The sequence below is a fragment of the Streptomyces chattanoogensis genome, from assembly GCF_001294335.1.
Taxonomy (GTDB): domain Bacteria; phylum Actinomycetota; class Actinomycetes; order Streptomycetales; family Streptomycetaceae; genus Streptomyces; species Streptomyces chattanoogensis.
Window position 1 is genome coordinate 1 of record NZ_LGKG01000002.1, and the last position, 57,015, is coordinate 57,015.

The 57,015-nt window shown below is 68.9% G+C and carries 49 protein-coding genes and 8 pseudogenes (1 of these 57 only partly in view); 25 read left to right on the forward strand and 32 right to left on the reverse strand.

Annotated elements, in window-relative coordinates; translation table 11 throughout:
* Window positions 1-166: 166 nt before the first annotated feature.
* From ADL29_RS03325 to ADL29_RS46450, 3 genes and pseudogenes are all read left to right on the forward strand, one after another.
* Window positions 167-853, forward strand: a complete 687-nt coding sequence (locus ADL29_RS03325; RefSeq protein ID WP_053922265.1) for a TetR/AcrR family transcriptional regulator — start codon at window positions 167-169, stop codon at window positions 851-853.
* Window positions 846-2,183 carry a serine hydrolase domain-containing protein gene (locus tag ADL29_RS03330; RefSeq protein WP_211274237.1) on the forward strand — a complete coding sequence of 446 codons (1,338 nt, stop codon included), beginning with the start codon at window positions 846-848 and terminating at the stop codon, window positions 2,181-2,183. Before ADL29_RS03325 ends, ADL29_RS03330 begins: the two co-directional genes overlap by 8 nt.
* Before the next feature lie 15 nt (window positions 2,184-2,198).
* Window positions 2,199-2,425, forward strand: a pseudogene (locus ADL29_RS46450) (hypothetical protein); the annotation flags it as partial.
* Between the two features lie 95 nt (window positions 2,426-2,520).
* Here ADL29_RS46450 and ADL29_RS03335 read toward each other — a convergent pair.
* A complete protein-coding gene (locus ADL29_RS03335; RefSeq protein WP_157878361.1) occupies window positions 2,521-3,963 on the reverse strand; it encodes an NsdA family TPR-like regulatory protein in 1,443 nt (480 codons plus the stop codon).
* A 193-nt stretch (window positions 3,964-4,156) separates the two neighbouring features.
* Here ADL29_RS03335 and ADL29_RS03340 point away from each other — a divergent pair, with 193 nt between their 5' ends.
* From ADL29_RS03340 to ADL29_RS03350, 4 genes are all read left to right on the forward strand, one after another.
* Window positions 4,157-5,290 carry a cupin domain-containing protein gene (locus ADL29_RS03340; protein WP_053922266.1) on the forward strand — a complete coding sequence of 378 codons (1,134 nt, stop codon included), beginning with the start codon at window positions 4,157-4,159 and terminating at the stop codon, window positions 5,288-5,290.
* A gap of 38 nt (window positions 5,291-5,328) precedes the next feature.
* Complete coding sequence (locus tag ADL29_RS03345; protein WP_211274238.1) at window positions 5,329-5,799, forward strand: aldo/keto reductase; 471 nt, start codon at window positions 5,329-5,331, stop codon at window positions 5,797-5,799.
* Between the two features lie 169 nt (window positions 5,800-5,968).
* The gene (locus ADL29_RS40360) at window positions 5,969-6,226 is read left to right on the forward strand and encodes a hypothetical protein (RefSeq protein ID WP_245689120.1); all 258 of its coding nucleotides are present in this window, start codon (window positions 5,969-5,971) and stop codon (window positions 6,224-6,226) included.
* A 403-nt stretch (window positions 6,227-6,629) separates the two neighbouring features.
* On the forward strand, window positions 6,630-7,220 hold the full coding sequence (locus ADL29_RS03350; protein ID WP_053922268.1) for a snapalysin family zinc-dependent metalloprotease: 591 nt from the start codon (window positions 6,630-6,632) through the stop codon (window positions 7,218-7,220).
* A 326-nt stretch (window positions 7,221-7,546) separates the two neighbouring features.
* Here ADL29_RS03350 and ADL29_RS44800 read toward each other — a convergent pair whose 3' ends face one another.
* Window positions 7,547-7,798, reverse strand: coding sequence for an NUDIX domain-containing protein (locus ADL29_RS44800; RefSeq protein ID WP_245689121.1), 252 nt, complete (start codon window positions 7,796-7,798; stop codon window positions 7,547-7,549).
* Between the two features lie 923 nt (window positions 7,799-8,721).
* A complete protein-coding gene (locus tag ADL29_RS03360) occupies window positions 8,722-9,309 on the reverse strand; it encodes a cysteine hydrolase family protein (protein ID WP_053922269.1) in 588 nt (195 codons plus the stop codon).
* A gap of 74 nt (window positions 9,310-9,383) precedes the next feature.
* Here ADL29_RS03360 and ADL29_RS03365 point away from each other — a divergent pair, with 74 nt between their 5' ends.
* Window positions 9,384-10,376, forward strand: coding sequence for a GlxA family transcriptional regulator (locus ADL29_RS03365; RefSeq protein WP_053922270.1), 993 nt, complete (start codon window positions 9,384-9,386; stop codon window positions 10,374-10,376).
* Between the two features lie 65 nt (window positions 10,377-10,441).
* On the opposite strand, the gene ADL29_RS03370 is transcribed toward ADL29_RS03365, so the two are convergent.
* Window positions 10,442-11,539, reverse strand: a complete 1,098-nt coding sequence (locus ADL29_RS03370; protein ID WP_157878363.1) for an outer membrane protein assembly factor BamB family protein — start codon at window positions 11,537-11,539, stop codon at window positions 10,442-10,444.
* A gap of 869 nt (window positions 11,540-12,408) precedes the next feature.
* Between ADL29_RS03370 and ADL29_RS03375 the strand changes: the two genes are divergently transcribed.
* Entirely contained in the window at window positions 12,409-13,140 is a 732-nt protein-coding gene (locus ADL29_RS03375; protein ID WP_053922272.1) for a dienelactone hydrolase family protein, read from the forward strand.
* 176 nt (window positions 13,141-13,316) lie between these two features.
* On the opposite strand, the gene ADL29_RS03380 is transcribed toward ADL29_RS03375, so the two are convergent.
* Together ADL29_RS03380 and ADL29_RS03385 are read right to left on the reverse strand one after the other, a co-directional pair.
* On the reverse strand, window positions 13,317-13,934 hold the full coding sequence (locus ADL29_RS03380; RefSeq protein ID WP_053922273.1) for a hypothetical protein: 618 nt from the start codon (window positions 13,932-13,934) through the stop codon (window positions 13,317-13,319).
* A 471-nt stretch (window positions 13,935-14,405) separates the two neighbouring features.
* A complete protein-coding gene (locus ADL29_RS03385) occupies window positions 14,406-15,233 on the reverse strand; it encodes an SDR family oxidoreductase (protein WP_053922274.1) in 828 nt (275 codons plus the stop codon).
* A gap of 193 nt (window positions 15,234-15,426) precedes the next feature.
* Here ADL29_RS03385 and ADL29_RS03390 point away from each other — a divergent pair.
* Window positions 15,427-16,889 (forward strand): annotated as a pseudogene (locus ADL29_RS03390) (NF041680 family putative transposase).
* 9 nt (window positions 16,890-16,898) lie between these two features.
* On the opposite strand, the gene ADL29_RS03395 reads toward ADL29_RS03390, so the two are convergent.
* The 6 genes from ADL29_RS03395 to ADL29_RS03420 form a co-directional block, all read right to left on the reverse strand.
* Window positions 16,899-17,354, reverse strand: a complete 456-nt coding sequence (locus ADL29_RS03395) for a hypothetical protein (RefSeq protein ID WP_211274239.1) — start codon at window positions 17,352-17,354, stop codon at window positions 16,899-16,901.
* A 234-nt stretch (window positions 17,355-17,588) separates the two neighbouring features.
* Window positions 17,589-17,984, reverse strand: a complete 396-nt coding sequence (locus tag ADL29_RS03400) for a hypothetical protein (protein ID WP_053922275.1) — start codon at window positions 17,982-17,984, stop codon at window positions 17,589-17,591.
* Between the two features lie 446 nt (window positions 17,985-18,430).
* Window positions 18,431-18,835, reverse strand: coding sequence for a hypothetical protein (locus ADL29_RS03405; RefSeq protein ID WP_053922387.1), 405 nt, complete (start codon window positions 18,833-18,835; stop codon window positions 18,431-18,433).
* Between the two features lie 32 nt (window positions 18,836-18,867).
* Window positions 18,868-19,329: a protease inhibitor I42 family protein gene (locus ADL29_RS03410; protein ID WP_053922276.1), complete on the reverse strand. Its 462-nt coding sequence runs from the start codon at window positions 19,327-19,329 to the stop codon at window positions 18,868-18,870.
* Window positions 19,330-19,336: 7 nt separating this feature from the next.
* Complete coding sequence (locus ADL29_RS03415; RefSeq protein ID WP_053922277.1) at window positions 19,337-20,902, reverse strand: hypothetical protein; 1,566 nt, start codon at window positions 20,900-20,902, stop codon at window positions 19,337-19,339.
* Between the two features lie 105 nt (window positions 20,903-21,007).
* Complete coding sequence (locus ADL29_RS03420; RefSeq protein WP_053922278.1) at window positions 21,008-21,346, reverse strand: WXG100 family type VII secretion target; 339 nt, start codon at window positions 21,344-21,346, stop codon at window positions 21,008-21,010.
* A gap of 351 nt (window positions 21,347-21,697) precedes the next feature.
* Between ADL29_RS03420 and ADL29_RS46455 the strand changes: the two genes are divergently transcribed.
* Together ADL29_RS46455 and ADL29_RS46460 are read left to right on the forward strand one after the other, a co-directional pair.
* Window positions 21,698-22,195, forward strand: a complete 498-nt coding sequence (locus ADL29_RS46455) for a cupredoxin domain-containing protein (protein WP_053922279.1) — start codon at window positions 21,698-21,700, stop codon at window positions 22,193-22,195.
* A 250-nt stretch (window positions 22,196-22,445) separates the two neighbouring features.
* On the forward strand, window positions 22,446-22,568 hold the full coding sequence (locus ADL29_RS46460) for a multicopper oxidase domain-containing protein (RefSeq protein ID WP_425424193.1): 123 nt from the start codon (window positions 22,446-22,448) through the stop codon (window positions 22,566-22,568).
* 74 nt (window positions 22,569-22,642) lie between these two features.
* On the opposite strand, the gene ADL29_RS03430 is transcribed toward ADL29_RS46460, so the two are convergent.
* Genes ADL29_RS03430 through ADL29_RS03445 form a run of 4 tightly spaced genes read right to left on the reverse strand, consistent with a single transcriptional unit; the run spans window position 22,643 to window position 26,971 of the window.
* Window positions 22,643-23,539 (reverse strand): DUF6024 family protein, encoded by an 897-nt coding sequence (locus tag ADL29_RS03430; protein WP_053922280.1) that lies wholly within the window; start codon window positions 23,537-23,539, stop codon window positions 22,643-22,645.
* Window positions 23,539-24,786, reverse strand: a complete 1,248-nt coding sequence (locus tag ADL29_RS44815) for an HAD hydrolase family protein (RefSeq protein WP_053922281.1) — start codon at window positions 24,784-24,786, stop codon at window positions 23,539-23,541. Before ADL29_RS44815 ends, ADL29_RS03430 begins: the two co-directional genes overlap by 1 nt.
* A complete protein-coding gene (locus ADL29_RS44820) occupies window positions 24,783-25,508 on the reverse strand; it encodes a hypothetical protein (RefSeq protein ID WP_053922282.1) in 726 nt (241 codons plus the stop codon). Before ADL29_RS44820 ends, ADL29_RS44815 begins: the two co-directional genes overlap by 4 nt.
* Window positions 25,505-26,971 carry an MFS transporter gene (locus ADL29_RS03445; protein ID WP_053922283.1) on the reverse strand — a complete coding sequence of 489 codons (1,467 nt, stop codon included), beginning with the start codon at window positions 26,969-26,971 and terminating at the stop codon, window positions 25,505-25,507. Before ADL29_RS03445 ends, ADL29_RS44820 begins: the two co-directional genes overlap by 4 nt.
* A 557-nt stretch (window positions 26,972-27,528) precedes the next feature.
* Between ADL29_RS03445 and ADL29_RS42310 the strand changes: the two genes are divergently transcribed.
* Both ADL29_RS42310 and ADL29_RS40385 read left to right on the forward strand, forming a co-directional pair.
* Window positions 27,529-27,873, forward strand: coding sequence for a hypothetical protein (locus ADL29_RS42310; RefSeq protein WP_053922284.1), 345 nt, complete (start codon window positions 27,529-27,531; stop codon window positions 27,871-27,873).
* 419 nt (window positions 27,874-28,292) lie between these two features.
* On the forward strand, window positions 28,293-28,658 hold the full coding sequence (locus ADL29_RS40385; protein WP_078970704.1) for a nuclear transport factor 2 family protein: 366 nt from the start codon (window positions 28,293-28,295) through the stop codon (window positions 28,656-28,658).
* A 254-nt stretch (window positions 28,659-28,912) separates the two neighbouring features.
* Here the strand turns inward: ADL29_RS40385 and ADL29_RS03455 are convergent, their stop codons facing one another.
* The 3 genes and pseudogenes from ADL29_RS03455 to ADL29_RS03460 all read right to left on the reverse strand — a co-directional run bounded on the left by ADL29_RS03455 (window position 28,913) and on the right by ADL29_RS03460 (window position 31,047).
* The gene (locus tag ADL29_RS03455) at window positions 28,913-29,713 is read right to left on the reverse strand and encodes a hypothetical protein (protein WP_053922285.1); all 801 of its coding nucleotides are present in this window, start codon (window positions 29,711-29,713) and stop codon (window positions 28,913-28,915) included.
* 16 nt (window positions 29,714-29,729) lie between these two features.
* Window positions 29,730-29,933: pseudogene (locus ADL29_RS44825) on the reverse strand (DNA helicase); the annotation flags it as partial.
* Between the two features lie 22 nt (window positions 29,934-29,955).
* Window positions 29,956-31,047, reverse strand: a complete 1,092-nt coding sequence (locus ADL29_RS03460) for a hypothetical protein (protein WP_053922286.1) — start codon at window positions 31,045-31,047, stop codon at window positions 29,956-29,958.
* 992 nt (window positions 31,048-32,039) lie between these two features.
* Here ADL29_RS03460 and ADL29_RS43285 point away from each other — a divergent pair.
* The 3 genes and pseudogenes from ADL29_RS43285 to ADL29_RS03470 form a co-directional block, all read left to right on the forward strand.
* The gene (locus ADL29_RS43285) at window positions 32,040-32,207 is read left to right on the forward strand and encodes a hypothetical protein (protein ID WP_157878364.1); all 168 of its coding nucleotides are present in this window, start codon (window positions 32,040-32,042) and stop codon (window positions 32,205-32,207) included.
* Between the two features lie 1,073 nt (window positions 32,208-33,280).
* Window positions 33,281-33,466, forward strand: coding sequence for a hypothetical protein (locus tag ADL29_RS44830; protein ID WP_245689122.1), 186 nt, complete (start codon window positions 33,281-33,283; stop codon window positions 33,464-33,466).
* Window positions 33,467-33,487: 21 nt separating this feature from the next.
* A pseudogene (locus tag ADL29_RS03470) lies at window positions 33,488-34,111 on the forward strand (DUF1963 domain-containing protein); the annotation flags it as partial.
* A gap of 593 nt (window positions 34,112-34,704) precedes the next feature.
* Here the strand turns inward: ADL29_RS03470 and ADL29_RS03475 are convergent.
* Entirely contained in the window at window positions 34,705-35,238 is a 534-nt protein-coding gene (locus ADL29_RS03475; protein WP_053922288.1) for a P-loop NTPase family protein, read from the reverse strand.
* A 654-nt stretch (window positions 35,239-35,892) separates the two neighbouring features.
* A complete protein-coding gene (locus ADL29_RS03480) occupies window positions 35,893-36,285 on the reverse strand; it encodes a VOC family protein (protein ID WP_053922289.1) in 393 nt (130 codons plus the stop codon).
* A gap of 343 nt (window positions 36,286-36,628) precedes the next feature.
* On the opposite strand from ADL29_RS03480, the pseudogene ADL29_RS40405 reads away from it, so the two are divergent.
* Window positions 36,629-36,863, forward strand: a pseudogene (locus tag ADL29_RS40405) (IS110 family transposase); the annotation flags it as partial.
* A 728-nt stretch (window positions 36,864-37,591) separates the two neighbouring features.
* Here ADL29_RS40405 and ADL29_RS03485 read toward each other — a convergent pair.
* On the reverse strand, window positions 37,592-38,095 hold the full coding sequence (locus ADL29_RS03485) for a hypothetical protein (protein WP_063788379.1): 504 nt from the start codon (window positions 38,093-38,095) through the stop codon (window positions 37,592-37,594).
* 205 nt (window positions 38,096-38,300) lie between these two features.
* Here ADL29_RS03485 and ADL29_RS03490 point away from each other — a divergent pair, with 205 nt between their 5' ends.
* Window positions 38,301-42,677, forward strand: a complete 4,377-nt coding sequence (locus ADL29_RS03490; protein ID WP_053922290.1) for a hypothetical protein — start codon at window positions 38,301-38,303, stop codon at window positions 42,675-42,677.
* A gap of 452 nt (window positions 42,678-43,129) precedes the next feature.
* On the opposite strand, the gene ADL29_RS03495 is transcribed toward ADL29_RS03490, so the two are convergent.
* A complete protein-coding gene (locus ADL29_RS03495) occupies window positions 43,130-43,636 on the reverse strand; it encodes a carboxymuconolactone decarboxylase family protein (protein ID WP_053922291.1) in 507 nt (168 codons plus the stop codon).
* A 132-nt stretch (window positions 43,637-43,768) separates the two neighbouring features.
* Between ADL29_RS03495 and ADL29_RS03500 the strand changes: the two genes are divergently transcribed.
* Entirely contained in the window at window positions 43,769-44,011 is a 243-nt protein-coding gene (locus ADL29_RS03500; protein ID WP_053922292.1) for a hypothetical protein, read from the forward strand.
* Window positions 44,012-44,325: 314 nt separating this feature from the next.
* On the opposite strand, the gene ADL29_RS03505 is transcribed toward ADL29_RS03500, so the two are convergent.
* Window positions 44,326-44,535: a hypothetical protein gene (locus ADL29_RS03505; protein ID WP_245689123.1), complete on the reverse strand. Its 210-nt coding sequence runs from the start codon at window positions 44,533-44,535 to the stop codon at window positions 44,326-44,328.
* 416 nt (window positions 44,536-44,951) lie between these two features.
* On the opposite strand from ADL29_RS03505, the gene ADL29_RS03510 reads away from it, so the two are divergent.
* The gene (locus tag ADL29_RS03510; RefSeq protein ID WP_053922293.1) at window positions 44,952-45,662 is read left to right on the forward strand and encodes an SDR family oxidoreductase; all 711 of its coding nucleotides are present in this window, start codon (window positions 44,952-44,954) and stop codon (window positions 45,660-45,662) included.
* Window positions 45,663-45,693: 31 nt separating this feature from the next.
* On the opposite strand, the gene ADL29_RS44400 is transcribed toward ADL29_RS03510, so the two are convergent.
* From ADL29_RS44400 to ADL29_RS03530, 5 genes and pseudogenes are all read right to left on the reverse strand, one after another.
* The gene (locus ADL29_RS44400) at window positions 45,694-45,954 is read right to left on the reverse strand and encodes a VOC family protein (protein ID WP_245689124.1); all 261 of its coding nucleotides are present in this window, start codon (window positions 45,952-45,954) and stop codon (window positions 45,694-45,696) included.
* A gap of 59 nt (window positions 45,955-46,013) precedes the next feature.
* Window positions 46,014-46,262 (reverse strand): annotated as a pseudogene (locus ADL29_RS44835) (helix-turn-helix domain-containing protein); the annotation flags it as partial.
* 145 nt (window positions 46,263-46,407) lie between these two features.
* Window positions 46,408-47,622, reverse strand: a complete 1,215-nt coding sequence (locus ADL29_RS03520; RefSeq protein ID WP_053922294.1) for an esterase/lipase family protein — start codon at window positions 47,620-47,622, stop codon at window positions 46,408-46,410.
* 742 nt (window positions 47,623-48,364) lie between these two features.
* Complete coding sequence (locus ADL29_RS03525) at window positions 48,365-49,144, reverse strand: SDR family NAD(P)-dependent oxidoreductase (protein WP_053922295.1); 780 nt, start codon at window positions 49,142-49,144, stop codon at window positions 48,365-48,367.
* A gap of 76 nt (window positions 49,145-49,220) precedes the next feature.
* Window positions 49,221-49,991 carry an SDR family oxidoreductase gene (locus ADL29_RS03530; RefSeq protein ID WP_053922296.1) on the reverse strand — a complete coding sequence of 257 codons (771 nt, stop codon included), beginning with the start codon at window positions 49,989-49,991 and terminating at the stop codon, window positions 49,221-49,223.
* Window positions 49,992-50,093: 102 nt separating this feature from the next.
* Between ADL29_RS03530 and ADL29_RS03535 the strand changes: the two genes are divergently transcribed.
* Together ADL29_RS03535 and ADL29_RS03540 are read left to right on the forward strand one after the other, a co-directional pair.
* Window positions 50,094-50,924, forward strand: a complete 831-nt coding sequence (locus ADL29_RS03535; protein WP_053922297.1) for a helix-turn-helix domain-containing protein — start codon at window positions 50,094-50,096, stop codon at window positions 50,922-50,924.
* Window positions 50,925-51,292: 368 nt separating this feature from the next.
* Window positions 51,293-51,642 (forward strand): annotated as a pseudogene (locus ADL29_RS03540) (ATP-binding protein); the annotation flags it as partial.
* Window positions 51,643-51,706: 64 nt separating this feature from the next.
* On the opposite strand, the gene ADL29_RS03545 reads toward ADL29_RS03540, so the two are convergent.
* On the reverse strand, window positions 51,707-52,540 hold the full coding sequence (locus ADL29_RS03545; RefSeq protein ID WP_053922390.1) for an NAD(P)H-binding protein: 834 nt from the start codon (window positions 52,538-52,540) through the stop codon (window positions 51,707-51,709).
* A 1,106-nt stretch (window positions 52,541-53,646) separates the two neighbouring features.
* Between ADL29_RS03545 and ADL29_RS44840 the strand changes: the two are divergent.
* Both ADL29_RS44840 and ADL29_RS03550 read left to right on the forward strand, forming a co-directional pair.
* Window positions 53,647-53,891, forward strand: a pseudogene (locus tag ADL29_RS44840) (transposase); the annotation flags it as partial.
* A gap of 400 nt (window positions 53,892-54,291) precedes the next feature.
* Entirely contained in the window at window positions 54,292-55,107 is an 816-nt protein-coding gene (locus tag ADL29_RS03550) for a class I SAM-dependent methyltransferase (RefSeq protein ID WP_053922298.1), read from the forward strand.
* A gap of 138 nt (window positions 55,108-55,245) precedes the next feature.
* Here ADL29_RS03550 and ADL29_RS03555 read toward each other — a convergent pair whose 3' ends face one another.
* Window positions 55,246-56,220, reverse strand: a complete 975-nt coding sequence (locus tag ADL29_RS03555; RefSeq protein ID WP_053922299.1) for an amidohydrolase family protein — start codon at window positions 56,218-56,220, stop codon at window positions 55,246-55,248.
* A 130-nt stretch (window positions 56,221-56,350) separates the two neighbouring features.
* On the reverse strand, window positions 56,351-57,015 hold the 3' portion of the coding sequence (locus tag ADL29_RS03560; protein WP_053922300.1) for an SDR family oxidoreductase. The gene runs 52 nt beyond the window's last position; only the last 665 of its 717 coding nucleotides appear in the window; the start codon falls outside the window, past its right edge; its stop codon occupies window positions 56,351-56,353.

Sequence of the window (57,015 nt, forward strand, 5' to 3'; positions counted from 1 at the left end):
GTGACAAGGCAAGCACAGGTCTTGGCGATCGTCTCGACTACCTCCCTTGACTGAGTCCCTCGTCGAACGTCGCCACATCATGGTCGCGCCGCATGGGAGTTGACCACCTCACATCAGTGTTGTCATCATTGATGACAACACTGATGATTGAGAGGGTGGGGCGAACATGGCCGTGTGCAAGGGCCGGGCGGTGCGGTTGTCGCCGGAGCTGATCGTGGAGGCGGCCGTGCGGATCGCAGCGCGGGCGGAGCCGGACGGGCTGACCGGACGGGTTCTGGGGGAGGAACTGGGGGTGGACCGGTCGGCCGTGTGGCGGCATTTCGCGGACCGGGACACGCTGCTGCTGGCTGTGGGGGATCGACTGCTGACCATGGCCGTGGAGCAGGTGCCCGACGGTCTGGGGCCACGGGAGGTGCTGCAGGAACTGGCCCGCTCCCTGGTGGAGGTCTTCGAGGCCCACCCGTATGTCGGTGCGGCCGTTGCGTGCCGGACCACCCGCGGCCCGGGGGAGTTCGCCGCGATGGAGATGATGCTCGCGGCGCTGGAGGCGATCGGTCTGGAAGAGGGCAGTGTCGCCCGGTACCAACGGATGCTCGCCGACACCGTGTTGGCCTATGCGGGCATGCGTGCCGGGTATGCCGCGCTCCCGCAGGAGGTGCGCGCCGCTGACGAGCATGCCTGGGCCGGGGCGTACGCCACCATCTCCGCTGAGCGCTATCCCGCCATCACCGCGCACCTGCCCCACCTGGCCGCGCAGGACGACGAAGCCGTCTTCCAGACGCTGATGGAGGCGTTCTGGCTGGCCGTCGACGCAACCGACCGCACCACCCCCAAGGACGACGCCGATGCCTGACCACCACCCTGCCGTGGAAGGCGCCGACGAGGCTGTCGACACGGACCGGAAAGCCAGCGGCCCCGAGCCGGCAACGGACCACGGGCCCGCTTCCGCCGCCGTTCCCGACACCCGGGTGGCCGCACCGAGCGACCGCACCATGGCCGCCTCGCGGTCTGCGAAGCCACGGGCACGGCGCGCACTACGGCGCACCCTCATCGCACTGCCGGTGGCGCTTGGCTTGCTGGTTGCCGGCTCCTACACGGCCACCGCGCTGCTCGACATCCCCTCCCCGCCCACACTGGCCCAGCTGCTGACCACCGAGCCCTCGCGGCAGGGTGACCTGTTCGCCACCCGCACGATCCCCGCCTCGGCCGCACCGGCACCTCTGTCCGTCCACAACGAGCGGCTTCCTGCCACCGTGCCATGGAAGGGCGGGCGGATACCGACCGAGCAGTTCCTGGTCACCACCCACACCAACGCCTTCCTCGTCCTCAGGGACGGCCGACTGACCCACGAGTGGTATCGCGACGGGGTGGGCCCCGCCACCCGCCTGTCCTCCTGGTCGGCCGCCAAATCGGTGGTGTCCCTGCTCGCCGGGCAGGCCATCGGGCAGGGCAGACTCCGGGAGAGCGACCGGCTGGTCGACATCCTGCCCCGGCTGAAGACGGGCGGGGCCTACGACGCCATCACCGTGCGCGATCTGCTGGACATGACCTCAGGGGTGGACGTTCCGGAGAACTACAACGAGTACTACCCGCTGACCGGCACCGCCCGGATGTACCTCACCCGTGACCTGCCCGCCTTCACGCACGACCATCGCGACCTGCAGTTCCCGCCGGGCAGCCAAGGCGCCTACCGCAGCATCAACACCGAACTCCTCGGCCAGGTCCTGGCCAAGGTGCAAGGCCGACCGCTGGCCGACCTCCTGGCGGACAACATCTGGGCACCGATGGGCGCACAGGACAGCGCCACCTGGAACCTCGACCAGGACAACGGCGACGAGAAGGCGTTCTGCTGCATCAACGCCACCCCCCGCGACTACGTCAAACTCGGCCAACTCGTCCTGAACAACGGCCGCGCCCAAGGAAAACAGATCATCCCCCCGGCATGGATCAAGCGCATCGCCACCCCAGCACCCCACAAAGTCGACGGCTGGGGCTACTCCGCGCAGTGGTGGCATCCCCCCGGCGGCAACGGCAAAGACTACTCCGCCCTCGGCGTGTACGGGCAGTACATCTACGTCGACCCCGTAACCAGGACCGTCGTAGTGAAACTCAGCGACTACGGCGACCAGCAAGACGAACAGGAGACCTTCGACTCCCTGCGCGCCTTCGCCCAGTCCGGCTGACCCGTCCCTGCCTACCTGCCAGGGATACCGCACCTATCTGCGCGAGTTCTTATGCAAAGATCGGGGCGCTTGGGAGCGGAGAATCAGCTGCACGCCACCGTCGCCAAGAACGCCCGCCGGGCGAACCCGGCGCTGCCTGGCGACCTGGTGGCGACGCTGGTGACGCCGGAGGGCAGGCGGCATGCACAGCTGGAGCGGCCGCGCTGGCCGCCGACGCGGACAACGGCACCGCGTTCGCCCGCGGGCCTCGCGGCCCGACCTGTCACCTTCTCCCCTGCCCCTGCCCCTGCCTGCTGCCGCTTGGACCTGTTGCGCCTTCCTCGTTGGTCCTCGGCCGTCAGGCGCTCGTCGCAGCTCCGCGTGCGTCGATCGTCAGCGGCAAGGAGCAGACTCGCTCGTGGAGATCGGCGCCCCCGGCCACCGGGGTGGCAGCCAAAGCGGCGTCCAGGCGGGCCAGTCGGACTCGGGCGGTTGAGCGCAGCCGGGCAGGCGGGATGCGGTCCAGCACGTCCAGGGCGCGTTGTGCGGCATCAGCCAGTTGTCGGGCGGCCTCGGCCTGGGCGAGGACCAGGGTGGCAGCTGCCCATCCCGGGGTTCCCTCCGCGGCCCTGCCTGCGGAGGCTTCCGCCTGGGTGACAGCTTGGTCGGCGCGGTCGAGGGCGAGGTGGGCTTCGGCTTCGTGGAGGGCGTATTCGGCGGCGTCGAAGCCGAAGCGGCCCGGTGCCCAGCCCACCGCGTCGGCTTCCAGCTCCTGGGCTGCGTCCGCGAGGGCGGTATCGGCCTCCTGTGCGCGGTTTTGTGCGGCCAGGGCCGGCAGCTGTGCCCAGGCGTACAGTTGGGCGCGGGCCAGGCCGGCCGGCGCATGTTCCAGCCCGCGTTCGGCGTGCGTGAGGGCGAGGGCGAGCTGTCCTGTGGCGCGGGCCACCATGCTCTGGGCGCCGCAGGACCAGGCTGTGAGCCGGGCGTCTCCGGTGCGGGTGCCGTAGGTGAAGGCGGTTGCCAGGTGGGCGCGGGCGCCGGTGGGATCGTCCAGGTGGAAGGCAAGGTTGCCCAGCAGGGCGGAGAGCCAGCCGACGCTGCGTCGCAACTCAGCCGCAACCGGCTCCGGAGCGAGGTGTGTAGTGAGGGTGTCGGCCAGCAGGCCGCGGGCCGTGCGCACCTCGCCGAAAAGGGTGTGGGATGGGTGCCTGCTGCAGTTGAGGGCATAGTGCTCGACGGCAGCCTCGGCCAGTTCGGCGACGGCGCTGTTGCCGGCAGGGTCGGCGAGCAGGGCGAGGTGGAGGGATTCACGGACGGCCGGCAGACCGGCGGAGGTGGTCATCACCACCACCCTTTCCTTCGCGGGTTCCTCGCACGCTTCGACGTCGATCCGACCGTATCGGATCGTCGCTGCTAACCCGAGATGGTCGAAGGGATCATCACCGGAGCGGTTGAGGCCGAGCTGGAGGGGGCGGGCGCCGTAGGCGCGGCAAAGCATGGCGGTGTACTCAGTCCCGGGCCATTCACGCGGATCGTGCTCCCAGCGGCACAGCATCGACTGGGAGAGGCCGGGTGCCAGGAGGCCGTCGCGGCGGTAGAGGTCGGCGATCTGGGCGATGGTCTGGGCTCTGGACCAGCCCAGTGCCAGGCGCCAGGCTTCCAGGGCGGTGACTTCGGGCAGGGCGTTGCGGATCGCGGTCACGGTCCGCTCGGTGCTGTTGTGCTGGCGTTGGCAGCGCATGCGGATCTGCGCAGCCTCTTTGACGATCATGGCGCGGTGTGAGCGGGTGATCGTGGCCATGCGCATCCCCCGGCAGTGGAGCGGTCAGCCCGCTTCACGGTAGCCGAGCTGAGTGCGGTCAGGCAGGGTGCCGCATTGCGGATGCCTCGCAATGTCTGGCTATGTGGCGGGCAATGAACTGCTGTCAGGTGGCGCGGGACGCTGTGGTGCAGCCGGCCGGAGTGCCGGGAAGATCTCCTTGTTGGAGGCAGTGATGCCGCAGCACAGCACTTCATCCACCGGAGCCGGGAGCGGTCTGGTCCGCGCGCGTCGGCAGATCCAGGCCGCCCGTGCCCGGGGCGCGACGCCCTCCGACGGCGGCGGCACTGGTCGCTCGGACGGCATGCTGCCGCAGCACCGCTATGCCGTGCCCGTCACCACCCGTCGGCACACCGTCTGGCAGCGCACCCACCCCGTCGAGCTGCACCAGCGACTGGCTGAAGGGGCCTCCTTGGTGCTCGATGCGGTCGACGAACTGCATGAACCGGTCGCCGACCTCGCCCAGCAGCTGGAGAGCTGGCTGCGTACTCACGTCCAGGTCAATGCCTATGCTTCCTGGACTGCCCGGGAAGGGTTCGGCACCCACTGGGACGATCACGACGTCTTCGTCGTCCAGGTCGAGGGCGCCAAACGCTGGCGGCTGTACGGTCCCACCCGCCGCGCGCCGATGCACCGCGACCTTGCCCAGCCCGAGCCCCCGCCGAAGCGGCCGGTCGCCGAGCTAGTGCTGGCGCCGGGGGACGTGCTGTATGTGCCGCGCGGCTGGTGGCACGCGGTCACCGCCGACCAAGGCGCCCCCTCCCTGCATCTGACCTGCGGCCTGACTCCGCATACCGGAGCCGACCTGATCAGCTGGCTCTCGGAGACCCTGCGTGGCAGCGAACTGGTGTGCGGCGACGTGCCCTTGCATGCCGGCGCCGAGGCCCAGGCGGTCTACGTGCAGGCGGTGCGCAGGCATCTCGTCGCTGCTTTGGAGGAGCCAGGGCTGTTGGCGCGGTTCGCGGCTGCCCGGGACGGTGAGGATCTCGGCCGGCTCCGCCCGGCCCTCCCCCACCTCGCCGGCGTTCCTGCTGATCCGGAGCCGGCTGTGCGGCTGACCACCGGCCGGGCCCGGCTGACCGATGCCGTCGGCTACCACGGGGAGCGGCTCGCCCGCTTCATGGCGGCGGGTCAGGAGATCGACTTTGATCCGGCGGTCGCCCCGTTGCTGTGCCGGCTGTTGGAGGGCGGCTGGGTGCCGCTCGCCGAGCTCGCGGCGCTGGCGGGCCTGACGGTCGCGGAGGCGGCGGCGGTGGCCGGGGAGCTGGTGGCAGCCCAGGCCGCGACGGTCCGGGCGGGCCGGAGGTGAACGCGTCCTTGGCGCGGGGAACCTACCGGCTGCGGGAGGTGGCCGCCGGGATCCTTGACGTCGAGGCCGCCGAGCGCGGGCACAGCCTGGCGGCCGGGTATGTGCGCTGGCAGGTCGAGCGCAACCGGGCCACGCTCGGCAGGTCCTGCTTGGACACCGTCTTCCTGCACAATCCGGAGCGCATCGGTGACCGGGCGGTGCTGCCGTTCGTGCTGCGGGAGGCGTTCGCGGTGTTGGAGGAGGCCGTCGCGGCCGGGCAGGTGAGAACGTATGGCGTCGCCACGTGGTCCGGCTTCACCGACCGCTTCTTCACCATCCCTCAGCTGGATCGGCTGGCTTCCGAGGCAGTCGGCGGCCGCGAACACCACCTGCGAGTAGTGCAGTTGCCGGTGAGCGTGGTTCAGGCCGAGCCACTGGAGCAGGCCCTTACTGGCCATGGTCCGATCGCTGCGGCGGCTGAGCGGGACTGGGAAGTCTTCGCCTCCGCGCCGTTGCATGGTGGGAGCTGATCCAGGCCGCCACGGCGGAACTCGCGGCGCTGCTGCGGCCTGGCCTGTCCCCCGCGCAGGCCTGTCTGCTGGCTGCCGTGTCCTGCCCGGGGGTGATGCGCTTGCGGCAGTCCTGAACACAGGCAATCCAGTTCATGTCGCGCTGCGAAAGCAAGTACCGCACCTCAGCGTGCGAGCGCGCTGCGCATGCGGGTACGGGACCGCCTACTTCGCACTCGACACGAGCAAGGTGAATCCGGCGCCCACCGGACCCAGCGCTGTCGTGGCGGCCGAAGCGCAGCTCGTCACCGAGGCTGGCGAGTACCCCGGTGAAGTCCTGGTTTTCACACAGGGCGGCTATCTGTCGTGGTGGGAAGTCTGCTCATGGGGCGACAACATCGAGGTGACACTGGCCGCCGCGCGTCGTTGGCTGCAGCCACGCTCTTGATCCCGATCGGCCGGCGCCCGACCCGACCGACATCACGAGTTCAAGTTCAGTAGCTCTGCGCTCATAGTGCCCGGCCCTGCGGTTGATGGCCTCGGCCACGACCGTCGCGCGGTCAGGCCGACTCCTGCGTCAACTCCTCTATCCGAGCAGGCAGTTCAGCAACCGGTTCCGGGCAGGGCCATGGGCAGGCGAGGTCCTGGACCGCCGGTCGGCCGTCCGGTCGAACCCACGACCGGCGAACGCCGTCTTTCGCCCTCCCTGTCCGATCCGCTGTCAGTTCCTCTGCACTTTGAGTCAACTTGGCAGCCTGTGAGTCCCGATTACCGGCAGAGAGGTTGTCGTGTTCGCGGCGAAGTCGTTTACTGCGGGCAGCAGTTGAGACTCAAGGAGGCGCACCAGTCTCATGATCAAGAGGATAGTCGCCCTGACGGCACTTGTCCCGGCCATGCTGGGCCCTACGGTCGGCATCGCTTCGGCGCACTCCGCGCCGCCCGCGACCGCGGCTGTGGTCACCCTGACCTACGACGCGAGCGGCGCCGGTCAGTGGGCGGGCCCGATCAAGCAGGCCGTGAAGAACTGGAACGACGCGGTGCACAACGTGCGACTGGTGCCGTCGAGCACTCCCGGCTCGGCCGACTACGTCTACGAGGCGACCAGCGGCTGGCCGCAGGCCACGTTGGGGCCGATCTTCCCCGGCGGCAACGGTGACGTGCAGCTGGGCCGGCAAGCGGTGGACGAGGGCTACGACGCGACCCGGATCGCGGCGCACGAAACCGGGCACATCCTTGGGCTGCCCGACCACTACAGCGGCCCGTGCTCGGAGCTCATGTCCGGCCACGGCCCCGGCACGTCCTGCACGAACGCCAAGCCGGATGCGGCCGAGGTGGCGCAGGTCGAGAAGAACTACTCCGCCGGCACTCCGGCGATGCGCCCGCAGCACCACCAGGTGGTGATCGACATCTGGTCCGGCCGGGTACCCACCGCCTCGCGCTGAACGGCCAGCGGCACGCCTGTAGCGGGCCGGTCAGCTGCGGCAGAGGGGTTCGCTCTCTGGAGCTCGGGCGCCGTCGAAGATCATGTCAACCGGATCGAGATGGCCAAGCGTCAGACGTGATGTTCGGTCGAGCCGGGTCCGTCCTCCTGCGCAAGCGAGTCCTGCTGGCACCATGAAGGGGATGTCTGTTCATAAGTCGATCCGGACCGGCCCAGCTTGAACACCGTAGGTGATCAGTGCCGTCAAAGGAGTCGCGAGGTCGCGCGGGGAGAACAGGTCGGAACCGGCGTGAGAAGCGATCTCGCGTGGATGCCACCACTTCAAGATCACTGATGTTCCGCGGCGAGCTGGTCGTCGGACAGGGTCCCGCACGGCTTGAATTCGGCGATGTGTACGAGGAAGTATTCGTTGATGACGCTGTCGTAGCCCTTGGCATGTCCAGGAGCCACGACTTCCTGGTGCCAGACGGGCGGTGGGTCGGTCGGGGCGGCAAGGCCGCCCTCTTCCTGCAGCTCGCGGCTCAGCGCGGCAAGCGGCGTCTCGCCCGGCGAGATCCCTCCACCGGGAGCTGCCCACACCACCGTTCCTGTCGGCTCTGAATCGCGAACCGGCAGAGAAGGATTCGCTGCCGAGCAACGGCCCGGTGACTTCCCCCCAGTTGATGCCTGCCCGCTGGAATCTGTCGTCCGAAGTCCGCCTTCGCGCATGTGGGCTGCGCCGGCACATCAGCACACCTTTAACGTACGTGCAGCCCCGCCGGTGGCCCAGGAGCGCCTCTGCCCGCCACGGTGGCGGAGGGAGGCTGTCAGCCCCGTTTTCGGACAGGAGATGCTTGCCCCACGCCTCCAAGGCGGGCGTAGGTTGGACCGCGTTGATCATCTATCCGGGGGATAACGTGGCGGGACGGGATCTGCGGGCGCTGTTCAGCACCAATGACCGTGACCTGACGGCTGCGGAGATCTTCACCAACCGGCATGCGCAGTGGGGGCTGGTCGCTGCCGTGCTCGCCGCGCACATGCGGCACACCGCCGACTCGGCCTTCGACGCCGAAGATCTTGGGGTGCCCCGCAACAACGTGCTCGTCTTCCACGGGGCGGGCGGCGTCGGGAGGTCGACGCTGTCCCGCAAGCTCGAAGCGACGCTGGCCGGCGCCGAGGACCGGCAGGCCCAGTGGGGCGAGCCGGTTTGGCCCTCAGGGCGCCTGCTGCCGGTACGGATCGATCTTGCCCGCTCGGCGGGAACCGACTTCGAACGCGTCGTCCTCAGCATCGGGGCCGCGCTCACCGAAATCGGCTTCCGTGATGGCGACGACGTTTGTGTGGCACAGGACGGCGTCCGGGTACGGGACCGGGCCGAGTTCAGTGGGGATCGTTCCGTTGCCGTGCAGGCGGATGGGTGCGTTGGCGATGGCGAGCCAGCGGTCGGCTTCGTGGGTGAGGAGGGGCCGAAGCGGAAGGACCTCGACAAGGCCAGGTGGGCGCCGTCGAAGGTGGGCATGAGGTCAGGGGCGCACAGCGGCCACCAGCTCGCCGGTTGTCACCACCTGGGCGAAGCCCCCGCCGTGCAGCGAGACGGCACTTGCCCGGGCCAGCTCGTCGGCCGTCAGGTGCCAGCCGTTGGGGCCGGTCAGGTCGAAGGTGTGGGTGGCGTCGAGGGCGACCAGCATGTCGTAGCCGAGGTTGCCGCCCATGCGGGCGGTGGTCTCCACGCACATGTTGGTCTGGATACCGGCCAGTACGACCTGGGTGATGCCCGCTGCCTTGAACCAGTCGTCAAGGTCGGGGGTGCCGTAGAACGCCGAGTTCACGGACTTGGTGACGAGCAGCTCCGGTCCGCCGCTCTTGCCGCGCCGCTTTTGGACGTACTCCTTGAAGTCGTTGCCGTCGTATCCGGGCCGCAGTGGCGAGCCGGGCTTGTCGGAGTCGTGGCGTACGAAGACGACCGGTCGGTCCGTGTCCTGCCAGGCGGCGATCAGGGAAGCGATGTTCTCGTCGGCGGCCGGGTTGTTGCGCGGGCCCCAGAACTCCGATGCGTCGAAGGCCTTCTGCACGTCCACCACTACCAGTGCGGCGTTCTGTGTGATCTCCATGCCCACGATCCTGTCGCCGGGCCCGGCTGGTTCACAGGAGGTGGAAAGACAGCGATCGATGGTTTACTGCCACGGTGACGCAACCGGCCCCCGCCCACCGCATCGCCCTGCTCGCCTTCCCCGGCATCCGGGCCTTCGACGTCTCGGTGATCACCGAGGTGTGGGGTGTGGACCGCACCGACCGCGGGGTGCCCGCGTTCGAGCTGCGCCGGGTGGCCGCCGGTCCCGAGCCGGTACCGATGCGGGGTGGGCTCGCGTTCACACCGGACCGCACCCTCGCCTGGTTGCCCCGCGCGGAGCTGATCCTGGTACCGGGCCTGGACGACCATGTCACCCGGGCGCCTGAGCCGGTGCTCGCGGCGCTGCGTCGCGCCCACCTGCGGGGCACCACCATCGCCGCGCTGTGCGGTGGAGCGTTCACACTCGCCCAGGCGGGCCTGCTGGACGGCCGCCGGGCGCTGACGCACTGGGCGCTGGCCGATCAGCTGCGGATCCGGCACCCGCGGGTGCGTGTCGAACCGGACGCCCTGTTCGTCGAGGACGGCAATCTGTGGACGTCCGCCGGCACCGCCGCCGGCATCGATCTGTGTCTGCACCTGGTGCGCACCCTGCACAGTGCGGAGGCGGCCGCGACGGTCGCCCGATCCATGGTCACCGCACCGTTCCGGACCGGCACCCAGGCCCAGTTCATCGACCATCCGACCCCGCACGCCGACCGTGACGCGGACGCATTGGCTGAGGTACGCGCCTTTGCCCTGGCGCATCTCGACAAGCCGCTTACCGTGTCCGCGCTCGCCGCCCGTGCCGGGATGTCGCCGCGCTCCTTCGCCCGGCACTTCGCGGCGGCCACCGGGACCACGCCGCTGCGCTGGCTTGTGGACCACCGCATCGCGACGGCCCAGAAGCTCCTCGAACGCACTGACCTGCCCATGCCTGAAGTCGCCCGCCGGTCCGGTTTCGGCAGCGAGGTCACCATGCGCCAGCACTTCACCTCCCGCTTGGCGACCAGTCCACGCGCCTACCGCACCGCGTTCGCCGAGCGACCGCCTTGTGGGCAGGCTCGTTGATCGCGGGCCCGCCACGACGCTCCCCGGGGCCGGCTCAACGGCTCACGGGCCGGCGCAAGGACTCATCAGCCCACTGTCCGGTAGGCCGTGAGACCGGTGTCCTCCTGGGTTTCAGTGATGCCAACGTAGTTGTCCAAGACGTAGGGAGCGATGCCTGGCGCATCCTCCTTGTCCTTGCCGGTGCCGGCGTCGAGGACAACAGGGCCGTTGCTGGTGGTGCCGTAGATCAGTCCTTGGCGGACGAGGGTGACCTTCGGCGCGACCCTGCTGGCGGGCTCGTCGGGCAGCTTCCAAAGTTCCTTGCCGCTCTTGGGGTCGTAGGCGGCGAGGGCCTTCTCCAGTCTGCTGCCCGAGCACACGGTGGCCGAGAGACCGTCGTACGCGCAGTCTGAACCGGGCGAGCCCGCGGGGAGCATGCGTCGCACTTTGCCAGTGGCGGCTTCGAGGAGGTAGTTCCGTTCGTCGGCGTTGTGCGCGTACTCGGACGTCATGACGGAGTCGGGCCCTGCCACGTCCAGCCCTGACGGCGAGGGGTCCGCACTCTCGCGCGGGGACTGCCAAACCTGCCGGCCACTGGCCCCGTTCAAGCCGACGACCTGGTCGTCTCTGCCTTCCTCGCCCGTAATCGCCACCACCGTGTTGCCGGCGACGACAGCGCCCGTCCGGTACCAGCCGTCGGCGGCCCACGCCTGCTTGTGGCTCTTGAGGCTGACGCCGAAGATTTTGCCGCGTGCGAAGACAATGACTGTGTCGCCGCTGCGACCGATCACATGAGCCTCGTCACGGTCATCGCCGAAGTCGTCTTCCTCGGCGAGCTTGATCTCCACGAACCACGACTTCACGGCCCTGGCTGTGTCGGTCGCCATGAGCTCCACGACGTCATGCCCCTTGCTCGTCCCAGAGCCCCGCACCTCGGTCACCAGCGCATTGAGGGCCCACGTTGTGCTGCCCTCGGAGGTGATGAGCGGCGCCTCGGCGGGGTTGTCCCCGATGAGCCCGCCGAGGTCCTCCAGCCTTGTGACCGGTACGTGTTCGGGTCGGATGAGTGCTGACTTGCTCGCCTTGAGGCCGTCGAAGACCTCCAGCCCGTCGGGCCGGGCGATAAATGCCACACCCTTGTGCAGCGCCACTGGCAGCGGGAGCCGCACACCGGCGATAGCCACCTTCCCCGCACCCGCCGAATCGGGAAGCGCTATCGCCCTTGTCCTTGAGAACCTCAATGGCGCAGGGAAGCCCTTGGGCCTGTGCGCAGACGCGGGCGCACGCTTGCCGCTTGTCCCTCCTTTGCCCGTCCGGTCCTCCGCCTCCCCTCCGGAACCGCACGCCGATAGAACCAAGGCGAGCACTGCGATTGCCGTACCGCATCGGACAGGCCGCTGGGCGCCCATGAAGATCCCTCCCCGTCTCCCCATCAAAAGTGACAGTCAATCACCTGGGGCCGGGATTCGCCCGCGCGTCACGAGTCAAGGTCGCACACAGCGTCCGGTACGTGGCGGCTCAGCCGGCCGATGCCATGTCGGCCCGAACCTCTGGGTCACGATCGCCGGAAAGCCAGATGCGTGCTGCCCGCGGCCGAGGACGAGAAGCCGCCCGCGCGCCGTACGCAGGCCGGCAAGTGGTGAGGAATTACGAGGTCGCTGCCAGTTCTACGAGCGTGGCTTTGTTGATGAGAACTGACCGCACCGGTAGGGGAGATGGGGAGGCGTCGGCGGCGCGTCGTGTTCGGTGTTCATGCGGAACGACAGCCCCCGGCGCGGCGCTCCGTCGCAGGGTCTCGCCTCGGCAAGCTGAGATGAGGCCCCGAGGAGCTCTGCGTGGTGTTCCGACTCCTTGGCATCCGGCTGCGGACACCGCGCAAGAAACCGTTTGGCGGCCCACCGCGGCCACTGCTACGTTTTCGGAGGCCGTGCGAGAGAACGAGGAGGTGGTACCCGTGAACGCAGTATCGACATGGGTGCTCCCCTTCGGGGTCACGGTCGGGCGGTAGGTCGTCCGGGAGCGCCGTTCAAGCGCACTCCCGAAAGGCACGACCATGCACTTCACTTCTGAGCAGCGTCTCGACGGCGGTGTCCTCGAGCGCGAATTCACTCTCGGCGAGATCCCCGGCATCCTGTGGACGCCGGCGGCCGCCTCCGCACCGGCGCCGCTGATCCTGCTCGGCCACCCCGGCGGACTGCGCACGATGTACCCCCGGCTGGCGGCGCGGGCCCGGCACGCTGCGGCGGACGGCTTTGCCGCGGCCGCCATCGAGCTCCCCGGGAGTGGTGAACGGCCCCGTTGGGCCGCTGCCGAGCGGGCCCGCGCCGACCTGCGCCGGGTGCTGGAGGCCGGCGAGCCGGTCGGCGACGAGATCATCGACGCCCTGATCCTCCCGCTCGTCGAAAAGGCGGTCCCGGAATGGCAGGCCTTGTTGGACGTCCTTCTGTCGCTGCCCGGGATCGGCGGGCCGGTCGGGTACTCGGGGGGAGTGATTTCCCTCGGCGTCCGGCTGGTGGTGGTCGAGCCGCGTATCTCGGCCGCCGTTCTGTTCGCCGGGAGTTTCGTCCCTCGCGCCATGTTCGAGGAGGCCCGCCAGGTCGCCATTCCGCTGCACGTCCTGCTGCAGTGGGACGACGAAGGCAACGACCGGCAGGCGGCCCTGGACCTGTTCGACGCCTTCGGCTCCAAGGAGAAGACGCTGCACGCCAATCTGGGCGGGCACACCGGCGTCCCGCAGTTCGCGGGGGACGCCGCGGCTCAGTTCTTCACCCGGCACCTGAAGTGAAGCCGCACCTGAAGTGAAGCCGGGACGTCAGGCCACCGGCAGACGGTGCGGCGGGGCCCAGGCCGGCACGGGCCACCGCTGACACCGGATCGCGTCGCCGAACGGTGCACGTCCACGAGCCGGGCCCCGGGGGCGTCATGACTGTCCCTGGGGCCGGTGGTGAGTGTGCGGGTCGGTTATTCGCTCAGCCCCACCACTCCCCAGCCCCGCCGGGCGGCTTCGGTCAGGACGCGCCCCCAGTCCTCCAGCAGGCCGGTGAAACCGTCGAAGTCGCCGACCCAGCCCGTGGGATCGGCGGCATGCTCGGTGAACGCTCCACGCAATCTGCCGAGCCGGGGCCGCATCCCCTCCCATGTCGCGGCCAGTTCCCGCACGGTGTCCGGCGAACGAGCAAGCAGCAGGCCGTAGGAAACTTCGGGATCGTCGCAGAAGAAGCCCGGATCGGTGTACTGCGCCTGTCCGTCCGCCCCCTCCCAGATCAGCCCGAGCAGCAAGGAGTCCAACTCGGTCCGCAGGTGCGGGTCGGCATGGTCGCGGAGGGACTCCCACCGCTCCCCGGCCCAGAAGTGCGCCTTGAACGAGCCGCAGGTGTGCCGGAACTCGTAGACGGCGAAGTAGGCACCATGGGGCCCCCGCGGCCATTCCCAGTCGCCCTCGATCCCCAGCGCATCGTGGTCCCACAGCCCCGTCTCGTCCGCATACCAGGCATCCCTCAAACGTGACAGCCGCTCCCGGGACGGCACCGCCCCCAACCATGACCAGTCGACGATCATCACGGTGATATCCAGTCCCATGGGTGTGAGGCTACTGAGCAGTGTTCGGGGGAGCTGCACGCCTGCGTGGCCGCAGCGGCGAGAGCGTGCAGCGGGGCGAGCGGCCGCTTGCCGCTGCGATCGGACCCGTAAAACGCGGCCTGGAACGCCGTCGCGGGCGGGGCTGCTCTGCTCGCCGGGGCCGCCCTCCTTCATCGATAGCGATGGCCAACCGTCAGGGCGCCCCCGGACAGCGCCGACATGTTGGGTCTGACAGGCGTGCCGGCCCGCGCCTGCCCTGCCCATGCCCATGCCCCTGTGTGGCCGCGTGCTGTGCGAAGGGCGGACTCTTGCGGTGGCGTGGCCTCGGCGTCACGTCCGGCGCGTCCTGCCGGGGCGGTCTGCTGTGGTCTCTCAGCTTGTTTTTTAACCTCCGGCTGTCCTGGCTCATCGATACCTGAGCGGTCTCATTGAAGTGGGATCGTGGTCGAGCCCACTGCTTCAAGGAAATGCTCAAGCACCCAGGGCGAGGAACTGGCGGGCGCCGCGCAACGCGGTGTGCAGCTTGCGCTGGGTGGCGCGACTGTCGAGGCGGACATCGAGCGCCCCGGGAATTGCGCTATTGGCCCGCAGACCCGCAGGCAGTCGCGAGGCGTCGAGCCCGTCACGCTTGGCGATGAGGCTTCCGAGTTCATGACGGCTCACGGCGTCGGCTCCGGCCAGATGGTGCATGCCGTTCGCCTTGCCGCATGCGAGTTCCAGCAGGGCGGCGGCCAGGTCGGCGACGTGCACGGGGCAGCGGATGTCGTCGGTGAACAGGGCGCCGTCTCGGGTGCCGGCAGCAAGGTCGTGCACCGCGCGTACGTGCGTGGACCCCTGATCGCCGATGATCAGCGAGGTGCGAGCGATGACGGCATCCGGGTACGCGAAACGGATCCCTGTCTCTGCTGCGGCCTTCGCCGCGCCGTAGGGGGTGACAGGATCGGGAAGGCAGGATTCGTCGTAGCGGACGCTGGCACCAGAGAACACCGCGTCGCTGGATACATGGACTAGGCGGCAGCCGTACTTCGCCGCAGCCATCGCCAGACGGACAGGGCCTTCGGCCGTGACCGCCCAGTCGGATCCGCCGCTCGTCGCGTTGACGACGAGGCACGGGGCGGCCGTGGCCACGACGGCTTCGACACGCTCGGGATCCCGCAGGTCAAGCGCGTGCCACGTGACCTCCGCACTGCGGCCGGGCCTGGTCGCGAAGATCGCGACCGTCGCGTGTCCGGCCACGGCCGCCTGGCGGACCAGCTCAGCCCCCAGAAAACCGCTACCGCCGATGATCAGAATCGTCATGACGTAACACCGTAGGGGGCCCTCCTGCCGCTCCAACTTCGATGAGACTGCTCCAACTTCACTATTGGTTTTCTGGGTCGAAACGCACCTCGAACTAGGCCGCTCACGTGGGAATTCTCCGGACGTTGAGGAGGCCCTCGTCTGATCATGTGCCCCGACCAGGGTGAACGTGATCACGACGAAGGCCGTGAGGGTGAGTCTGCTGCCTGAAGCTGTTCCAGAGGAGGCGTTCGCGGAAGCGTCACGCTTCCGGAACGAGTTGTACTCGTGTCTGAGTGTGCGGGGCGATGAGCTGTTCGAGCTGGCGGACGCGGTGTTGTGTGCTCCGGGTGCGGTGCACTCAGCGGTGGAACTGACGTTGCTGCCCGAGCACCGGCGTGGGCACGGGGCGATGTACGACGGCATCAATCAGGGCCGGATTGAAGCCGACCGGCTGCGGCAGGTGCTGGCCGGTCTGCCGCTGCCACGGTTCCCGGACGGGCGCCTGGTGCTGGCAGTGGATGTCTCGCCGTGGCTGCGGTCGGACGCGCCATGCTCGCCGGACCGGCTGTTCTGCCACGTCTACGGCCGTGCGAAGACGGCCTCTCAGTTCATTCCCGGCTGGCCGTACTCGTTCGTCGCGGTGCTGGAGATGGGTGCCACGTCCTGGACGCAGATCCTGGACGCGGTCCGGTTCGGTCCGGCCGACGACGCCACCGCTGTCACTGCCGCCCAGCTCCGCGACCTCGTCGAACGGCTCATCACAGCGGGTCAGTGGCAGCCCGGCGAGCCGGATATCGCCATCGTCACCGACGCCGGATACGACGTCACCTGCTTGGCCTGGGTCCTGCGGGACCTACCCATCGAGCTGATCGGACGGATCCGCGGCGACCGCGTGATGCGGCTACCGAAACCGCCGCGGGTCTACGACCCCAAGGGCGGCCGACAGCCCAAACACGGCGGCGAGTTCATCTTCGGTGACCCCAGTACCTGGGGAACCGAACAGGCCGTGACGACCACGGGCACCCGGCTCCACGGACAGGCAACCGCGCAAGCGTGGGACCGGCTCCACCCTCGGCTCACTCGTCGGGCGGCCTGGCTCGACCACAACGGGCCGCTGCCCATCATTGAGGGCACCGTCGTTCGCCTGGTCGTTCAGAAGCTGCCCAGCGGCGGGGTCAAAAGCCCGTCTGGTTGTGGTGGTCGGGCACCGGAGCCACCGAGGCGGACGTCGATCGCTGCCGGCAGTCCTTCCTCCGCCGCTTCGACATCGAGCACACATTTCGTCTGTTCAAGCAGACACTCGGGCGGACCAAGCCCCGACTCCGCAGCTCGGAAGCAGCCGACCGGTGGACCTGGCTGGTGATCGCTGCCTACGCCCAGCTCCAGCCGGCCCGCCCGCCGGCCACCGACTTGCGACGGCCCCGGGAGAAGCCAGCCGAACCGAACAGACTCACACCCGCCCGCGTCCGCAGGGAGTTCAGAAACCTGCAGACGAAGACGGGCTCCCCAGCCGGTGCACCGAAACCGGCCCGCCCCGGGCCCGGGCGACCGCCGGGCTCGAAGAACCATCGCCCGGCCACCCAGCATGACATGGGTCGGATCCTGGCGACCGGTGAGACATACAGCCGTCCCACCCATCACAAAGTGGGAACCAAGCCCCGACGCACACGATGAATGGCCAGTTCAGACGCACGCAGGACGCACGGCCATCGCATCGACCCCCGCCGCCCGAAGCCTGCGAGCCAAGCGCTCGATCTCGGGAAGAGTCCCCGCGTAAGCCCCGGCCAGCACCCGCTCCAGCACAACCTTCACATCCGCCAGGCCGATACTCAGCTCAGCCCGTAGCACCCGCATGACCTTGGTCTTTTGCACCGGCAGGGGTACCTGCAACGCCGCTGGCCTGTGCTCAGAAAGCAGCCGGCCCCGCAGTTCATCGGGCAGGTCACGGCCACACACCGCCACTGCAAACCCGCAGGCCGAGCACGTGGACCCGACATCCCACCGCAGCGAGTCACCCACCAACGCCTGGACGCCCTGCCACTCCGCCTCTGCACCACACCCCTGGCACGCAGCGGAATACCTGACCGATTCGAAGACCGACTGCTGCACAACCCCGCCTTTCAGCAGAGACGAGGTCAAACGGCAAGGTTACGGGATGCGCAACGCCACCAACCACACCGCACACCCCCACCATTGGGCGTGAACACTCCCTCACCACCGCCTGGCGGTTCTGTTCGGAGGCCGCCGTACGCTTGGCCTGCTGGTGTGGGCCCTTCGATTCGCAGATGCGCCGCAGTCGATCTGTGTGCGGTCTATCCCGCGCGTTCCAATCCGGCGTTCTTGTGCCAGGAGTCGGTGGTCGCGACCTCGGGTTCAGTGCAAGCCACGCTCGCGCCGCGTCAGACCGAACGCGCGACCAAGGGCTTCCTGTACCGCATATTTTCCTCCCAGCATGAAGCTGTACTCGCCTGAGTCGACCTGGTGCGCACGAGCGTGGCGCAGGACTGCCCTGGTTGCCACGACGACGCCGTAGTCCTCGTGGCGCAGTTCCTCTTCGATGCCCGCAACAAGGTGGTTGAGGAACGAGGGCACATCCTCGGGCCATTCCCAGTCGTCGAGCACCCCGTCCACTGCCTCGAACACGAAGCCTTCGGGGGCGGGCTCGAAATCAAGGGTGACGTTGATGTAGGGCGCGCAATTCCCCCTCGGTACCCGCAGCACGTGAACCCCACGGATCGGGTGCGGAGGGAAGCGTCTGGGCTCGGTCACGCAGCCACGCTACAGCTCCTGCGGTTCGAACACAGGTAAGTATGTGCCCCGCACCAACGGATCCCAACGCTGCAGATTCAGACCTCATTCCGCGGCTTGGGTGACGTGAGAAACGATCTCCGATCGCCGCATCCTTCCTGGCTGGCAGCACCGCCAGGCGTACGCCACCGACCTCGGCGTTGAGCCGAGCTGCTCGGCGTACACGACGCCACGGACATCAGTAGGGCAGGTCAGACGAGGATCGCCAGGTGGCGCGCGAGGTTCGTGGATCTCCTTCGTGAAGCAACGTCAACAGTGTTCAGCCACCCACCGTTTCACGCGCCCACACCCTGCCTCCCTTCCGAGCCACTTGCGCCACAGAACACCGCCGAAAGCGGGGGCCACCCCGTCGCCTCGCCCGGCGCGAGAAGAGGCCGACCCGCCAGCCCCCGGATGTCGGACGCGCATCACCAGGTCGAAGCGGCGGCTGTGCCGGCCTCGTGCCGCAGCTCCATGACGGCTGCGACGGCTTCGAGCCAGCAGGCCACCGCGTCGTCGCCGGCCACGTCCGGCGCGACACCGGCCGCGCCGGTCAGCCATGCGCGGATCGTCTGGGCGGCTTCGCCGGGCAGGGGCTCGTCGAGGTCGGCGGCGTAACGGGTGCCTCCGCTGCGTACGACCTTGGCGAGGAAGGAGACCGAGCGGGGCAGCGCGCCCTGCCGGTCGAGGGTGATGGCGGCGGTCACGGCACCGTCACCGAACAGGGCGGTGCGGTGGGGGCCGTTGCCGCGCAGGCCGTACCGCAGGAGGGTGGGCACGTCGGTCGTCTCCAGCAGTTCGCTGTCGCTCTTTCCCGGCCGCAGGGTACTCATGGTCGCCTCGCTGATTCGAGTGGTGGTGAGGGTCATGTGACGGTGACCGTGTAGGTGATGCGTTCCGGCTTCGGAAGGCCCTCAGAGGGATGGTGGGTCGCACGGCTGGGGCAGGCGTCGAGGACGCAGTGGTACAGCACGATCCTGGTTGTGCCGGGCCCTTGGGCGTGGAACCTGAAATACAGCTTTCCGCCGCTGCCCACCATGTCGGAATCGTCCGCCTGGTAGTCCGTGCCGCGGCTGCGCACGACCTTGGGGTCCGGTTTCGGACTGGCGAGGTTCCGGTGATCTCCGGTCGACGCGTTGTACGGCACGCCGATGGAGAAGTCCTCCTGCGCCCGCACGGTGATGGATCTCTGATCGCCGGTGAAGACGGTCGAGGTGCGGGACGGAGTGGGGGCCGCAGTATGCGGAGACTGCGGCGCCGCACCGCAGCCGACGGCCAGTTGCAGCGCGCAGAGTATGGCGACCGGGTATGCGGCCTTGCGGATCACGATCTGCCTATCGGGGGACGTGGACGGCGTATACATTCGGGAGTGCGCCTGTGGATGCCTTGCCCATATGGCCGTTGATGAAGTCGTCTTCACTGACCCAAGTGGTGGTGCCCCAGGGGTTGTACACCTGCAGCATGTCGCCTTCCTGCCCGACGATCACCAAGGCGTGCGCGCTCTTGCCGTTGACGTCGATGGGGACAGGCTTTCCATCAGCCACGGACTGCTCGATGTCGGTGAGCACATCGCGACGGTCGTCAGGGCTATTCACCGTCGTGAGTTCGTAGTCCGTTCCTGTATGGGGGCTGATCTCCTTATCGGCAACCTTGTCCTGGTTCTCGATGCTCATGCCACCCCAGTTCTTCCCGCCGGGGCCCTCCTGGTGAACACGGTGCTGCTCGGCCACCAGCCGTTCGCGGAAAGCGTCGGGGTCCGATTCCTGCCCTGACTTGCCCCCGGTCAGCTCCAGGGCATAGATCGGATCGACCATGGCGCGGGCGGTCACCGTCGACGAAGCCACACAGGTTCCTTCCCGGCCGTCTCCGCCCTGGATCCACTTCTGGCCCTTGAAATCGACGTCGGCTCTGTTGAGATTCGCGCCTGACTCGTCAACTCCCAGGTCCTCCCTGCTCTCCTTGCCCGTGACGACGGGCGTGAGGTGCTCCTGGAGCCACTGCGGGTCCTTGCCGTGGATCTTCCCCTGGAACTCTTGGATCGCGTCCATGTCGTACCCGGCAGCCAGGGACTTCGTCAGATAGGCGCGTTCCTGCGGGGTCTTGGAATCGGCGAGCATCTTCTCGAACTCGGCCCGGTCCTTGGCGTTCATCTGCTCCATCCTCTGACCGGAGCGCTGCAGGTCCGTCGAGCTCAGAATCTCGTTGAGTTCGCGGGGACCGCCGGCGGCACCCGTGTCGGCCAGGGCCAGTTTGTCCGCGTCGGACAGCTCGTTGGTGGACATTCGGCCGGCGCGGGCCTCGGAGGCGTGCTTGTTCATCTCCCGCGCGGCATGCCGCGCGCTCTCGTCGGCCATGATGGCGCCCTGGAGCATGCTGATGATGCCCTCGTTGGCGACACGTTGGGCCTTTCGCAGCACCTGCTCGGAGGCTTCGTCGTCGAACCAGTTGTCCCAGGTGCCGTCCTCGTCGTCGAGAATGTAGAGCGCGTGGTTCAGCTCGTCCCGGCCGTCCTTGTCACGTTTCTTGGCGTCCTTGAGCTGATCGGCGAAGCTCATCAAGCAGATCCCCACCTCGTAGAACGCCTCTCCCATCTGGTCTGCGTCACGACCTGCCGCGGCCACGACCTCGCCGGCCTTGGCGCCGGTGGAGCCGGCCCAGGCATCGGGCAGTCCGTGCTTGGCGACCTTGTTGACGCGGTCGCGGACCTTCACCGCCGCATCGGACTGGCGCTTGTAGCGCTTGCCCAGGCTCTCGATGATGTGGGGGGAGCCGGCCGGCTCCGAGACGCCGAGGGCCTTGTTGATCTCGGATATCAACGCGTCCTTGTCGTTCGCGGAGGCGATGCCCTTCCGGTAGTTCTCCAGCTTCTCGCGGCGGTCGGTGGTGGATTCCATGGCCATATCTGCTGTCCTTCTGCCCTTACGGCTGGTACTCGGTGTCGTCGCCGCGCAATGGCGCTGCGGTGCTCGTACCCGGCCGGTATAAGCCGGCGGCGGGCGGGCGGTTCAGCCGAAGGGTGTGGGACCGGTGTGGGAGGCGGTCAGTGTGTTCACCGAAGGTGGCCCGGCAGTTGCGGCGGCTGCCGTCGTGAGGCCGGCGACGGTGTGCTCGTCCGCGGAGTGGTAGTTGGCGCTCGAGGTGCGGATTTTGTCAGCGGTCTCCTCCAGAGCACCTTTGAGGGTCTCGGCCTCTGCCTGCCATGCGGCGGAGAAGCGGAGGTACGCCGGCCCGGTGTCGGGGCCGCCCAGCTCCTCCATGCTGGAGCAGTACGGGTCAAGGATCTCCGCTTTGATGTCGGCGACCTCATCCGCCGCGATGTCCAGGCTGTTTGCCTGGGCGTCCATGCCGCCCCGCTGAACGGAATAACCGCCTCCGGCCATCCGGCTGTCCCCCGTATCCCCGGTTTTGCCCTGGTCACACCAAGGTCCTTCTGTCCTGTACATGCTAACGGGATGTCGGTGCAGCCCGATCTACCGGAACGTCGACGCAGGTCGTTTCAGTGAGCCCGAGGGAGGGTGGGCAGGGCTCCGCTGCCGCCAGTCGCCGCCGCGAACCCCCACTGGCCGGAACGCAGCGCCATCCTCTTCGACGACCGGACGGCTGGCTGGCCTTACGGGCGCCTGGATCTTCGGCGAAGAGCCCCCACCGGCCGGCTGAGCGAAGGAGCACGGGACCTCGCGCAGTGCCGCGCCGCCATGCCGGACCGACCACGACGCTCAACGGGCCAACTGCAGCGCTCAGTCACACTCAAGGAGCCCCTGCGGTACAACAAGGACTGGGTCCTGGTCCTGGACATCTGGGTCGACGGCAGCACGCCGGACTCGGTACTCGCCGAACTCTCCAAGGGCATGGGAGGCATGGACCACGAGGGCATGGGCACGGGTCATGGCGGCCACGGCATGAGCAAGCCCAAGCCTTCCGGTCCCTCCCGGATGATGATGAGCACGACGAGCGAGCTGCTCGGTGGCGACGCGGGCGATGTCGCCTACCTGTACTACCTGGTCAACGGGCGGACGGCCAAGGATCCGCAGACCTTCCGCGCCAAGCGTGGAGACCGCATCCGCATCCGTTTCCTCCACGCCGACGGCGACACCACCTTCCGCGTCGCCCTCGGCGGTCACACCATGACCTCACCCACACCGACATCTGCCCCGTCGAACAGGCGAAGACGGACGCCCTGCTGCCGGGCATAGGCGAGCGCTACGACGTCCTCGTAACCGCCAAAGACGGCGCCTCCCCGCCCACCGCCCTCGCCGAAGGCAAGAAGCAGACGGCGATGGCGATCCTGCGCACGGGCAGCGGCACGGCGCCCAAAGCCGTCCGTACGCCCCAAGGAACTGAACGGAAAGCTGTTGCAGGCCCGGCAGTTGCGGGCCGACGGCGCGGTCCGTCCGAAGCCCGGCAAGCCCGACCGGCGGGCCGCGCAAGGAGACCGCGATCGTCCTGCCGGGACAGCCCCTCCAGGTCGGCCTCGATGCCGACAACCCGGGGTTGTGGATGATCCACTGCCACAACGCGTACCACGCCCGGTCCGGGATGATGACGGTCGTCGGCTACCGGCAGTAGCCGGCCGGGCGGGTGGTTGCCGTCACCCGTGCGGTGGCTCCCGGCCGTGCGGCCGGGAGCCACCGGCAAGGCAGCTAACCGTCGCGCAATGCGTGGGTGAGCGCCTCCTGGAACATCGGGGTGTGATCGGCCGGCGGGTCGTCGACGAGACCAGGCCGGTGGAAAGCGAAACGTGCGATGTTCCGGGGCCGGAAGTGGCGCCATCCGGAGGAGGCCAGACGGTCGGTGACCGCAGTGCCGTCCACAGGGGTGACGCATGCGAAGGGGACGCCGTGCCCATGGTTCAGCAGGCGCATACCGCGCTCCGCGCACCACGTCCGCAGGCGGTCATCCGGGTCGATCACGGCCCGGTTGAAGATTCTCCCTTCCGCCTCGCGCAGCGCCCGTTGGGCTGTCCGCAGCAGATCCAGTGACTGGGCGCCGGACTCGGCCACACGGAGCACGCGGTGGAGGTGTTCCAGTTCCGGCCGGTCGTTGCGTACGAGCACGAGCCCCAGCCCCACGGCCAGGCCCAGGTGTTTGTGCAGGGGTGCGAGCACGACGTCACCGCGGGCGAGCGCCGCCGCGGTGAGCGCGGTGCCGAGGGACTGTGCCGCGTCGACGATGCGGATCGCGCTGCCCGCCAGGTCGTCGACCGTGCCGGTGAGTGGCGATACATGCGTGCGCAGTTCCCATTCCGCGTCCGCGCCGCCTCGGGGCAGTATCTGCGCGTAGGCCGGGTAGTGCTGGTGGTCCGGACCGCAGGTGCGCACCGCATGGCCGGACGCGCTCGCCGCGGCGAGTACGGCCAGCAGTCCGGACGTGGTGTTGTGGAGCAGGTAGAGGGTGAACTTGCCTGCTTTCGGGCCGAGTTGATGCACCAGCCGGTCCGCTACCGACGTACGCAGGGCCGCGGCCTCGGCGAAATAGTGCCGGGTGAGGCCGGGCGGTTGCAGTCCGGGGTGGAGGGCGGCGGCGTCCAGAGTGCCCATCAGCCGTCACCCCGCTCCCCGTACGTACGGCAAGCCAGGTCACTCAGCACCGTGGCGACCACACCGTCCGTCGCGCGGATCCGTCGGACATGTCGGGCGCGTTCGAGGCCGGGGAGACCGTCTCCCACGACCACCGCGATATCGGCCCGGCCCAGCATCTCCTGATCGTTGAGATCGTTGCCGAGAGATGCCACAGTACGGGCCCGTTCGCCGGTCGGTACGGCGGTCAGTGCGGCGAGGGCCGCAGCCTTGGTGGCTCCCGCGCAAGTGATGTCCACGACCCCGTCGGCATGCGCGCACAGTTCGAGCGCCGGCCCGGTGGCCGCGCGCAGCTTTTCGACGGTGTCGGTCGTACCCGGTGCGTGCACGGTCAGCTTCACCACACCCTCCAGGGACACGCGCTCCAGGAACGGAACCTCTGCCGGGTCCAGCTGTACGCGGTCGGGGTAGTCCATCCACGGGAATCCGGTGCCGCACACCACGAAGCGGTCGCCGTGGTCGAGATAGAAGTCGGCCCCGTCGGCGAGCAGACCGTCGACCATGGTGCGCAGCGTGTCGGAGGGCAGGCAGACACGACGGGACACGGTGCCGCCGGACACGGTGACGGCGCCGTTGCAGCAGATCAGCGTGGCCCGGTCGGCGAGTGGGCCGAGCAGCTGCCGGACGCCCCGGGGAGCCCGGGAGGTCGCGAACACCAACTCCACACCGTCCTGGTCCGACAGTTCGGCGAGTGCCGCGGCGACGGCGGGCCCCGGACCGAGGCTGTCAAAGGCCAGTGTGCCGTCCAGGTCCGCCGCCACCATGTCGACGCCGCCCGCCTCGCCGCGCCCCTTCCGTTGCCCGGGGTCCCGGAGCAGCCCCTCGGAGCGCAGTTTCGGCACGATGAACCGGCCGAAGACGGAGCCGAGTTCGATGCCGTCCTCGCCGTACCGCGCGTCGATCCATGCCACTTCCGCGATCTCGGCGGAGGGCTCGGCCACTCCGTCCGCCTCGACGAGGAAAGCCTCGATCTCCACCGTGGTAGACGGGTCCAGGGCCGAACGGTCGCTGAACGTCCCGAAGGGACGCCAGGAACGCGTCCGCAGCCCGGTTTCCTCGGCCAGCTCCCGGGCGAGCGTCTGCTCGGAGGTCTCCCCCGGTTCGCGCTTGCCGCCGGGCGAGAGAAACACCGACGACCCGTGCTTGCGGACCACAAGGAGGAGGCCGCCGCGGACAATGACCGCGGCGACCTTCCGGATCGTCCTCACGCCGGGACCGCCGCCAGTTCGTCGGCGGGTGCGGAGCCGTGGCTCGGTGCGGCGAGGGCGCGCCCGGAGAGGAAGTCGATGATGTTCCGGCTCAGCGCCTCCTTCTCCCGGAGGTAGGCGAGGATGGTCTCGTCGGAGGGGGTGGAGAAGCTGTCCCCGAAGATGGAGACGCCTTCCAGCGACTTCGTCGACAGTCCGAGCTGGAGCAGCCGGTACTTCACATCGTCCTGCGAGACGGCGAACTCGTAGATGGGGCTGTGGTAGTCCAGGCCGTACTCGGCCAGGAAGTCCACGAAGTACTCCTTCGCGACGAGGCGCTGCTCGGGGAACTCCTGCTGGTAGGCGGCGATTCCGTCGTTCACCACGGTGATGCCTTGACGGTGGCAGTAGTCGATCACGTGGGCGTGGATGGCGATCTTCTCGCCCAGCAGCACGAGGTTCTTGCGGTGGGCCAAGATGTCCTGCTCCAGGTTCTCGATCGCGATGCTGCGGAACGCACCGCTGGTGTCCTGCACCACGTGGGTGACAACCAGGTCACCGAACCGCTCACGGAGTTCGGCGACGCGCAGGGCGAGGATCTCCCGGTGCAGCGAACAGCCGCTGTTACCGCTGAACAGGTGGACGGGTATGCCCTGGAGCATCAGCACGGAAGCGGCGAGGGTGCTGTCCCGGCCACCGGTGAACATCACCAGCTGGGGCTGCTCGGAGTGCGTGGAAGTCATGAGGTACTCATCTTTCTTGACGTGTGGTCATGTTCCGGAAGGTGCTGCGGTGGCTCGGGGTGCGAGCCGGGAGTGCCCCGTGTCCCTTGTGAGTCACGTGGCAGGAAAGCCAGTGCCGCGATGCCGGCCACCAGGACGCAGGCGGCCGAGAGGTACATGCCTGTTGCGGGCCCTTGGCCGCTGCCGGGCAGCGGGACCGCGCCGAAGGCGGTGACCAGCGCCAGGCCGAGTGCGCCGCCGACGTTCTGGAAGACGGTCAGCAGGGCGGACGTCGTGCCGTGCTCCTGTGGCCGTACGGCGTCCATCGCCATGATCGACGCAGCCGGATAGCACAACGCCACTCCGCAGCCGATGGCCACCGTTGCCGGGAGCAGCCCGAGCGCGTAGGGGAGTTCGAAGCCGACCGCACCCAGATAGACCAGCGCGCAGGTCACCAGGGCCATGCCGGCGGCGAGCACCCGGCCGGGCCCGAAGCGGGTGACCAGACGGCCACCCCAGACACCGACCGACGCGTTGCTGATGCTCTGCGGTGCGAGGGCCAGTCCCACGGCGAACTCGTCGTAATGGCGGCTCAGAGCCAGTTCGAGTCCGGTCAGGTACATCGAGGCGACGATCGCCGCGAACACCCCCGCCAGCGCGGCGCATGCGGCGAGCACCCGGGCCGACCGCAGCACCCCCGCGGGGAACATCCGCGTTCCGCGACGTCTGCCCCGGTGGATCAGCACTGCGGCGAACACGCCCGCGACGGCGAGCTGCCCGGCGACCATCCAGGGGGACGCATCGCCGATGCCGCCGATGGCGACGACCGAGAGGATCACCGCCGCGGTGAGCGCGACCGCCGCCAGGGCGTCGACGCGAGCGCCGGTGCCGGGAGCGGAGCTGAGGGTACGCGTCACCACCAGCACGGCGGCGACCAGAGGGAGATAGACCAGGAAGCTGGCCCGCCAGCCCAGTTGGGCCACGAGGAATCCGGGCACGACGAGCCCGAGTGTGAACCCCGCGGCTCCCATCGCCCCGTACAAGGCCAACGCCTTGTTGCGCAGTCGGCCGGGCGGCAGACTGGCCGTGATCAAGGCAATGGCGGCGGGGGCGCTGAAGGCCGCCCCCGCGCCCTGTACGAAGCGGCCGCACACCAGCCACCAGCCGGAGGGTGCAGCGGCGCACAAGGCGGACCCCAGACCGAAGACCCCGACGCCGATCAGGAACATCGCGCGCCGGCGCCATGCGTCGACGAGCCGCCCGGCCGCCGGCAACAGCCCCGCGTAGGCGATGAGAAAAGCGCTGGCGGTCAACTGGAGTTGTGCGGGAGACAGCTCGAGACTGCTCCGCAGGGCGGCGATCTGCACATTGATACTGGAGGAACTCATCCCCTCCAGCAGCAGCACCGAGCAGATGAAGCCAATCCGCCACCAGGAAACCTTCGTTGCCGGTTCGTCGTCCGGCGACTGTCTTTCCTCTTGCATGGTCCCCTCATAGCGACACCGCCGTGAATTGGCGGAGACGACCCCTCACAAAGGCAATCGCGTTGCGCCGACGGGCCGTCGAGGCAATTGCCTGAAGTTGAATTCAAAAACCCTCTGAGGCGCATCATGGCGGCCCGGCATCACATGCCAAGGACGCGACCAGATCCTTCCCCTTGGTCGGCTTCCGGCGCCGCGTTGATCTTCGTCTAGTAGAAACATGCATGTCAAGCACCGTTTCTCGAAGAAGTTTTCGTATGTTTCTACGAGAAGAACCGCCCGGGACTGGCGGAACGCGAAAAAACTATCCATTTCGACTAAGTCGGTCACATGGGGCGCCGCAATACAGGGAGAGCAGCCCGCCCGGCCCTCCCGTTTTCGGTCGAAAGAATGAGGACAGCGGACCCAGCCCTACATCAAAGGAACAGTTATCCCTCACCAAAGGAACAGTTATCCCTTCACCATTCCCCGGGATTACCGGATTTCACGGGACACAGTCATAGAGGGCGAAGCTTCCGTCCGAGATTCGGCCGTAAGCGCGGGACGGGACGCGAGTTCAGTTGCGCTTCACCCAGATCGTTGCCGGTGTGGACGGGCGGCGTTTGACTGTGCACTGGGCACTGGGGGATGCAGGATCTGCCCTTGAAGCCGGCCGGGGCCTGCATGCCGGGCAGTTCAAGACCCCCGAACGCAAAGGCCGCATGCACACCGATCTGGCACGGGCCTGCTGGCAGCTGCGCAAGCCCGAGCAGGCAGCCACCGAGCTGCTGTCCGCCGTACGAGTCTGCCCCGCAGAAGTCCGCGACCGGCCGGCCATCCGTCGGATCGCAGCCGAGCTGCGCTCGCGTCATGCCCAGGTGGTGGGGGTACGTGAGCTGGACACGGTGTTCACAACAAACGCTTGACACCGCGACCGCCCGGTTGTGCTTGAGCCAGGGAATTGCGCACTCCACCGCGTGGCGCTCGCGGTAGTCGTCCCGGTCGAACTTCGTCGGCTCACTGCCAGGGGAAGCTACGCAAGTCAGTTGACCTTCTCGAGGATCGTCGCCCTCGTCCCGTGCCCTGGCAGGTAGGCGCGGTTGGCATAGGAGGCGTATGGCGTTTGCCTTGTCCGTCCGCACTCACTCCGGGCCGGCCCCGACGACCGGACGTCCTCCAGCACAACGGTGAACTGCGGCTAGTCACCCCTTAGCCAGCTGTCACCATGACTGGCTCCGTCGACGTCCAGTGACAGCACCTGTGCATGGGTTCGGACGGCAGTTGGTGATCAAGCCAGCCGAATATGTCGATGAGAATCGACGGCACGTGGCCGTAGGGTTCGAGCATGGCAGACGAGAGTGAGCAAGCTGTTGAAGCGGCCATTGATGCAGAGCTGAGGCTTCTCGACCCTGACGTGCGTGCTTCGCCAGTACTTGTCTCGGAGCTTCTGGACCCAGCGTTCATCGAGTTCGGGGCCTCTGGCCGCCGGTGGGACGCGGCATCGATCCTCGCCGTGACGAGTGCCAACTCTGTGGATCCGGAGTCGCCTGTCAAGGTCAGTGAGATGTCAGGGGCCGTGCTTGCTCCGGGTGTCGTTCACCTGACGTACTTCGCTGACAACAGCGGACGCCGAGCATGGCGAAGCTCCCTATGGCGTCTGACGGAGACGGGTTGGCGCATGTACTTCCACCAAGGCACTTTGGCCAGCTGAGCAGAGGCAGCCCGCCGCCCCATGAGGGCAGCGGCCCTCGTCAGCTCAAGAGGACGTCAGCTTGCCATGTAACGTCCAGGGTCCTGCCGAGCAGGTAACCGCCGTCGGTGACCCCGCTCGCCTCCCCCACGGCGACCGCAATGGGACGCTCTGCCGCAGCTGTGCAACCTACGCGACTGTGAGGTCCCGCTGGGTGAGCGTAGAGACACCTCCCGATGAGGTCACCGGATGGCCGTCGGTGCCGTCTTCCTGCGTCAGACCGACAACGCCCCAGGGAACGCTTCGTGACCGACCCCGGGCACTGTCACCGCCAGCCAGCCGTGACTGGTCATGAGGGTGCCCTCGTCGATCTGCTCCGGGTCGACCGTGAGCCGATCGGCGACGCCGTTCGCACTCCACTCACACAAGGCGTTCGGCTCGTACATCCCCGGCTCCCACAGCGGATCGTCCGTCTGCGGCTCCTCCCACGGCAACGGCTCCCCCGTCCACTGCGGCTCAAGGTAGGTACCGTACGAACGGAGCACCCGGCCGCCTTCGGCTATCGCCCAGGCATGCGCGTCGTCGTAGCTGTCGCGGGAGTAGTAGTGGGCCTGTCCGCAGTGCTCGCTGACCCGCTCCAGCAGCCCGTTGCTGACGCAGTCCCACACCGGCGTGCCGAACACCATCCGCCAGCCGGAGAACTCCGGTGTGATGAAGGCCCGGTACGCGGTCAGCCCCTCCCCGTCAGGGCCGGTCAGATCGGCACGGTCGTGCTGAACGCCGGACATTCCCATCGCCATCGTCGCCGGGATCCGATCATGCAGATCCAGTGCAGCGAAGACTCCCTCGCACGTCGCGGCCGGGACCGCGATCCACGCGAACGGACAGTGCTCGTCCCACGGCCGGTCGTCAAGCAGTCTGATCCGCACCAGCCGCTCCAGTGCTGCGCGGTCATGGCATGTCAGCTCGTCGCCGGCACCCAGTACGGCGAGCGCGTGCAGCGCGTGCCGACGCAGACGACCGGGGCCCTCCCGGCGGATCACCAGCAGTTCCGGCACCACACCCCGCCCGATCACGGTCAGTTCCTTCTCACATGACCAGCTGCGCATGGCTGCGCTGGTTGTTGAAGATCCCCTCGAGGACGGGGTTGGCGTCCTGGGCTTCGTCCAGGAGCAGGAAGTCAGTGTTGATCTTGGGGTTCGTGAGGGACCAGATCTTGAGGTAATGGTCGTGGTCGAAGCGGACGGCGCCTTCGTCGGGGTGCTACAGGTCGGCCCATGCCTTGCGGGCGAAGGGCGCTCTGGGCGAGTAGTTGCCGCTAGGACCGTGTCGCCCTCCTGCACTCGTCCCCGGAGGGCTCGCCGCGTCCGACCGGCGTGCTGCGGTCGTAGGGGTCGATCTGCGTGCCGGTCTCGTCCGTCTGGCGGTCCGTGCCGAAGGGAGGGGTGAAGTAGCCCGTTGGGGTGCCGCAGCCGCCGTTGGTCATGTCGTACTTGTACGAGACGATCGAGAACGTGCCGGGCTCGGTGATCACCTTGTCAGGGTCGTCCCAGCTCAGGACCAGCTCGCGCCGGACGATCGTGCGCACGATCTCGTCGCCGCCCTCGTCCGCGCGGGTGACCGGGTAGACGAAGGTGACGTCGGCGGTCACCTGGAGCGCGCCGCGCTTGCCCTCCCGGTAGGTGAGCCGGCCGCGGGTTTTCACGATGTCGCCGACCAGGTGGGTGCGGGAGGGCTGGAAGCGGCTGAAGAGGAGGAGGGGGTCGTTTTTCTCGCTCGGGGTTCGGAAAGCGGTTTTGAGAAGGTTTTGGACGTCCTTTTGGTGTGGGTTGATCAGTGCGATCGCCTTGTCGGGGCGCTGGCCGCGCAGCACCTGGCGGTCCAGGGCGGATGCGGCGAGGAAGTCGCGGCTGCGGGCGAGGGCTCGCTCGACCTCGGCGGCGCTCATCCAGCCGACCGCGTCGGCCTTCGGCACGGTGATTCCGGCTGCTCCGTTCGCCCAGTTGGCCGCCGGTGAGCCGCGGAACGGCTCGTCCATGGTGGGGCGTTGGGCTGCTTCCACGGGGGGAGCCTGGGTCGGGCGGGTGGTCTCGGCCGGCAGCGGTGGGGAGTCAGTGCCGGCGAACAGGTCTACTATCCGTCCCGGCGCGAGCGCTATCACCAGCAGCACGAGCGAGGCCAGCAGCCCGGCCGCGTACCAACCCGTGCGCCGCTTGGGCTGCGGGGGTGTGTAGCTGCGCCAGCCCTGCGGGCCGCGGTCGGGCTCGGCGCGCAGCCGCTTTGCCACGGCGCGGGCCCGGGCTGATGGTTCTTTGGGTGCGTCGGCGGCGCCGGCTACCGACTCGCGCAGAAACCGCTCCCACTCCTCGTCGGATCTGGACGAGCCGTCCGGTTCCGTACCCGCACCCATTCCCAACCCCCTGGCAACCAGTAGACCGCGGCCCGCTCCCCTGGGGCGCGTCCGCATAATGACACAGAGTGGGAAGAGGGCATGTCCGGGGCGGGGATTTGGTGGTGGGGCCGTGGAGTGGAGTGAGGTGGACTACCTCGGCTGTCTGCAGTCCGAGCGGCGGGGCTATGCGTGGGTGATGCAGCACCATGGTGGGCTCACGCCGACGCGGGCGTGGGAAGCTGCCTTGGAGCGGTACCCGTACGAGCCTGACGACGCCCCGTTCCGTGGGCTCTTGTTTCATGATGAGGCGTGGCACTGGGCGATGCTGGCGATTCATGGTGATCGGTATGTGGTGGAGCACCCTGAATTGGCCCACCCGTCAGCTGAGTATCTGGATTCTTGAGTGAGTGTCGTGCTCTGGGGCGTGTTCCGCTTCTCGGGCTGGTGATGGCCGTCTGCTTGTGCTGAGTTGGTGGCGGACGAAGACTCGGGTGTGTGCCGCCAGGAAGCGCCCTTCACAAGGAGCGCCCTTCGCTGGAGAGATGGTCGCAAAGGACGGCGGAGGTTGGCTGGCCAGCTCGTGGGCTATGTGGAGGGAAGCGAATGCGGGCCCGCTGGCGGCGGGTGGGGTGGGGGCTGGTGGGCCGCCGGGCTGCCCGGCCCGGTGTGTCCTGGGGCGTGTGGGTGAGCGGGTGAGCGGGTGAGCGGGTGAGCGGGTGAGCGGGTGAGCGGGTGAGCGGGTGGTGGCCGCTCTGGGGGTGTGGGAGGCCAGGCGGGCGCGCTTTGGTGGGGTGCTGGGGTGGCTGCGGGTGTGCACCGGGCGGGTGGTGGCTGGGCGTCAGGGAGAGGGGGTGGTGCCGTTGCCGTCGGTGGCAGCGTTCGGTTGGCTTGTGCAGGCTCTCGTTGACGGGTGTGGGCTGCTGGGCGGTGTGCGGCAGCGTCCCGCAGGCGTTCGGTGCGGCCGGCTTCCCCGTTCGTGCCGACGGCGGTGATGGCGCCGGGGGGGGCTGGTGGTGACGGGCAGCGTCGTGCTGGATGGCTTCGTGGTGCTGGATGGCTTCGTGACGCTGGATGGCTTCGTGGTGCTGGATGGCTTCGTGGTGCTGGATGGCTTCGTGAGCGGCGGGGTCTGCCGGGCGTGTGGTGAGCAGCTGAAGGGCGGGTGCGGTGCGGGATGACGGGATCGGTGTGGGTGTAGGTGCTGTCGCCAAGGGCGGTCATGTTCCGGCGTGTCCGGGCGTGGCCGTGGTTCTCCGAGGCCCAGGGTCTGGGCCCGGGCTGGCCGTTGAAGGGTTGTGCCTGCGCCCTGAACTCGGCTGACGGGTCCGCCCGTTTGCGGGTAGTGCCGCACCGGCCACCAGCCACCAGCCACCAGCTGCAGGGCGCGCGGGCGCTCCTGCCCTCGCGTCCGGCCGGCACCCTGCGAGCGGGCAAAGCTCCCTCGGTGTCTATGCCGTTGGGGGCTTTTCTCGTTGTGGGACCGCACAGCTGTAGGGCGCGCCGATCGGTGAATCGGCTTCTGTGCTGGGCGTGTTGAGCGTGATCACATCGGATCGAACATTCATTCCTGTCCGGGGGGGGATCATGCAAGCCGCACGAAGAAGGGCCGCGCTGCGCTGTGTTGCAGCCGGTGCCGTGCTCGTTCTGGCCGCCGCCGGAACCGCTACCGCCAGAGATTTTCATCGACAGCCAAGAACACACCGTGAAGCTGGGAGTGTTCCTGTCCCACACGAAGTCGAGGCGCGCCGAACTCACAGACGACCGGCTGCGGGCACTCGCCGGCCTCGGACTCGAATGGGCGGGGTCCGGTGCAGCCGGCGCCGGAGCGCCATGAAGGGCCCCTTCCTCAGCGTCCCTTGCGCCGGTGCGCTACGGAGCTGCTCTGGGCGAGACGGCGAGCGGCAAGGCCGTCCACCCGGGCGACTGGGGCGGCCGGCATCCGTGTCAGGTCACACCCGACGGTGAGCCACCGGCATCGTCATCGGCCAGTTCTCCGCCGCGCACGGCATCGTCACCCTCCGCACTGCAGACGGCGAAGACGTCGCCGTCAGCGCCGGCCGGCGCCGGCCGGCGCTGACCGGCACACCGTGCGAGGGTGATGTCTCGTCGTCACGACTCCCTGACGATTTCGACATCGTCAAGGGAGTGCCGGTGACCGCGCTGGTTGAGGTCGGGCTGCGGTGAACGGCTGAGGCCGGAAGCGCGGCGTTCCGCCGATCCGTTGTCTGAGGTGCGTGTTTGACTGCCGGATATGCATCAGAAGACCACTCTGGCAGCTCTGCGCGACTTCTGCGCCAAACATCTCGGCACCGGCCTCGCCGACCGCCCCGTGGGGCTGGCCCGACCCGGCTTCGCGCTCACCGACGCGGCCCCCGGCCAGGCCGCCGGACACAGCCGCTTCGGGGGCAGAGCCATGCTGGAGCCCGGTACTCCATGACCGACGTGCGAGGGCCTCCCCCTCAGCCTGCTCGCTGTCCTCGACACCGACGCCCTGGCCCCCTGGCTCGGCGGCCTCCTGCCACCCGGAACCGGACTACTCAACTTCTTCCACCTCGACACAGAATCCGAGCAGAGCGACCCGGCCGCCTGGGAGGTGGCGCGGGGCTTCGGCGTGGAGGCCCCGGAGGTGGGGAGGGTCATCGCAGCCCGTTCCACGCACGCGGTCGAAACGGGCCCACCCGCTCGATCCAGCGTCTTCGCACCCGTCGCCTGGGCAGCGGAGCCCGGCTTCGCCTTCCCCGACACCTGGGATCACGCCTGGGACACACTCCACCTGGGATACGGGGGCAGCGACTATGAAGCCATGGAAGCGTTCAAGGACGCGCTGCACACCGAGTTGTCGCCCCCCGGCCTGCTCGTCTGCCAGGACATGGCCTTCGGCCGACCGGTCTTCCCCACGGGAAGCTCGTCGGTGATGTCGAACGGTGAGGATTCGAACCATTACCACCACCTGCTCCAGCTCTCCAGCCGGTACGAGTGGCACCTCGGCGGCGACGGCGGTTGGATGCACTGGTCGATACCAACCCAGGCACTCCGCGCCGGCGACTTCAACAAGGCGATACCGACCCCGGACATCTGGTGACCTTGTCTCTCCGGCAAGTTCGAGGAACAACCGCGATCCGTTGCCCCTCTGGACCACCTGAATCGTCGCCCACCGTCGCCTGATCCCAGCGGGCCTGTGGCGCGCCCGGACCGGTGGGGACCGGTGGGGACCGGTGGGGACCGGTGGGGACCGGTGGGGACCGGTGGGGACGGGTCGGGACGGGTCCGGACCAGTCGGGACGGGTCAGGTCAGGTGGCCGTGGGATGCGGATGCCGACGAAATACGGCTCGGTCCTTCACACAGCGGGCAGTGCCTTCCAGGGGCATCGCAGCCTCGCCCAGCCGGCACAACGAGAAGGCGCCGGCCGGCCGGTACCAAGGGGGCGCGTAGAGCGCCTGGACAACGGCACCGACGTCACGCTCGGCGTAGGGATCTCCAACACCAAACCCGCCCGCCGCCACAAACTCACCCACCACAACGTGCTCAGCGCGCCAGGCTTGGCATCAACTGGCCTCAGGCCCGAAACGCTACGAGACCCAGCACGTCACAGGGCAGATCCCTGGGTCTCGTGCCGCCGGCGAACACCGGTGCCGGCGGGGAGCCGGCTGAGCTCTGTCCAAGCGGTGCTCCGGTCAGCGCTCCAGTGCGGGCAGGCGGGCCAGGCCGGTGTCGAGCATGATGCGGTCGATGGTCTCGTGCAGGGCGCTGTCAGCGCCGATGACGGTCTCGATGCCGTCGGGCAGCAGATCACGCGGCCGGTACCAGTCGCGCAGTTGCCTTTCGTTGACGTCATCGGCGATCGGCTTGGTGGCATGCCGGGCGAGGGTTTCGCCGAACGGCACGTCCAGGTAGTAGCCGTGGGTCGGGCCACGGTGGTCGGCACGCAGCCGGGCGAGCATGTCGCCGTAGCGGCCGGCGTCAAGGATGCCCTCGACCACGACGTGATAGCCGGCGTCCAGGGCGTAGCGGGCTGTCAGGTCGACCAGGCCGATGTTCGCGGCGCCGGGCCGGTCCCGTTCGCGGAGCACGATGCGGCGGAGGTTGTCCTGGCCGACCAGGGCCAGGCCGCGGCCGAACCTCTCGCGCAGGCCCGCCGCGACGGACGACTTGCCCGAGGCACTGTTTCCGCGCAGTACGACCAGCCGGGTTTCTTCGGTTCCCACCATCACGGCAGTCACGCTACCGAGCACGTGCCGGGGATGACGAGGATGACAGGGATGACGGGGATGACGGGTTGTCATGAACCCCTGCGCCGAGGCATCCGCGCGCCGGCCGGTCAGCACCGCTTGGCCTGCGTGCCGTGTGTGAGGGCGACCGGGTGCGCTCGGCGACAGTGGCGGTCGTTGAACGCGCCTGCCTCCTGGCTCCTGTCCGCGCCGGACCCTGCTTCGGACGCGGCCACCTTGTCGAACGCGAGAGACTGGCAGCCTGATGAACACCCCCATCCGCTGACCGACGAAGAACTGGCCGAGACCGAGGAGCGCGCCCAGGCTGCGGCTCCCGGCCCTGGCACGTGCGCCGGCTCGACGACGGCCACGCGATGAGCCTTGTCGCCATCAGCACGGTCCCCGACACCGGGGACGGGGAGCGCCGGCCAGGCTTCGACCACCGCACGATGGTGGCGCCACGCTCGTCCAGCAGCCGCGCTGCGTCGACGTGGCGGACGAACGATGGGACGAAAACGCCCACTTCACCGCCAGTGCCCGCCAGGACATCCCCCGCCTGGTCGCCGAAATCCACCGCCTTCGCCATCTACTCGCAGGCCAGGACCAGAAACCTGGCGACGGCTGGCTGACACCACCACCCCACAGGTTTGGCCATTACTCGCGTCCTTGCGGGTACCAGCGCAGTTCCACGGTGTTGCCGTCCGGGTCCTGCACATAGAGGGAGACCGCCATGCCGCGGGCGCCGAAGCGCTCGCCGGGACCGTCCAGCACGGTGAAGACGCCCGAATCGATGACCTGCTGCCAGTCCAGCGGCTCGACCACCAGGCAGATGTGGTCGACGTTGGAGCCCTCCACCTGCCCGCCGGGCGCCTCGACGAGGTCGATGATGGTGGTGGGGCTCACCCGCACGGACGGGAAGGAGACGCTGCCGGCTCGCCACTCCTGCACCCGCACCGGTTCGAGCCCCAGTGGGCCGGTGTAGAAGGCGAGTGAGCGCTCGATGTCGGCGACGTTCAGGACGAGGTGGTCGAAGGCGATCACGTGCACGGTGTCTCCACGGGTCGGGGCGTCGGTGGTCGTACGACGGGCCGGCGGTCTGGACCTCGCCCGTCCGGGGTGGTGGTGGTGGTCGCTGACTGCCGTGGCCTGCCGTTGACTTCAGCATCGTCGAGCAGGCATCCATCAGTCCAACACATGTTTGTCATCCGATCCATCGTGTTTCACGATGGATCGGATGATCCCGCAGCAGATGCGCCGTGCCCTCGCACTGCCGAAGCCGAGCGGGAAGGCCGGCTCGGTGAGGTCGAGGGCCTCCAGGCAGGCCTGGCTGGGGCAGGACAAAAACTCCCCCGGCCGTCCTGCGCCGGACCCGCCCGGCCACGAAGTCTTCGGGAATCCGATCCACGGCGCACAGGCACAGGCACCTCAAGGCGGAAATCAGCAACGCACACGGGCCATGTTCCTCTCAGCCTTCGCCGCCCTGCGCGACCCCGCTCCCACACCCTGCGACACATGCCGGACCCGGGGAAGACCTGCCCCAGGCTCTCCTCCGCCTGGCCCGCCACCGCATCAGCGTGCTGTTCGCCATGCCCCGCGACGGCACCTTCCACGAACCCCGCCTCCCAGGCGAGGCTGCACCAACCGGCCCACAGCAGGCCGATTCAGATCAGCACCTTGTGTCGCCTGTCCACGCCGAGATACCTGCGGCAGCCCGGCGGACCGCTTCGTGCGGGCACGGGGCACGGCCCAGGGGGCTCGGCCTCCATCAGGCCGTGAGGGCCGTCGAGCCATCGCGGACACCAGCAGCTCGCGGGCCCCGGACTGCAACGGCAGCAGCACCTCACGTGGCGAGGCGACAACGCACGACCCGCTCACCAGCAGGTCGCGAGCTCCTTCGAGCCGGGGACAGTGACGTTGCCGGAATACACCCAGCCCTCGGTCGGTCCTGGACGAGTCCGCGCAGCTATGCCCGGATCCTTGTCCGGGTGCGCGACGGGGACACATCCGGCCGACGCAGCAGCAGAAGCAGAAGGTTCCGGAGCCCAACCGTCAACGACGCCAGCACGACGACGGGCACAGCAACCGCCAGCCACCTGCAGGGATTCTTCTCCACTCAAGATCTGGGCGGCCACGTGCACAGAGCATGGGAAAGCCATTCAGGCAGGGCCCGGGCACGCTGCCGGTACCCGTCACGGGGTAGGTGAAGGCCGCGGTATTGGTGGCACCGCCCTCGACGCGCTCTGGGAGCGGACGGGGCTGATCCTCTCCACGCGAGTGCAAGGCATGTCGCCTGTCGCCTGTCGCCTGTCACCTGTCACCTGTCACCTGTCACCAAGGTGCCGGGACCACACACCTAAGGGCGGTGGGGCCGCGTCGTGGTCTGTGGTGTTCGTACGCCCAGGACGCTGTGCTGCGCCACTGCTGCGGCCGTCGAGCCCGTGTCGGCGCGCAGGGCGGCGGCCATGCGCGTGCGGAGATCCTCCGCGCGCTCGTCGAGAAGGATGGTCGATATCACCAGCTCGAGCGTGAGGCAGTCATAGTCCGCCGAGGCGCTGCGGTAGCGCTCCGGGTCCGACTCCACGAGCGCGGACGTGATGCGCCGCCCGCCGCCGTCCACCTTCGTGAACGCGGCCTCGTACGCGAGGAATCCGGTCCAGCTGCGGTGCAGGAAGAGGCGGTCGTCCTCCGCGTAGATGTTCCACTTCTCGTCCATGCTCCCGGCGCGGTATCCGAGCCGGATTCGCTGCCACTCGCTCTCGGACCACACACGATCGGGGACGTTCGGCATGGGGCGCGGAAGCGACATGGCGTGCGCCTTACGGAGGGACGATCGCGTCACGGGCATCTGCTGGGACATACCAGGAAGCGTATCCCTCGGCACCCGCAGCCCTCCCCGCCCACTGGCCTCAGCATCGGGCGAGCGGCGTTCAACTCCGTTGAGAATGAGGGAATTTCGGGGCCCTGCGAACCCTCTGAAGGAGGTTTACGCCGGGTGTGATGGGGTGTTCCCGTCGGACCACCATGCGAAGACGACACACGACAGACGTAAAGGGACACGATCGGTGACATCAGGCTCAGCGACCCGCTACGACCGGAAGGGCGCCCAACTGCTCGCGCTGCTGCTCGCCGGGGCCGCCCCCGGCGACGCCGGGCGGATACGCCGTCGGCTGGGCGAAGAGGAGCCCCGTTACCTCACCTGGGTGCCCCTCAGCGCACAGGCCCGCGCGAAGGCGGCCGGCGACCCTGACCCGCGCGTACGGCGAGCCCTGGCCCGGGCCGAGGATCTCACCGTCGACGACCTGGTCGCGCTGCTCGAACGCCCCGACCCGGTCGTCGATCAGCGTGTGTACGAGCATGCCGAGGCCCGCCCCTGGATGCGCCGTCTCATTCTCTCCCCCGGGCGGCACCCCGAGCCCGCCGCCCTCGCCTCGCTGCTGACCCGTATCCGCGCGACCACCCAGGAAGCGCCGGCCCTGCCCCACTTCGTGGGTGCGGCCGTGGTGAGCGAAGCACCCGAGCTGGTCGAGCACGCCCTGCGCACCTGCGGCCGCGCGCTGACCACAGCCGAGCAGCTGCGTGCCGTGCTCGGGTTGCTCTCGCATCCCGACCGGCTGCGCGCGCTGCTCGACCCTGCGACCGGCCCGGTCCCCCTGCACCCCGCGGTTGCCGACATCGCACGCAGCGCGCTCGACCCCCAGGGCGAGACCGGCGGTGTCCGGCTGCGCGCCGCGGTGGCCAGGGCCGAGGGACCCGAGGGCATGGTGGATGGACTCCGCGCGGGCGAAGCCGAACCGTTGTGGCGCCGTACCGTCGACTGGGACGCCATCGTGACGGCTCATCAGTCCGCGCCGCTGCCGGAGCCGGTGATACGCATCCTCGCCGCCCACCCCGGCTGTCCCGGGCAGCTGCTCGCCCGTCTGTATGGCACCCACCCCGCGGTCGTCGCCGAGGCCGCACCTTCCTGTCCGGCCCTGCTGCGCGTTGCCGCCCGCACGCCCGGCCACCCCGAGCTCCTGCGGATCGCCGCCGGCCTGGGCCCGTCCGGCGATCACTCAGACCTCAGCGCACTGGTCCTCGACACCGTCGCCCCCGCACGCACAGCGGCCCGGGCTCTGCGCGAACTCGGTCCCACCGCACCCCTGCGCACCCTCCTCCACCGCCAACTCGGCGCCGATCCGCGGCGCTGGGCCACTCTGCGCACCTCGCTGTCCCGGCACAAAGGCACCCTCGCCGACCTTTTGGGCGGCATCGCCGAGGGCACGGTCCCCGAGCCCGCGCCCTCGGTCACGCCTCCCGCCCTGACCAAGCCGTACCGGTTCCTGCTGTACGCCGCCGAACCCGACGATCTGCGCGGGATGCTCCCCCACCTGCCCGACGAGCTGCTGCACACCCTGCTCGGCAAGGGCCCGCTGCCGGCGCACGCCCTCCACACCGCGCTCGCGGCATCCGACCCCCGTGTGCGGGCGGCCATCGGCGGCAACATCACCCTCGGCATACGCGATCTGCGCCGGCTGACCGACTGCGACGAACCGACGGTCAACGCCGCCGTGTACCGCAACCAGAGGGCCACCCTCTCCCTGCGCCGCGCAATCGCCTCAGGCGTCCCCCGCACCCCGGGCCGCACCGAGCTCGTCCCCCTCGACGCCGGGCTGCGCGCCGAACTCCTCACCACCGAGGACCGGTTTCGTCGCAGCCCGCTGATCACGAGCGGCGACCCCGAACTGGTCCTGCATTCCTGGGGCTCCGGGCAATGGTGGGCGAGCGACAGCGCGCGCCACTTCTCCGTGGTCCGGGTGTGGGAACGCGGCGGCCCGGACGCCGTGCGCCGGCTCCTCGCTCTGGTCCCCGTCGCACACCCCTCCTCGATCACCACCAAGGCGGCCGCCGCGCTGGAGCACCCCGACGGCCTGGACCAGTTCCGGGAAGGGCTCGAGCCCTACGATGATCCCGACGCGCTGCCCCGGGTCTTCGCCACCCCGCGCGGCCGCAACGCCACCCGCCGACTGATGCGGGAGATCGTGCACGAGCCCTACGTGTACGACTTTCCGCGCCTGATCGCCGCCCACCACGAGCACACCTTCGAGCCCGAGCCCATCGAGGAGCTCCTGCGCCACGAGGACGTCGACGAGGCGATCCGCCAGGCCCTCACCGCCCGCGCGAGCGGCCTCGACTCCGAGCCGATCGATCATCTGCGTGCCACGCCGTACGACGCCAACCTGCACGGCTGGTTCGCCGAAACCGTCGAGCAAGGCCTCCTCGGACCCGAGCAGCTCGTCGACACCGCTCAGCCGGCCGCGGCGTCCCTCACCTACCTCGGCCATGTCGGCGTCCGGGCCCACCGGCACGCCGTCGACCTCGTACGCAAGCACCTGGCCGGCCACCCGGAAGCGTGGGTCATCGCGCTCAACCTGGTCACGGCCTTCGCCGGCTCACTCGCCGAACTGATCACCACGGCCGCGAACGTGGCAGGCCCCCGGCCCGACGCCGAAGAGCTGGCACGCCTCGACGCGAACGCCCAGGCCACCGACGCCCCGGCTCCGGTCGACACCCCCGCACCCGCACCCACCTACGCCGAACAGCGGGAGCGCAAAGGAATCCTGGACCCGGCCGCGGCCCTCGCCTCGGCGCACCTGCTCCGCACGCTTGTCGCGGGCGCGCCGCTGCCCACCGACCCCTCAGTCCTCGACGTCCTCACCGCTACACACACGAACGACGTCCCCGGACTCTCCCATCCCGACTGGCTCGTGGAGGCGTGCGACCGGCACGCCTCACCCGACACACGCCGGCACCTCGCCGAGAAGGCGACCGCCCGGGCCGCGAAGTCCGGGCTGCTGGCCTGTCGGCAGGGGATCGTCGCGCCCAGCGAGATGGTCGCCCGGACGCCCGCACGTGAGATGTCTCCGCTGCCGAGGGACTGGTTCATACGTAACGTGCCCGCCGCTGCCGCTGTGCGTGCCGCGCGCCGGCTGGTCGCCGACCGGCTCGGCACCGACCCCGAGCGGTGGCTGCGCGCGCTCGCCGCGATGGACACCGACTGGGCCGAGCGGCCTTTCATCGAGCTGCTCGAGCACGGCAGCGCGGACGCCGTCGCCACGGTGCTCACCCCGGCAGGCGCCGGACTTCTGCTCCACGCGGGCACCGGCGCTCTCGCAGCCGTACTGCCGCGGCTGGACACGCAGGCCACGCTCACCCTCACCGAGCGGGCATGTACGACCAACTACCCCTACCTGCCCGACGCCCTCCTGGACCATCTGTTCACCCACGACGACCGCGCCGCGCTGCTCGTCCTGGCGCGAAGCTCCCGCCGCCGGGACCTGCACCTGCGGCTCCTGGCGGTCGACGACCCCACGATCAACGCGGCGCTGTACGGGGACATACACAGCAGCAGCCCGACCGTCGAGATCCGCCGGCTCATCCTCTCCCGCCGCCCTCAGGGCCGGACCGCCGACGGGCCGGACGCCCTCCTCCCGCTCGCCCCGGAACTCCGCGAACGGCTGCTCGCACGGGTCCACTTCGACAAGCGGACGGCGAAGCACTACCGCGTGCTGGTCGAAGCGGCCGACCCCGAACTCGTGGAGCACGCGCTCGCCTCATGGGGCAAGCGCGTTCCGCTCCCGGACCACCTCCTGGCCGCGCGCAACGCGCTGCGCCACGGCGGCCCCGACCACCTGCGCTCGCTGATCGACCGGGGCCTGCTCAGCGCGGGCGCCTCCAAGGTCGCCACGAAGGCGCTGTCCGCTCCCGACCCGGACGCGGTCCTCTCCGCCCGCCTCGACAAGGAACTGAGCACGCAACGCCTCGTCGCCAAGCTCCGCACCTGTGGGGAACACGAGCACAAGGAAGTCCTGGACCTCCCCTACACACGCGACTGGGACGTCCTGATCCGGGCCCACGAACAGGAGCCGTTCCGCTCGGAGGTATGGGGCACCATCGCCCGGTTGCCGGATGCCCCGGACGAGCTCGCGCCGGCGGCCTTCGAGTACTGGTCCTGCTTCATCGACCGCACCCTGACCGACCGCGGCCCCAGCTGGGCCCGTGCGGCCATCGGGAACATCCCGAACCTGTCGCTCCAGCGCAAAGAGTGGGCCGCTGTACTCGACGCCCTTCTCGAACAGGGTCTGCTCTGCGGCAAAGAGATCATCCACGGTGGCGCCCTGGCCAACCGAATGCTCCACTACCTCGCCGAAGCCTCCGTCCGCCAGGAACTCCCCACCGACCTCCAGGCCGCCGTCCAGGACGCCACAAACGAACTGGCCGCCCTGACCGACAAGCTCCTGGGCACGGACAACAAAGCCTGGCAACGCCTCTTCGCCGCCCTGACCGGCAAAGACCCCCACTGGCCCATGCCCGGCTCCCGCACCACCCCCGCCGCCCTCCTCCACCACGCATCCCAAACCCCCTTTACCCCTCAGCAGGCCAAGGCCGGGGAGCCGGCATAGGGAGGTGGTCCCTCGGTTTACCTCCAGGCCGTCAGCGTCAGCCTCTCCCCCTCCTCCGAGGGAAGGAGGACCTGGACGAGCGGGACGGCGAGGGCCTGACATAGCGAACCGACCCACTCGCGCATCAGCACCGCTGCACGGCGGTGAACTCGTCACTGCAGGCTTGTCACCGACCTTCCGACTCTGGTCCGCTGCAGATATCAAGTGGACCACCGCCCACGACGACTGCCACTCCACCAACCTCACCACACCGGACCCGCCCTTCTCAATTGCCCGACGACAGGGACCCGGGACATAGGCCGGTCCCAGGTTTCCTTCCGGCACAGACCGCAAGGAAACCTGGGACCTGTCCGACGAGTCGCATGACGCGCCGGTTGGCGCTCAATGCGTCTGCGGGTTGGCCTGTTCGGATCCCGCACGGGATCCGAACCTCGAGCCTTACCCAGGCAGTCTCACTTCCACGGGTCGCTGAACGACCGGCCAGGCACCGGCTTGGCGATGAGCGCCACGGCGATGAAGAAGTTGACCTGGCCGATCGCGAACATCAAGGTGGCAAGCGCCTTGGCCTCATAGTGCTCTGCTGCCTGGGCATACAGGACGTCGGAGACCCTCTCACCGTGCGCGGACGGCTGAAGCACGGCTTCCACGAGTGCCAGCGCGGCACGCTCGGCGCCGGTGAAGTACGGCGAGTCCTGCCAGGAGGCCACCGAGGTGATGCGCTCCTGCGACTCCCCGGCCTGGCGCAGGAAGCCCGTGTGCAGAACGGTCAGGTAGGTGCTGCCGACGATCTGGCCTGCGCGCAGCTGGACCAGGCTGATCGTGGAGCGCGGTACCGAACCGTTGCCGGTGAGCTTGAACAGCGCCGCCGACACCGCTGCCAGCTCGGGTACGAGCTCCGCAGGGTCCTCGGTCATCCGCGGAACCATCGGGACCTCCGCCGTGATCGAACGTGTTTCCATTGCCGCCTCCTTCGGGCTTTCATGTTGCTGTCACTGCCCTGACACATCGCGACAGAGAAATGTGACCGATGAAAGACAGTTGTTCGGAACGCATGTCCACGCCGGACGCGTAAACCAGGCAGAATGAGGCCCATGAGCGTCTCGGAGTGGTACCGGTCCGCGCTGTGCGAGGACTACCGCGAAGACCTCACCACGCGCATCCTCGACGACCCCGGATTTCCCGGCTTCGTCGGCAAGGCACACGCAGTGGAGGGCGGCGAGCTCAACGCAGTCGCATGCGAAGTCGCGTGCCACGCAGTGGAGTACCTGGATGACAACCCAGGTGAGACGGCCAACGACGCCTACGCCGAGCTCAGACGACGCCTCCAAGGGTGAATCCGCCCACGTTCGCGCCCTCCAGGAAGACTGGCCGCAGCGCTACCGCCCAAGCGGCCCAACCTGCTCAAACCGCCTCGCTCCCCCAGACCATCCATGAATAGCGAGATCCGCTCGCCCTGCAGGGGAGCTCTGCTGGCAGCAGTCGGACCTCAGCAGGCCTCCTGGGCATCAGCCCATACTGCTGCACGGCTGAGCCATGGGGGAAGGCGATCCGCCGACCCATGCGTGCTCAACTTGGTGGCCTTGGCCTTGTCCAGGAAGAAGGAGCGGGATGCAACCGACGGGATGTCGGCCCGGTCGGCGAAGCCGCCTCATTGCTCGTCCAGACCGCCCCCCTGTTCCAGGTCGGCCATGACCTCATCGTGCACCCTCAGCTCGCGCCCCCTGCCCGGACTCGTCAGGACGATCGTCTTCGCCTCACCAAGCGCCTCGGGCCCCGCTCCCAGCAGCTCGCGCGTGACAACCACCGCATCGAGTACCCCGACCCGGCGCTCACTCAGCAGGCGTTGCACTGCCACCATCCCGCCGCCATCCCCCATCAACGGCCGGCACTCATCGACCAACGCCTCAACCCGAGCCGCCCTGTCCGGACGCAGCCCACTCCTCGCCATCACGCCGTTCCTTCCTCACCCATGCAGACCCTTCCCCCATCTTCGGCCGCTGTACGCCGCCCTCCGCCTCACCGGCCGCCAGGCAAGATCCTCCGCCTCTGCATATCCGCGGCGATCTGCATCCATCCGTGCTCCACTGCCGCCCCCACCTGGCACCCCCACCTGGCACCCCAGCCCGGCGAACCTGCACAGTCACTGCACCAGGGCCCGGTCGGAAGACCCGCTGTGGATCTGATGGGCGGAGGTGCCACCATTGTGTGCGCGGCCGCGTACGAGGACGACTGGGGCGGCAACGGCCGGAGAACCGCGGAAGTTTGAGGAGCAACGTGAAGGACGTACTGGTAACCGGCGCCAGCAAGGGCATCGGGTTAGCGATTTCCCAGCGGCTCGCGAAGGCGGGGTACGGGGTTGTCGGCGTCGCTCGGAGCGCACCCGACGAGGAGTTCCCGGGCACGTTCCTGCGGTGCGACCTCGCCGACGCCGAGGACACCGCACGCATGCTTGACGAGGCTACCCGCGGGCGCACGGTCTGCCGGGTCGTCAACAACGCGGGCATCGCTCAGCCCCAGCCCATCGAGGATCTCGACCTGGCGACCTTGCAGCAGGTGATGGACTTGAACCTGCGCGCTTCGGTCCAGATCGTCCAGGCCCTCGTGCCGGGCATGCGCGCGGAGCGATTCGGCCGGATCGTCAACATCACCTCGCGGGCGACATACGGCGCCAAGGACCGTACGTCCTACGCGGCTGCCAAAAGTGCGCTCGTGGGCTGCACCCGTTCCTGGGCGCTGGAACTCGCCCCGGACGGCATCACCTCCAACGCGGTGTCGCCCGGCCCCACCGCGACCGAGCTGTTCCGCCGTGCGCGGCCTGTCGGCAGCGAGGCCGAGCGCAAGGCGATCGCCTCGGTCCCGATGGGGCGCCTGGGTACTCCCGACGACGTCGCCGCGGCCGTCGCGTTCCTGCTCTCCGACGACGCAGGGTTCATCACCGGCCACGTCCTCGACGTCGACGGAGGAAGCAGCCTCGGCGGACGCTGACGACGCGGTACGCGACAGGTCGCCGCCGTGGTCAGGACCTGACGAAGCAGAACTCGTTGCCTTCCGGATCGAGCTCGAGTTGGAAGGAGCCCTGGCCGTCGGCGATTGTCTCACCGACCTTGGCTGCGCCCAGGCACACCGCTTCGGTGACGGCGGCCTCGATGTCATCGACCGCGATGCCGAGAGGGAGCCAGTTCTTCGCAGCCTTGCTCTCAGCACCGGCCGGCAGGCGAGCCGCGCGACCTGGGCAGTTCGCGATGCGACCAGTCGCAGGCACGGTCGGCCGGCTCACCACCGAGCAGCTGTGCACACAAACGGACCAAGGGCTTCGATTCACGGCAGTCACGAAACACCCCCCTCCCACCTAGGGTCCAGACAGGCACACCCGATTTCGTCGAAGCGGCGGATCACCGCCCGCGCGGTGTCCTCGTCCGTCTGGACCAGACGGGCGATCACCGGGATGCTGTTCCCGCCAGCACGAGGCCGGCAGCGTCACCGCCCGCCGGAACGGCACCGGAGGCGTGATGCCCCGCCGTACGATCCGCTGCACGTCCGCCCCTCCTGCTCGCCCAATCGACGAACTCTGACCGTTGATGCCATACCCGGCAGGACCCGTGCCCGCCCCGTCGGTGTAGTCGGACGGAACGAGCACGGTCCCTGCTGTTCCTGCCTGTTCCTGCCTGTTCCTGTTGCCTGTTCCTGTTGCCTGTTCCGGTTGCCTGTTCTTGCCGTAGCCCGGCTGTGCTCAGTCAGGCAGCCGGTCGAGGACCCAGCGGCCGATCTGCTCCGTCATGAGGGCATGCGGGTCGTTGTCCGAGGACAGGAGGAAGTCGTCGAGCTCGGACTCCTCCGGCGGCAACTCGTCGATGTTGACGTACAGGTCCTCGTGCTGGTCGAGGTCGCGGACGGCGACCGCGCTGACGGAGGGCACGAAGCACACGGACCGGTGGGCCAGTTCGACGCTCTCACCGACATCGGAGAGTGCGTCGGCGATGATGCCGAACGATTCCAGCGTCCCGCCGGGCGCCCCGTCCAGCTCGGGGAAGCCGCCGGTGGTGATCGTGTGTGGCCCGCCGAGGACGCCGTTCAGTACGGCCACCTCCGCCTGGTCGCCCTGCGACTGGGCGAGGAAGTACGTGCCGTCGAAGAGCGGCCCGGCGCAGCTCAGCGTCTTCGCCCCCGCCCGCACACCATTGCCCACGCCGTCGCCGCGTCCGCTGGACACCCCGAGCAGACGCGGGATACGGGGCCACCAACCCACCCGCTGGAGCTGCTCCTTGAAATCGGTCCGCAGCGGGCTCTCCTGCGGAGTGCCTTTCAGACCGTCCAGGTACCGCCAGAGCATCTGCTGCGAGGCCGGGCTGCTGATCTGCCGCAGGTAGGTGTCGTCGACATCGGCGGTGTAGTGCGCGAACGCCTGCAGCCCGATCGGTACCCACGCCCCCCGGTGCGGGCTGTCGAACGACACATAGACGCCGACCCGGTGGTCCATGCGCTGCATTTCCATCCTCGCCAGCGCGTAGCGGGTGACGATGCCGCCCATGCTGAACCCGCCGACGAGGAGCCGGGTGTCGCCGAGTTGCTCCGCAATGGTCCGCAGAATCGCGGCGGTCACCGTCTCGGCGTTGCGGAGGATCGACTCACTGCGCTCGTCGAACCCGACGAGGACCAGCGTGCGCCCGTAGCGCCGCAGTTCGCTGATGAACGGGAAGCGGCCGTTCTCCAGCTCGCCCCAGAGCCAGTCGAAGTCGGTCGGCCCGAGATTGAACCCGTCGGCCAGGACGACAGGCCGGACCACACCCTTATGCCCCTCCCCGTAGTACACCCGGGCGCTGCCGCCCGGCAGCTGCCACACCTCGTCGGCCGGGGGCGCCTGCGAAGCCGCCGCCCCGCCCACCGGCGTCACCAGCCCGAACGCTCCGGCGGCTTTCCTGACCTTCTCGGTCTTGCTGTCGGCCACGACTGTCCCTTCTCATGCTGCTGACAACAGCTCAAGGGACAGATGGACGGATGAATCAGTCTCTATACGCGTACTCTGCATAGATAGCTATATTGAGTGAACACACATCATTTTCGCCATAAATGAAAGTCACGAGGCGAAACTGGCCCTCGCGCGGGACCGGCGCACACGCCCGGCCCGGCAAGGTCTCGCCGAGATGGTGGCGGGCAGGAAGCCCGTCGCGGACTCGTCGCGCTTCGGGCCGTACTCCGGCATTCACGCGTGCACGAGGTCGACTCCCTCCCGTGGACCCACGTGTGTGCCGACCGGCGCGCCGCAGACAAGGGACTGCTCGGCGCTGACGTGGTGGAAGACCCGCGAGACCCCCTGAGCTCCACAGGCCCCGCCATCCACCCCAGGGCCGGGACCTCAACCCAGCCGAAGCCCTCTTCGGTGAGGAACGGGCGGCACAGGTCTACGGTTCACGGTGAACGTCATCCGGACCCGGGTGACACGGACACCGCCGATGCCCTCAAGCCGCTGCGGGACGATCACTTGATGCTGGCCCGCGCGATGCACTCCCCCACGGAGACCGGCTGCGCAGAGGGGCGACCCGGGATGTCTCTCCCCCCTGCTGACAGTCCCCTTGCCGGCCCTGACGCGGCCGTTGAGTGCTGTTGCCCCTTCGGGGCTTTCCGGGATACGGGTCCGAGTGGGGGTGGGTGCACTCTCTCAAGCCACGGCGGACCCGACCCGTCTTCTCCTACTGAGCGGTCCAGCCGCCGTCGACGGTCAGGAGCGCGCCGGTGACGAAGGCGGCCGCGTCGGAGGCGAGGAAGGCTACGGCTTGTGCGACCTCCTCGGGGCGCCCGATGCGTCCCATCGGGTGGGCGGGGCCGAACGAGGCGAGCATCTCGCGGCCGTTGTCGACGACGCCCTCCATGATGTCGGTGTCGATGACCCCGGGGAGCACGGCGTTGGAGCGGATGCCCTTGGGGCCGCCCTCGATGGCCAGCACCCGGGTGATCTGGGCCAGGGCGCCCTTCGACGCGGCGTAGGCGGTCTGTGTCGCAAAGGCGACCAGCGACGAGACGGAGGCGATCGAGACGATCGCGCCGCCGCCACCGGCCTCCATGGCGCGAAACGCCTCCCGGGCCTGGACGAAGTTGCCGCAGGCGTTGACGCGCAGGATGTCGTCGAAGTCCTCGACGGTGGTCTCGGTGACCGGCTTGTTCAGGGTGCGGCCGGCGTTGTTGACCAGGATGTCGAGCGAGCCGAAGCGGCTGGTCGCCAGCGCCGCGGTGGCCCGGGCGAGGTCCTCGTCGGCGACGTCGCCGACGAGCGCGGCGATGTTGTCGGGGTCGTCGGCGGCGAGCTCCTCGACGGCCTCGGACCGGTCGGTGACGACGAGTCGGGCGCCGCGGTCGCGCAGGAGCACGGCGGTGGCGCGGCCGATGCCGCGGGCGGCTCCGGTCACGACAGCCACCCGTCCTGTCAGGTCCCATACCGCGGGGGCGGCAGGGCGGTGCGGGGATGTGGTCATGGGTTCTCCGGTCGGTGTCCGTTGGTGTCGGGGGGGTCCGTCGGTGTCCGTCGGTGTCGGGGGGTGTCGGGGGGTGTCAGCGCTGGCGGGTGGGGCGTACGACGATCTCGTTGACGTCGACGTCGGACGGCTGCGCGAGGGCGTAGGAGACGGCGCCGGCGATGGCGTCGGGTCCGATCGCGTGGGCGCGGTAGGCGCGCATGGCCTCGGCGGCGCCGGCCTCGGTGATGGTGTCGGCGAGTTCGGAGTCGACCACGCCGGGCGAGACCGTCGTGACCCGGATGAAGGGGGCGGACTCCCGGCGCAGGCCCTCGGTGATCGCCCAGGCCGCGTACTTCGTGGCGCAGTAGACGGCGCCGGTGGGCACGACCTCGTGGGCGCCGGTGCTGGCGACCGTGACGAAGTGGCCCGAGCCCTGCGTGGTGAAGACGGGCAGGGCCGCGGCGATGCCGTGCAGCAGGCCGCGGATGTTCACGTCGATCATCCGGTCCCACTCGTCGGCGAGCAGGGAGTCCAGCCGCGACAGCGGCATGACGCCGGCGTTGCCGATGAGGACGTCGACGCGGCCGTGGCGCTCGCGGGCCCCCTGGACGAAGGCCGCGACGTCGGCGCGGTCCGTCACGTCGAGACGTACCGGCTGCAGGCCGCCGCCGGAGCGGGCGGCCGCCTCGGCCGTGTTCTGCGCAAGTTCCTGCAGGCGGTCGGTGCGGCGCGCGCCGGCCACCACGCGGTGTCCTTCTGCGACGAGTCGTGCGGCGACGGCCGCGCCGATACCGCTGCTGGCGCCGGTGACGAGGACGACCTTGCGGCCTGCCGGCTCGGCGCGTTCGGGGTGCTGTGTGGTCATGGCCTCGAGGCTGCCCCGGCCGCAGCGTCCGCAGGAGAGGCGGCGTCCTCCTGGGTGCAGCGCACCCAGGAAGAGCGGCGGGCCCGGACCTAGCATGGCGGCATGGCACGCTCAGAGCTCGGCACCTACCTCACCGCCCGGCGCGCCGCCGTCACCCCGGCCGAGGTGAACCTCCCCGCGACCGGGTACCGGCGGGTGCCGGGGCTGCGGCGCGAGGAGGTGGCCCTGCTCGCCGGGGTCAGCGCCGACTACTACGTACGCCTGGAACAGGGCCGGGAGCGTACGCCCTCCGCGCAGGTGCTCGATGCCTTGGCCGCCGCCCTGCACCTGGACGAGGACGGCCGCGTGCACCTGTTCCGGCTCGCCGGACTCGGCCCGCGCGCCCGGGCGGCCGCCGTGCCGGACCGGGTGGAGCCGAGCCTGCTGGCGCTCATGGACGCCTGGCCGCACAACCCGGCCATCGTCTACAACCGCGCCTACGACGTCATCGCGTCCAACGCGATCGCCGACGCGCTCTTCCACGGCTGGACGCACTCACGCAACCTCATGCATGTCGTGTTCACCGACACCGCCGCCCGCGCTTTCTACCGCGACTGGCACGACGTCGCCCGCAACGCCGTGGCCGGCTTCCGGCTCGGCCACGGCGCGGCCCCGGACGACCCGCGGGTACGGCAAGTGCTCACCGAACTGCTGGACAGCAGCCCGGAGTTCGCCGAACTGTGGGCCCGCCACGATGCCCGCGGCAAGGCACTGGAACGCAAGCACTTCGAGCACCGCGAGGTCGGACCACTGACACTGACCATGCAGACCTTCGACGTCCGTTCCGCCCCGGGCCAGGAACTGGTCATCTACCACACCGAGCCGGCCTCACCCAGCAGCCAGGCACTCGCACTCCTCGGCTCACTGGCTGCGAGCACGCTCCGGGAGTCCTGAGCCGGCGCCGCAGCGCGCACGGCCTCGGGCCGTTCCTCCCTCGGAAGGGCTCCTGTCGATCGTCGTCACAACCGGCCCGAGGGCGAGACAGAGGGCGCAACTCTCCGTCCTGTGTCCGCAGGCTGACGGCTCTGACCAGCGCCCTCCTTGGCTCGCGCAGTTCCTCGCGCCCACTGTGGCCCCTCGGCCGCCCGACCTACTGATGACCGGATCCGTCCGCTGCCGGACCCGATGCGGCCTGTCCCCGCCCCGCCCGCGCCGCTCAGGATGGGGCCATGACCCGAGCACTGATCGCCATCGATGCCCAGGAATCGTTCCGCGCCCGTCCGCTATGGACAACCACCTCCGACCTGAAGATCGCCGACAAGGTGAACGAGCTGGTCGAGGCCGCCGACGAGAAGCACCTGAACAAGACCATCGCCCGCTACGGGCGGGTTGATCTTTTGTGCATTGATGAGCTCGGCTACATGGAGCTGGACCGACACGGCGCCGAACTCCTGTTCCAGTTTCTGACCGAACGCGAGGAGAAGAACAGCGTCGCCATCGCCTCCAACGAGTCCTTTGGCGGCTGGACGAAGACGTTCACGGACCCACGGCTCTGCGCGGCCATCGTCGACCGGCTGACCTTCAACGGCACCATCATCGAGACCGGCACCGACTCCTACCCCGCCTGGCCAGTACCCGGGCACGAGGTGAGGAACCGGCGAAGGCCGGCTGACCTCTGCCGCTACCTCTCGGTGGTCAGCCTACATTTCGCCTGACCGTACTCGGGGGCGGGCGACTCAATGGAAGGCGGCGACGTTCTCCGACACCCATTGGCTGAATGACCTGGCCGGAGAGCCGGTGATCCGTGAAACCGTGTCGCGCACCGTCAGCAGTTCCTCGTTGACGTCCCCGCCCGTCACATCGAGCACCGCATCCGCGGACTCGTCTCCCAAGAACGCGGCCATGTGACGGTGGGCCTCGGCACGGCTGACCTCGGCGAACGGCACCTCCCGGCCCAGGGCTGCCGCGATGGCCTCCACCTGCTGTCGGGCCGTCACTCGTTCCGGACCGGTCAGGGCATAGGTCCGCCCCTGGTGACCGGCCTCGGTCAGTGAAATCCGCGCCACCGACGCAATGTCCGCGGGATGGATCGTGGGGAGCCCGGTGTCCGCATACGGCACGCGGACCGTTTGGTGCTCGCGGATTGACGCCGCCCACCACAGAGCGTTCGAGGCGAACTGCGTCGGCCGCATAATCGTCCAGGCCATGCCACTGTCCTTGAGCAGCCGTTCGACAGCCAGGTTCTCGCCGGCAGGGCCCAGATGCGGATGAGTCTGGACAGTGATGGACGACACCAGCACCACATGCTCCACACCTGCCTGCCGGGCAGCGTCGAGAATGTCAGCGTCTGAGCCCATCCGCGACACAAGGAACAGCGAGCGCACCCCGTCCAGCGCGGGCTTCAGCGAAGCCATTTGAGCGAAGTCACCCTCACTTGCCTCCACCCCCTCGGGGAAGGAGGCCCGTGCAGCGTCACGAGTGAGACCCCGCAGTGGCCCGGCACCGCACGCATGCAGCTCCTTCAGCAGAGCACTTCCTATGTTCCCGGTGGCTCCCGTCACGAGAATCATGAGCGCCTTCTCCCATCGCCAGATGATCAACTGGATGAGACACTAGAACCTCAACCACACTTGAGGTCAACGAGACCCCTGACGGGCGTCTGCCGCTGAGCGCGTTCATCCGTCCGCGTTCGCGGCCACGACAGTGCCGTCATTTCTCCTCAACATTTACGAGCTGGTTGATCACCAACTGCCTCCGGAACCCGTCGACAAACGCTGTTCCTAGAGATGAACGAAGCCAGACGCCTTCGGCTTGTGGTCGGCCCCTGGTTCCGCGGCCCCGCCGCGCACCCAGCCACCAGCACCAGCGTGGCCGTGGCTGACAGTGCAGAGGAGACCTTCAGGATCGAGCGCATTCGACCCTCCTTATTCCGTGCCGCCGGACTCGACAATGCCCCGGGCGGCCCCGCGCACCGCGGCCGGGCATCCGGGAGGCGATCGACGGCCTGTGTGAACGAGAGGGACGGCTCCACCTCCACGAGGCGGGCGATGCGCTCGCCGCGTAGTTGAGACAACGCGCGTTGTGCCGTGGCCGGTGCGACCTTCAGCCCGAGAGCGTGGTTGAACACCCAAGAGATACGCAGAGGCAGACGACAACGGCCGAGCCGAGCCCCACCTCTGTCGCGTGGACGCGCCACTGCACGTAGTGGTGGAGAAGACGTCGTTCTCTCGCTGCGCCCACTGAAGACGCAGGCGCGGTTGCCCATGACGAAGGTCCCTTCCTCGCATGAGGAAGGGACCTTGTGTGGAGCGCCCGGCAGGCCTTGCACCTGCATCTCCCACCGGTTGGTGGACGTCTTTCCTTGGACCACAGACGCACGACTTCCACCCGCTGCCTGCGGGCCGAAGCTGCACCATGATCATATCGGATCGGCGCGGTGTCGGCGCACACCCGAACGTGGCTCTGGCAAGAATTTCGTAGCCGGAGATCATCTCGGTGCGGTGGCCGGTCGGTCCGTGCAGTGGGCAGTCCGTAGTTGTGTTCCGTTGAACTGTCGTGTCTTTTACCGCACTTGGTGTATGTGCTGGTGGTCTCGGTCGATGCCTCCGGTCCTGTCGTGGTGGTCCGGGCCTGTACGCGGTCCCGTGTCCCGGCGGGGTGTACAGGATGCGGCACGCTGAGCGAGTGGAGCCACAGCCGCTATGTGCGACACCTCGCCGACATCACGCTCGGTGGTCGGCCGGTCCGGATCGACTTGCGTGGGCGTTGGGTTGGTCATCGTAGGGTGATCAACGGGATCCTCTCCCGGCAGCAGGCAGGGATGTCCTGGCGAGATCGCCTGCACCCTTCGGCCGGTGGAAGACTGTGTACGAGCGACACGGACGCTGGTCGGCCGACGGCACATGGGACAAGATCCTCGCGGCCCTTCGGTGCAGGACCGGCCACCGACCAGCCGGTCCCGGGTGTCGGCGGTGACCCGGGCAAGACCGATGGTGGCGCTGCCCTACGTGGCGGTGGCGCCCACACTGGCAGGTGATGGCGCAGCAGAGCACCGGGATGCGCCCCCGCCGCGCCTCACGGCCTCCGAACAGCTCAGTCCCGGAGTCGGCCAAGGTCCAGTCGCGTTGCGCGGAGGCCCTCTGGAGCGCCGATGGTCAACTGCCCGGCACCGGATAATGGTGGTTTCCATGGTCGCAGGCGGTCAGTGCGCGCATGGCTGGCTGGCCGCGCATGAACCCGGCTCCCCTCACCAGGCCCCTTGGAATCGGTCATCTACGCTGGCGCGGTGACTGATGACCAGGAGCGGGTGCAGCCGTCGGGAGTGTGGGCCACGGCGGTGGGGGTGGCCAGGGTGCGGGCGCTGGAGACCGAGCGGGAGAACGCGCTGTTCCGCGACCCACTGGCACAGGCCTTCGCCACCGCCGGCGGCCTGTGGCCTTCCTCGCCCCCGCTGCCCGATGACGAGGCCTCGCGACGCCGCCGCCTGGCCGTGTCGTACTCCATCGTCATCAGGACGAAGTTCCTCGACGACCTGTTGCAGCAGGCCTCCGCGTCCGGGGTCCGGCAGGTCGTGCTGCTCGGCGCCGGCATGGACAGCCGGGCCTTCCGGATCGACTGGCCCGAGGGCACCCGGCTGTTCGAGGTCGACACCGCCGCGCCACTGGACTTCAAGGCTTCGGTGCTGCGCCAGGAGCGGGCCGTCGCACGCTGCGAGCGGATCACCGTCGCGGTGGATCTGCGTGAGGACTGGCCAGGCGCGCTGGCCGCCGCAGGGCACGACCCGGCCGTGCCGACCGTGTGGATCGCCGAAGGACTGCTGATCTATCTGCCCGAGGACGCGGTGGAGCTACTGCTGGCCCGGATCAGCGCGCAGTCGGCGGCAGGCAGTTGGATGGGGCTGACGTTGGGCTCGCGCGGCGTGATCGAGCGCTTGGGCGCGGACGCCGCGCCGGGATCGGCGGCGTCCATGTGGGTCTCGGAGATGCCCGACGACCCGGTGGGCTGGCTGGCCGGGCACGGCTGGGAGGCCGACAGCCACACCCTGCGCGAGCGTGCTGCCGCCTACGGCCGCCCGATCAGCACCCCGCCGCAGCGCGAGGAGCGGCCCGGCGGACTGATCTCGGCGGTCCGCCGGTAGAGCGCCCCCGGTTCCCTGGATGATCGGTCCCAAGGGGGCCTGATGAGTGGAGCCAACAGCTTCGCCGCCCGCCCCGCCGCGCGAGGGGCGGAGGCGGACGCAGCCCTTCTAGCGGGAGTTCTCACCCCGAGCCGCGGATTAGAGGTCAATTCCGAACAGGGACGCCGCATTGGCCCACGAGAACTGTTCACGTTCCGCGTCTGTGGAGAAGTGGTTCAGGAAAGAGTCGATCTCCTCCTTGGCCGGCCGCTGGAAGGGGTAGTCGGTCGAGAAGATCAGCCGGTCAGCGGAGGTGACGGACAGGGCATGCTGCAGAAGTGCCGGGTTGAGCATTCCGGATGCGGTGATATGAAAATTCGACCGAATATAGCCCGATACCGGTCGCTGCAATCCTGCGATATGGGAGAGGCTGTCGGCTCGGTCCAGCCAGAACAGCAGCATCTCCCCCCAGTGGCCGAGCACGATCTGCAGGTCCGGATGGCGGTCGAATGTGCCTCGCAGGATCAGACGCAGGGCAGCCGTCGCGGCGTCCAGGTGCCAGCCCCACCCGAAGGTGGCGAGGGCGAGATTCGTCATGGGATCGAAGCCTCGATACGAGGCGTCACGGACAGCATCCGACGGCAGCTGGGGGTGGATGAACACCGGCTGGCCGAGTTCTGACGCGGCCGAGAAGAAGTCGTCATAGGCGGGGTCGTCGAGGAACAGGTCTCCTGCCCGGCTATAGACCATGGTGCCTACGTGCCCCGTGCCTGCAGCTCTTTCAAGCTCGCCCGCGACGTCCTTCGGCGAAGACATGGGCAGGGTGGACAGCGATCGAAAGCGGGTCGGGTTGCGGGAGACGGCTTCAGCGGCCACGTCGTTCGCGGCGCGGCTCAGTCTCAGGGCGTCCTCGGGCGGCAGCGGATGGGTTCCCGGCGGGGTGAGGGCGAGGACGGACAGGTCGATGCCTTGGGCGTCCATGGCTGCGATGCGGTCGGCCGCCAGGTCTTCCAGGCGTTGCTGGTTGTCGCCCATCTCGTTGAAGGCGAGGCTTTCGTCGGTGTGTGGCATGGCGCGCAGCGCGGACGTCACGTCCGGCATGATCCAGTGTTCTTCGATGGCGATGAGCGGCATGGTCGTCATCCTTTCGGTGCCTTGCGGGTGCGGCTCCTGCAAGTGGCATCGGGTGACGCCTGGACGGACCCGGCGTGGGGCGCCGGCTGGGGCGTTCTCGTCAGGCCGCCCTGCCTGGTGATCGGTTCGTTTACCACGGCACGGTCTGACCCGAGCGGTCCAGATACGCCAGCCCGGGGGTGCCCAGCTTGGACAGCAGGACGTCCACCAGCAGCGGGACGCTTCCCTCGACGCTGAACGGTGCGTCCGGCCCGCCCAGGGCGGTGCGAATCCAGCCTGGTGCCAGGAGGGCGAAGGCGCGCTGCGTCTCGGCCTGCCGGGTTGCGAAGCTGCGCATGAACATGTTCAGGGCCGCTTTGCTTCCGCGGTAGACCTCGCGGCCGGCGGTCGTGTTGTTCGTGATGCTGCCTTGCCCGGACGACATCGCGCCGATCAGTCCGGTGGGGGATACGAGGTCTTCGAGTGCTTCGATGACGCGCATGGGGCTGAGCGCGTTGGTGACCATCACCTGGACGAAGTCCGCTGTCGGAACCGCCCCGATCGGGGTCTGCTCATTGTTTGTGGTGCCGGCGTTGACGAAGAGCAGGTCGAGCCGGCGGTGGGCGAGGCGTTCGTGCAGGGGCGCCAGGTGGTCGGGCTCGTTGACGTCGAGGTGCTCGACGCTCACGCGCCCGTCAGATCGGTCCGCGAGATCATGCAGGGCAGTTCGGGAAGCGGTGTCGCGGACTGTACCGATGACGCTCCATCCCCTGTCGAGGAATTCGGTCGCCATCGCGTGGCCGAGGCCACGCGAGG

Bases quoted from the DNA above. Each gene is read 5' to 3' on its own strand.
- ADL29_RS03325 (WP_053922265.1), top strand. From the start codon at position 167: ATGGCCGTGTGCAAGGGCCGGGCGGTGCGGTTGTCGCCGGAGCTGATC.
- ADL29_RS03330 (WP_211274237.1), top strand. From the start codon at position 846: ATGCCTGACCACCACCCTGCCGTGGAAGGCGCCGACGAGGCTGTCGAC.
- ADL29_RS03335 (WP_157878361.1), bottom strand. From the start codon at position 3,963: ATGGCCACGATCACCCGCTCACACCGCGCCATGATCGTCAAAGAGGCT.
- ADL29_RS03340 (WP_053922266.1), top strand. From the start codon at position 4,157: ATGCCGCAGCACAGCACTTCATCCACCGGAGCCGGGAGCGGTCTGGTC.
- ADL29_RS03350 (WP_053922268.1), top strand. From the start codon at position 6,630: ATGATCAAGAGGATAGTCGCCCTGACGGCACTTGTCCCGGCCATGCTG.
- ADL29_RS03360 (WP_053922269.1), bottom strand. From the start codon at position 9,309: ATGGAGATCACACAGAACGCCGCACTGGTAGTGGTGGACGTGCAGAAG.
- ADL29_RS03375 (WP_053922272.1), top strand. From the start codon at position 12,409: ATGCACTTCACTTCTGAGCAGCGTCTCGACGGCGGTGTCCTCGAGCGC.
- ADL29_RS03380 (WP_053922273.1), bottom strand. From the start codon at position 13,934: ATGGGACTGGATATCACCGTGATGATCGTCGACTGGTCATGGTTGGGG.
- ADL29_RS03385 (WP_053922274.1), bottom strand. From the start codon at position 15,233: ATGACGATTCTGATCATCGGCGGTAGCGGTTTTCTGGGGGCTGAGCTG.
- ADL29_RS03405 (WP_053922387.1), bottom strand. From the start codon at position 18,835: ATGAGTACCCTGCGGCCGGGAAAGAGCGACAGCGAACTGCTGGAGACG.
- ADL29_RS03415 (WP_053922277.1), bottom strand. From the start codon at position 20,902: ATGGCCATGGAATCCACCACCGACCGCCGCGAGAAGCTGGAGAACTAC.
- ADL29_RS03420 (WP_053922278.1), bottom strand. From the start codon at position 21,346: ATGGACGCCCAGGCAAACAGCCTGGACATCGCGGCGGATGAGGTCGCC.
- ADL29_RS46455 (WP_053922279.1), top strand. From the start codon at position 21,698: ATGCCGGACCGACCACGACGCTCAACGGGCCAACTGCAGCGCTCAGTC.
- ADL29_RS03430 (WP_053922280.1), bottom strand. From the start codon at position 23,539: ATGGGCACTCTGGACGCCGCCGCCCTCCACCCCGGACTGCAACCGCCC.
- ADL29_RS44820 (WP_053922282.1), bottom strand. From the start codon at position 25,508: ATGACTTCCACGCACTCCGAGCAGCCCCAGCTGGTGATGTTCACCGGT.
- ADL29_RS03445 (WP_053922283.1), bottom strand. From the start codon at position 26,971: ATGCAAGAGGAAAGACAGTCGCCGGACGACGAACCGGCAACGAAGGTT.
- ADL29_RS40385 (WP_078970704.1), top strand. From the start codon at position 28,293: ATGGCAGACGAGAGTGAGCAAGCTGTTGAAGCGGCCATTGATGCAGAG.
- ADL29_RS03460 (WP_053922286.1), bottom strand. From the start codon at position 31,047: ATGGGTGCGGGTACGGAACCGGACGGCTCGTCCAGATCCGACGAGGAG.
- ADL29_RS44830 (WP_245689122.1), top strand. From the start codon at position 33,281: ATGCATCAGAAGACCACTCTGGCAGCTCTGCGCGACTTCTGCGCCAAA.
- ADL29_RS03475 (WP_053922288.1), bottom strand. From the start codon at position 35,238: ATGGTGGGAACCGAAGAAACCCGGCTGGTCGTACTGCGCGGAAACAGT.
- ADL29_RS03485 (WP_063788379.1), bottom strand. From the start codon at position 38,095: ATGTCCCAGCAGATGCCCGTGACGCGATCGTCCCTCCGTAAGGCGCAC.
- ADL29_RS03495 (WP_053922291.1), bottom strand. From the start codon at position 43,636: ATGGAAACACGTTCGATCACGGCGGAGGTCCCGATGGTTCCGCGGATG.
- ADL29_RS03500 (WP_053922292.1), top strand. From the start codon at position 43,769: ATGAGCGTCTCGGAGTGGTACCGGTCCGCGCTGTGCGAGGACTACCGC.
- ADL29_RS03505 (WP_245689123.1), bottom strand. From the start codon at position 44,535: ATGGTGGCAGTGCAACGCCTGCTGAGTGAGCGCCGGGTCGGGGTACTC.
- ADL29_RS03525 (WP_053922295.1), bottom strand. From the start codon at position 49,144: ATGACCACATCCCCGCACCGCCCTGCCGCCCCCGCGGTATGGGACCTG.
- ADL29_RS03530 (WP_053922296.1), bottom strand. From the start codon at position 49,991: ATGACCACACAGCACCCCGAACGCGCCGAGCCGGCAGGCCGCAAGGTC.
- ADL29_RS03535 (WP_053922297.1), top strand. From the start codon at position 50,094: ATGGCACGCTCAGAGCTCGGCACCTACCTCACCGCCCGGCGCGCCGCC.
- ADL29_RS03545 (WP_053922390.1), bottom strand. From the start codon at position 52,540: ATGATTCTCGTGACGGGAGCCACCGGGAACATAGGAAGTGCTCTGCTG.
- ADL29_RS03555 (WP_053922299.1), bottom strand. From the start codon at position 56,220: ATGCCGCTCATCGCCATCGAAGAACACTGGATCATGCCGGACGTGACG.